Raw genomic sequence first — 57,671 nt, forward strand, 5'->3', positions numbered from 1 at the left:
ATGGATGCTTGGCCCCGCTGTCTGGAACGTCTCGAAGCCGAATTCCCGCCCGAGGACGTCCACACCTGGTTGAAACCCCTGCAAGCCGAAGACCGCGGCGACAGCATCGTGCTGTATGCGCCTAACGCCTTCATCGTCGACCAGGTCCGCGAGCGCTACCTGCCGCGCATCCGCGAACTGGTGGCGTATTTCGTCGGCAACGGCGAAGTGGCGCTGGCGGTCGGCTCGCGTCCACGTGCGCCGGAACCGCAGCCGGCACCGATGGCGGCGCCCAGCGCGCCGGTTGCCGCGCCGATCGTGCCGTTCGCCGGCAATCTGGATTCGCACTACACCTTCGCCAACTTCGTCGAGGGCCGCAGCAACCAGCTCGGTCTGGCGGCCGCGATCCAGGCCGCGCAGAAGCCGGGTGACCGCGCGCACAACCCGCTGCTGCTGTACGGCAGCACCGGCCTGGGCAAGACCCACCTGATGTTTGCCGCCGGCAACGCGCTGCGCCAGGCCAACCCGGCCGCCAAGGTGATGTATCTGCGCTCGGAACAATTCTTCAGCGCGATGATCCGGGCGCTGCAGGACAAGGCGATGGACCAGTTCAAGCGCCAGTTCCAGCAGATCGATGCGCTGCTGATCGACGACATCCAGTTCTTCGCCGGCAAGGACCGCACGCAAGAGGAGTTCTTCCACACCTTCAACGCGCTGTTCGATGGCCGCCAGCAGATCATTCTGACCTGCGACCGCTACCCGCGTGAGGTCGAAGGCCTGGAGCCGCGGCTGAAGTCGCGCCTGGCCTGGGGCCTGTCGGTGGCGATCGATCCGCCCGATTTCGAGACCCGCGCGGCAATCGTGCTGGCCAAGGCGCGCGAGCGCGGCGCCGAGATTCCGGACGACGTGGCGTTTTTGATCGCCAAGAAGATGCGCTCCAACGTGCGCGACCTGGAAGGCGCGCTCAACACGCTGGTGGCACGCGCCAACTTCACCGGCCGCTCGATCACGGTGGAATTTGCCCAGGAGACGCTGCGCGACCTGTTGCGCGCCCAGCAGCAGGCGATCGGCATCCCCAACATCCAGAAGACCGTGGCGGACTACTACGGCCTGCAGATGAAGGACCTGCTCTCCAAGCGACGCACCCGCTCGCTGGCGCGTCCGCGCCAAGTGGCGATGGCACTGGCCAAGGAGCTGACCGAACACAGCCTGCCGGAGATCGGCGACGCCTTCGCCGGCCGCGACCACACCACCGTGCTGCATGCCTGCCGGCAGATCCGCACGCTGATGGAGGCCGACGGCAAGCTGCGCGAGGACTGGGAAAAGCTGATTCGCAAGCTCAGCGAGTAAGCCGACAACGGTCCTGACGGCCCGCTTGGAGAAAAGCGTGGAAACGTTGGGGTCAAATGCGGGAGAATCTGTGGATAACGTTGCCTCGCAGGTCGGGCGGAAAACTATCCACAGGTTTTACCGCCAGACCAGGGGCACTAGTCCAACGACTTTCAGGCGCTAATTTGTCTTTGGAAACAAACAGTTATGGTGGTTATCCGCTGAAAACGGCCCTACCATCACCACCAAGCTTTTGATTTATTCCATTATCTTTTAAAGCATAGGGGCACGGAACCACATGCGTTTTACACTGCAGCGCGAAGCCTTCCTCAAACCATTGGCCCAGGTGGTCAATGTGGTCGAACGCCGTCAAACCCTGCCGGTTCTGGCCAATCTGCTGGTGCAGGTCAAGGATGGACAGGTCTCCTTGACCGGTACCGACCTGGAGGTGGAAATGATCTCGCGCACGATGGTGGAAGACGCGCAGGACGGCGAAACCACGATTCCGGCGCGCAAGTTGTTCGACATCCTGCGTGCCCTGCCCGACGGCAGCCGCGTCACCATCTCGCAGACCGGCGACAAGGTCACGGTGCAGGCCGGGCGTAGCCGCTTCACCCTGGCCACGCTGCCTGCCAACGATTTCCCGTCGGTGGACGAAGTCGAAGCCACCGAGCGTGTTGCGGTGCCGGAAGCGGCGTTGAAGGAGCTGATCGAGCGCACCGCGTTCGCCATGGCCCAGCAGGACGTGCGCTATTACCTCAACGGCTTGCTGTTCGACCTGCGCGAGGGCTTGCTGCGGTGCGTAGCCACCGATGGCCACCGTCTGGCACTGTGCGAGACCGAGCTGGAGAAATCCGGCGGTGCCAAGCGCCAGATCATCGTGCCGCGCAAGGGCGTGACCGAGCTGCTGCGCCTGCTGGAAGCAGCTGACCGCGAGGTGGAGCTGGAAGTTGGCCGTAGCCATATCCGCGTCAAGCGTGGCGATGTGACCTTCACCTCCAAGCTGATCGACGGCCGCTTCCCGGATTACGAGGCGGTGATTCCGATCGGCGCCGATCGCGAGGTCAAGGTGGACCGTGAGGCACTGCGCGCATCGCTGCAGCGTGCGGCGATCCTGTCGAACGAGAAGTACCGCGGCGTGCGGGTGGAAGTGTCGCCGGGTCAGCTGAAGATCAGCGCGCACAACCCGGAGCAGGAAGAAGCGCAAGAAGAAATCGAAGCCGACACCAAGGTCGACGATCTGGCCATTGGCTTCAACGTCAACTATCTGCTCGACGCGCTGTCTGCACTGCGCGATGAGCACGTGGTCATTCAGCTGCGCGATGCGAACTCGTCGGCACTGGTTCGCGAGGCCAGCAGCGAGAAGTCGCGTCATGTGGTGATGCCGCTGCGCCTCTGACGCTGCGTTCCACGTGGAACACGAAGAGCCCGGCGAGAGCCGGGCTTTTTCATTTTGGAGAGCGAGAGCGCTGAAGTCGTTGCGGTGTAAGGCTTTGAGAGGCTTGAGCTCTTTGGGCATCCGCTTTGCGCTGGTTAGGTACCAAGCTGCTCTGGTGCATTAGCCGGAGCTGCTCTGCCTTCGGGCAGGATCCTCGGAGTAGCAGGGCCGCACGGTCACCAATCCAGGGACGTTTCGATAGACGCCACTCCCGGGTAGCCAGACTTCAACGACCGCACAAGCGTATCAGTTCATTTGCTTGGATTGACGTGCGTGAGTTCGTAGGCGAGCGATATCAAAACAAAGGGGCATGAGCCTGGCCCGCTGCTGTCGCCGGCATGGATGCTTGGCCAATCTATGGTTCAAGGCATCCCAAAGACCAGTGAGCGGTCTCGCGCAGGGACAGTGCTAAGTAAAATCAGTGTGCTCCGCGCGAGTGGGCAGCCCACTCGGGACCTGTCGAGTCACGAAGACCCTTTTGGCAGGTCCACGGCGTACACGTGGAACAACGGGCTTCTCCTCTTATCACTAACCGACGCTGGGAAAACTGACTTTGTCGCAGTTCCAGTGAGATTCGGTAGCCATGTGCTCCGCAGTTTTGTCGTCAAACAAAGTCATTCGCACTGGAATCAGTCTGAAGTAGTTCAGCAAGCGCAGAGTGGTTCACTGCGAACCGAGACGTACAGCTATGTCTGAACTTCGCGTTCTCAAGCCGGTTTTTGAGTTATGCACATCGAGCTTTGCTTTTAAATCTATAAATAATTTAAGAGCTTGGTGGTGATGGTAGGGCCAGATTTCGCCGGAAACTACCCTATGTGATTGTTTTTAAATTATTTTTAGGGCTCGAAACCCTGTGTTTAGACCCATGTAGAGGGGTCGACAACCTGTGGATAAGCGGAAGCGGTTGTTCGGGCCTGCTTTTTATCCACAGGTTGTCCCCTGTCTGTCCCTTGGGTGGCTTCACGTCTGCGCGGGCAGGATCCGCATCGATCACGTATCCTCCGCTCCGACCGGGATGCCGGATCACAGCGCAGAGCAGACCGATCGATGCACGTAGTGCGGTTGTCCATCCATCGACTTCGTCGTTTCGAGACCGTCGACCTCCACCCCGCCAGTTCCTTGAACCTGCTGACCGGCGATAACGGCGCGGGCAAGACTAGCGTGCTGGAAGCGTTGCATCTGATGGCCTATGGCCGCAGCTTTCGTGGCCGTGTACGCGACGGGCTGATCCAGCAAGGCGCCGGCGATCTGGAAGTCTTCGTGGAGTGGCGCGAAGGAACCACCGCGACCGGGGAACGCACGCGGCGGGCGGGCCTGCGCCACAGCGGCCAGGAATGGACCGGCCGGCTGGATGGCGAAGATGTCGCCCAGCTGGGCGCTTTGTGTGCCGCGCTGGCTGTCGTGACCTTCGAGCCCGGCAGCCATGTCTTGATTAGTGGCGGCGGTGAGCCGCGGCGGCGCTTCCTCGATTGGGGGCTGTTCCACGTGGAACCTGACTTCCTGGCGCTGTGGCGGCGCTACGCGCGAGCGCTCAAACAGCGCAATGCCTTGCTCAAACAGGGCGCACAACCGCGCATGCTCGATGCCTGGGATCACGAACTCGCCGAATCCGGCGAAACGCTGACATCGCGCCGTCTTCGCTACCTGGAGCGCCTGCAGGAGCGACTGATTCCGGTCGCAACCGCGATTGCCCCGTCGCTCGGGCTGTCCGCGCTGACGTTCGCACCGGGCTGGAAGCGCCATGAGGTGTCGTTGGCCGACGCGCTGCTATTGGCACGCGAGCGTGATCGGCAGAACGGCTACACCTCGCAAGGGCCACACCGGGCCGATTGGGCGCCTGCCTTCGATGCATTGCCGGGCAAGGATGCGCTCTCCCGCGGCCAGGCAAAGCTCACCGCCCTCGCCTGCCTGCTGGCACAGGCCGAAGACTTCGCCCACGAGCGCGGCGAATGGCCGGTGATCGCTTTGGACGACCTGGGCTCGGAGCTGGACCGCCACCACCAGGCCCGCGTGCTGCAGCGCCTGGCGTCCGCACCGGCGCAGGTACTGATCACCGCAACCGAAATGCCGCCCGGCCTGGCCGAATCCGGCAAGCTGCTGCATCGGTTCCACGTGGAACACGGCGAAGTGGCCGTGCTGACGCCCTCCGCGTAACCGCCGGCGGCGCAGGTGGGCCGACTGGTATAATTTCCGGGCTATCCCCCTTTTCCCACGGTGTGATGCGGCTCCTGCCGCCTGCGCCCGTGTTGTGGAGCTAACGGCACACGCATGACCGACGAACAAAACACCTCGCCCACCCCCAACGGCACCTACGACTCCAGCAAGATCACCGTGCTGCGTGGCCTGGAAGCCGTCCGCAAGCGCCCCGGCATGTACATCGGCGATGTCCATGACGGCACCGGCCTGCATCACATGGTGTTCGAGGTGGTCGACAACTCGGTCGACGAAGCCCTGGCCGGCCATGCCGACGACATCGTGGTCAAGATCCTGGTCGATGGCTCGGTTGCGGTGTCCGACAACGGCCGTGGTGTGCCGGTCGACATCCACAAGGAAGAAGGCGTCTCGGCGGCGGAGGTGATCCTCACCGTGCTGCATGCCGGCGGCAAGTTCGACGACAACAGCTACAAGGTGTCCGGCGGCCTGCACGGCGTGGGCGTGTCGGTGGTCAATGCGCTGTCCGAGCACCTGTGGCTGGACATCTGGCGCGACGGCTTCCATTACCAGCAGGAATACGCGCTGGGCGAGCCGCAGTACCCGCTCAAGCAGCTGGAAGCCTCGACCAAGCGCGGTACCACGCTGCGCTTCAAGCCGTCCGTGGCGATCTTCAGCGACGTCGAGTTCCATTACGACATCCTGGCGCGCCGCCTGCGCGAGCTGTCGTTTCTCAACTCCGGCGTCAAGATCACCCTGATCGACGAGCGCGGCGACGGCCGTCGCGACGATTTCCACTACGAAGGCGGCATCCGCAGCTTCGTCGAGCATTTGGCACAGCTCAAGTCGCCGCTGCACCCGAACGTGATCTCGGTGACCGGCGAGCACAATGGCATCGTGGTGGACGTGGCCCTGCAATGGACCGACGCCTACCAGGAAACCATGTACTGCTTCACCAACAACATCCCGCAGAAGGATGGCGGCACCCACCTGGCCGGTTTCCGCGCCGCGCTGACCCGTGTGCTGAGCACCTACATCGAGCAGAACGGCATCGCCAAACAGGCCAAGGTCGCGCTCACCGGCGACGACATGCGCGAAGGCATGATCGCGGTGCTCTCGGTCAAGGTGCCCGACCCCAGCTTCTCCTCGCAGACCAAGGAAAAGCTGGTCAGCTCGGATGTGCGTCCGGCGGTAGAAAATGCCTTCGGTGCGCGCCTGCAGGAGTTCCTGCAGGAGAATCCGAACGAAGCCAAGGCCATCACCGGCAAGATCGTCGACGCCGCCCGTGCGCGCGAAGCCGCCCGCAAGGCGCGCGACCTGACCCGCCGCAAGGGCGCGCTGGACATCGCCGGCCTGCCCGGCAAGCTGGCCGACTGCCAGGAAAAAGACCCGGCGCTGTCCGAACTGTTCATCGTCGAGGGTGACTCGGCAGGCGGCTCGGCCAAGCAGGGCCGCAACCGCAAGAACCAGGCGGTGCTGCCGCTGCGCGGCAAGATCCTCAACGTCGAACGCGCGCGTTTTGACCGCATGCTGGCCTCCGACCAGGTCGGCACGCTGATCACCGCGCTCGGCACCGGCATCGGCCGCGACGAGTACAACCCGGACAAGCTGCGTTACCACCGCATCATCCTGATGACCGACGCCGACGTCGACGGCTCGCACATCCGGACCCTGCTGCTGACCTTCTTCTACCGGCAGATGCCGGAGCTGATCGAGCGCGGCTACATCTACATTGGCCTGCCGCCGCTGTACAAGCTCAAGCAGGGCAAGAGTGAGCTGTATCTGAAGGACGACGCGGCGCTCAATGCCTACCTGGCCAGCAACGCGGTCGAAGGCGCGGCACTGATCCCCGCCACCGACGAGCCGCCGATCACCGGCGAGGCGCTGGAAAAGCTGTTGATGCTGTTCACCAGCGCCAACGAGGCGATCGCCCGCAACGCACACCGCTACGACCCGGCGCTGCTCACCGCGCTGATCGACCTGCCGCCGCTGGATGTGGACAAGTTGCAGGCCGAAGGCGAGGTGCATCCCACCCTGGATGCGCTGCAGGCGGTGCTCAACCGCGGCACCCTGGGCACGGCGCGCTACCAGCTGCGTTTTGACCCGGCTACCGATGGTGCCTCGGCGTCGCTGGTGGCGGTGCGCAGGCACATGGGCGAGGAATTCACCCAGGTGCTGCCGATGGGCGCGTTCGAAAGCGGCGAGCTGCGTCCGCTGCGCGAGGTCTCGCTGGCCCTGCACGACCTGGTGCGCGAAGGCGCGCAGATCGTGCGCGGCAACAAGACCCACCCGATCACCAGCTTCGCCCAGGCGCATGCCTGGCTGCTGGAAGAGGCCAAGCGCGGCCGCCAGGTACAGCGCTTCAAGGGCCTGGGCGAAATGAACGCCGAACAGCTGTGGGAAACCACGGTCAATCCGGACACGCGTCGCCTGTTGCAGGTGCGTATCGAAGATGCCGTGGCCGCCGATCAGATCTTCAGCACCTTGATGGGCGATGTGGTCGAGCCACGCCGCGACTTCATCGAGGACAACGCGCTGAAGGTGTCCAACCTGGACATCTGAGCCACCGTCGCCCGTCGGCGCATCGCTTTGACGCTGCGCCGACGCCTGCGGTTTTTTCAGGACGACGATGAGCGCAGATCCTTCCCCGAGGCCGGTACCGACGCCGGCCGCCGGCACCGCCCCGCTGCTGCCGCCATTGCTCGGCTTCGGCATCGATGTGCTGATCGCCACCGGCCTGCTGCTGTCGCTGAGCGTGGCCGGTTTTGCGCTCTGGGGCGTATTCCGCGGCGTCAGTGCCGTGCAGGCCGCCAAGGCGCAGGGCCTGACGCTGTCCTCAAGCGAGATCATGGCCACCATCGGCCAACCCGGCGTGCTGGTGCAATTGCTCACCGCGTTGGTCAGCACCGCCTCGCCGGCGCTGCTGCTGTATTACTGGCGCCGGCGTGCGACTGCAGACGAACACCGGGCCTCGCGCGCCGCTGCAAGGCGTGCCTCCACCTGGGGCTGGACCGCGCTGATCGCGGTTGGCGTGTTCCTGCTCAGCAATCTGGTCAGCGTGGCGGCGTCCGCGCTGGGCATCAAACCGGTGCCGACCAACCTGCCGCTGATGGAAGAAGCCATCAAACAGTGGCCGCTGGCGCTGGTGGTGTTTGCCGTGGCGATCGCCCCGGCGTACGAAGAATTGCTGTTCCGACGCGTCTTGTTCGGCCGCCTGCTCGCCGCCGGCCGGCCCTGGCTGGGCATCGCGCTGAGCAGCGCGATCTTTGCGCTGGTGCATGAAGTGCCCGGCGTCAGCGGCAACGGACCGGCCGCCATCGCGCAACTGTGGCTGGTCTACGGCGGCATGGGCGCGGCGTTCGCATGGCTGTACTGGCGCACCGGCACGCTGTGGGCACCGATCGTGGCGCATGGCGTCAACAACGCTACCGCCCTGGCGGCGCTGTACTTTTTTGGCATCGGCTGAGCCGTTTGACGAAAAGTTAAGACGAGCCTGCCAAAATGCCCCCAGGGTTCAAGGGGGATTGAATGAAAGCCAGGCTGTTGATCGTTGTCGCCGTCTTTGCACTGACGGCATGTGCCACCACAACCTCGCCGACCGGCCGCCGACAGGTGGTGGGAGGCGTCACGCAGGACCAGCTCGACAAGCTTGGCGCCGAATCGTTCGCGCAGACCAAGGCCAAGGAAAAAGTCAGCACCGACGGCAAGCAGAACGCCTACGTGCAGTGCGTGGTCAATGCGCTGGTGGCGCAACTGCCGCCGCAGTGGCGCGAAACCCGCTGGGAAACCGCGCTGTTTGTCGATAACGAAGCCAACGCCTTTGCGCTGCCCGGTGGCAAGGTCGGCGTGAACACCGGCATCTTCACTGTCGCCAAGACGCAGGATCAGCTGGCTGCCGTGCTCGGGCACGAAATCGGGCACGTGATCTCCCGCCATCACGAAGAGCGCATCACCCGCCAGCTCGGCGCACAGACCGGCCTGGGCATCATTGGCGCGTTGGCCGGTGCGGCCTACGGCGACGGCGCCGCCAGTGCGGTCAACCAGGTCGGCGGGATGACCGCCCAGACCGTGTTCCTGCTACCCGGCTCGCGTACCCAGGAGAGCGAGGCCGATGTGGTCGGCCAGCGCCTGATGGCCCAAGCCGGCTTTGACCCTGCCCAGGCAGTCACGCTGTGGCAGAACATGATGGCCGCCAGCGGCAATCGCCAGCCGCAGTGGCTGTCCACCCACCCCGACCCCGCCAATCGCATCCGCGAACTGCAGGCAGACGTCAACCAACTCGAACCGGTTTACCAGCAGGCGCGACAGGACGGGCGCGTGCCGCGTTGCGGCTGATTTCGCAGCGCTTACGTACCGAATGTCGCAACACAGCATGGAAACCGTTTTCGGGAACTGAGACTTTCTGCTAAGTTTGCCGGCTCAGATTTTTCGTACAGCGTTTATTCCGCTTTTCGTACCGCCCGACGGCGGCTCGTCCGAGGTGAAACATGAAACTGCTCAACCGCAAGCAAGCCCTGTTGTCCCTGTTCATCGCCGCGTCCCTGGGCGGGGCTGTCGTCACCGATGCTGTTGCGCAGTCGGATCGTTCGTCCGAGCGCGCCAGCCGCAAGTCCAAGAACAGCGGCAAGGCCGAAGAGTTGTATCCGCAGTCCACCCGCGCCGCGCCGACGATCAAGCCTTCGTCCAAGCTGGGCAGCAAGCTGCAGAAGCTGATCGAAACCTTCAACAAGGGCGAAGACTTCCCGGCCGTGCGCACCCAGGCCGACGAGATCCTTGCCAACAGCTCGGCCAACGAAGCCGACAAGGCGCTGGCCTCGCAGCTGGCCGCCCAGGCGGCGTACAACATGGACGACACTGCCGCTGCCAAGAAGTACCTGCAGCAGGCGATCGGCCTCAATGCGCTGGACAACAACGGCCAGTTCCAGTCGATGCTGATGCTGGCGCAGTTGCAGATGCAGGACGACCAGCAGGCCGAAGGCCTGGCCACGCTGGACAAGTATCTGGAAGAGAGCAAGTCGCAGCGTCCGGAAGACCTGATCCTCAAGGGCCAGGCGCTGTACCAGGCCGAGCGCTACAAGGAAGCCATTCCGGTGCTGAAGCAGGCCATCGCCGCCTCGCCCGAGCCGAAGGACACCTGGAACCAGTTGCTGATGGCGTCCTACGCCGAAGCCGGCCAGACCGGTGAAGCGGTGGCTGCTGCCGAAGCGCTCGCCGCCAAGACGCCGAACGACAAGAAGGCCCAGCTCAACCTGGCCAGCATGTATATGCAGGCCGACCAGATGGACAAGGCCGCCGCAGTGATGGACAAGCTGCGCGCTGCCGGGCAGTTGACCGAAGAAAAGGAGTACAAGCAGTTGTATTCCATCTACGCCAACACCGAGAACAAGGAAAAGGACGTCATCGCGGTCATCAATGAAGGTATGCAAAAAGGCATCCTTAAACCCGATTATCAGACATACCTTGCGCTCGCACAGTCGTATTACTACAGCGAAGACGTGCCCAAGGCGATCGAGAATTGGCAAAAAGCCGCACCGCTTTCCAAGGACGGCGAGACCTATCTGAATCTGGCCAAGGTGCTGCATTCGGAAGGTCGCATCCCGGAGGCCAAGCAGGCCGCGCAGCAGGCAATCGCCAAGGGTGTCAAAAAACCTGATGACGCCAAGAAGATCATCAATCTGAAGTAAAAAAGAAAATAAACCCCCGAAATCCCTGTGTTTTTAGTGGTTACAGGACTCGGGATTGGTATAAGCTTGGGGGTTCCTGCGGTGTCAAAGCCGTCCGAAAACCTGGGGATCATCACAGTGATCCGGGGCCCCCACTGAAAGAGCCATTGGCGCATGACGGAACAACTCGTTATCCACAGGCATGACTATGATGCCGGGAACCAGGGTCTGAGCTGGGCCCGCATTATCGGCATTGCTTTCGTAATTGCCTTGCACCTCACTGCACTGATGATGTTGCTGATCCCTGCAGTGGCGCCGAAGGCTCCGGCAGAGAAGGAGCGCACCACCATGGTCACCTTGGTGGATGCACCGCCTCCTCCCCCGCCGCCGCCGCCGCCGCCGCCGCCGGAAGACAAGCCGCCACCGCCGGTCAAGAATCTGTCGCCGCCGAAGCCGTCACCGGTTCCGCCGCCGCCGGAAGCTCCGGTTGTCGATGTTCCCGAACCGCGTCCCAGCGATATCGTCACGCCGCCGAGCCCGCCGGCTCCGCCGCAACCGCCGAGTGACATCGGCGCCAGTGTCGATATCTCGTCCAAGAACATGAACCCGCCGAAGTACCCGCCGGCTGCATTCCGTGCCGGTGTCCAAGGTGAGGTCATCCTGATCGTGGATGTGGATGCAAGCGGCAACGTGACCAATGTGTCGGTCGAAAAGTCCAGCCGCAACCGCGACCTTGACCGTGCCGCGATGGACGCAGCACGCAAGTGGAAGTTCAACGCCTCCACTGTCAACGGGCAGAAAGCCGCCGGACGTGTCCGCGTCCCGGTCAACTTTGCTCTGAACTGATCCCACGGGCCGGCCACGGTCGGCCCAGGATCCTGTCTTCCTTTCGCTCCACCCTTCATCACCACACACAACAAAGGTAAGCGTCATGCTGCAGGAATTCTTTATCGCCGCCGCTGCAGGGGGCTCCAATCCGTCGGCCGCCCTGTCGCAGATGGGCTTCGAGCACTTGATCACTGAAATGACGTCCAGCCCCGGCGATTTCGCCGTGTCCTGGGTCGTTCTGATCACCCTGATCGCCATGTCCGCTGCCTCCTGGTACTGGACCGTCATCAACATCTTCCGTGCCACCCGTCTGAAGAGCGCGGCTGACCGCGTCACCACCGCGTTCTGGGATGCCCCGAATGCACAGGACGCCATCCGCGCCATGGAAGAGCAGCCGGCTTCCGAGCCGTTCTCCAAGATCGCACTGGACGCAGCGCAGGCTGCTGCTCACCACCAGCGCGCCGAAGGCAGCACCGGTGGCCTGGGCGAGAGCCTGAGCCGTTCGGAATTCGTCGATCGCGCCCTGCGTCAGGCCGTGACCCGCGAAAGCACCAAGCTGCAGTCGGGCATGACCCTGCTGGCCACCGTCGGTGCGACCGCGCCGTTCGTCGGTCTGCTCGGTACGGTGTGGGGCATCTACGGCGCGCTGATCAAGATCGGTGCAACCGGTTCGGCCTCCATCGATGCCGTCGCCGGCCCGGTGGGTGAAGCGCTGATCATGACCGCGATCGGTCTGTTCGTCGCCATCCCGGCCGTGTTCGCGTTCAACTTCTTCTCCAAGGTCAACAGCTCGGTGATCGCCAAGTTCGACACCTTTGCCCACGACCTGCACGACTTCTTCGCCACTGGTTCGCGCGTTCGCTAATCCGTAGTAAAGAACGACTTCGCAACGATTTAGACGGAGCCCGTTATGGCCTTCAGTAGTGGAAACAGCGGTGGCCCGATGGCCGACATCAACGTGACGCCCCTCGTGGACGTGATGTTGGTGCTGCTGATCATCTTCATCATTACGGCACCGCTGATGTCCCATAAGGTCAAGGTGGAGCTGCCAGAGGCCAACCTGATCCAGAAGGAAGATGCGGAGAAACGCGCCGCGCCGATCACCCTGGCCGTCAAGGAAGACGGGTCGCTGTACTGGAACGACGAGCCGATTTCCAAGGAAGCCCTGGAATCGCGCCTGTCCACCGCCGCACAGCAGACACCGCAGCCGCCGCTCAATTTGCGTGGCGACCGCACGACCAAGATGCGTACGATCAACGAGATCACCAAGATCGCGCAGGGTCAGGGCATGTTGGACGTCGGCTTCGTCGCAACCAAAGAGAAGGGGCAGTAAGCCATGGCATTCAGTACCGGTGGAAACCGCGGCCCAATGGCCGACATCAATGTCACGCCCCTGGTGGACGTGATGTTGGTGCTGCTGATCATCTTCATCGTGACCGCGCCGATCATGACCTACCCGATCGCCGTGGATCTGCCGCAGCGGGTGCTCAACCCGCCACCGCAGACGACCGAACCGCCGCCGCCGATCGAGTTGCGGATCGACGCCAGCAACCAGGTGTTCTGGAACAACAGCCCGACCCCGGTCGCGCAGTTGCAGCAGAAGATGGAAGAAGTGGTGCAGGCCGATCCGACCAATCAGCCGGAACTGCGCATCGACGCCAATGAAGATGCGGAGTACGAAGTGATGGCCAAGGTCCTTGCTGCGGCGAAAAACTCGCAGATGAAGAAAATCGGCTTCATGCAGTAAGACATCGCAAGACCGCAACACAACAGTCATGACGCGACTGCAACGCCACCGGAAACGGTGGCGTTTTTTTATGCTCGATCAATCGGGTGCTTGCTGCCGCTATGTTCGACACGCACGGATGCGGCCGGCTGTTTGCCAGGACGTTGGTATCCGTTTCCCGGGCACCGGACGAGTGATGCATGCAGTGACCCTCAGGTCGTCCGCGCAAGCAAACCGCCGGAGTTGCAGCGGCAAGTCGCAACGGCACGCTTCGGGACTCGGCCCGCCAGATGCGTCTGCCCTGCCCTTCCCTCGCTGCCGGCCAGGTGTATGCTCGAGCGTGCAGCACCCACGCTCATAGCACAGGAGGCAGTCATGGCTTTCAGTACGGCAGGCAATCGGGGACCGCTGGCGGAGATCAATGTCACGCCGCTGGTGGATGTCATGTTGGTGTTGTTGATCATCTTCATCGTCACCGCTCCGATGCTGGCGCGGCCAATCACGGTGGACCTGCCACAGCGCAGCGAGCAGGCCCAGTCACGAATGGAGCCGCCTGCACCGATCGCGTTGCGTGTGGACGCCAGCGGGCAAGTGTTCTGGAATGCCAGCCCGATAATGCTGCAGCAATTGCAGCCCAGGTTGATCGAACAGATGCGCCAGGCAGCCGGCAATCAGCCAGAGCTGCGCATCGCCGCCAGTGCAGATGCCGAATACGCGGTGATGGCCAAGGTGCTGGCTGCGGCCAAGAATGCGCAGGTGGATCGCATCAGTTTTGTGCAGTAAATGGGTGATTAACCAGCCTGGTAAATCAGCCGTAAGTCATCGATAACAATTGAATCGGGGCAGAAACCCTGCCCCGATTCAATATCCGGTAACCAATCAACGCATCCACATAATCGACTTGATTATCTCAAGCGCTGATCGATGCGCCGCGCAGTATGTCCAGATAGGCGCGCACCGTTGTGTCCAGGCCCTGATACAAGGCCTCACTGATCAATGCATGGCCGATCGACACTTCGAGTACGCCGGGGACAGCGCTCAGAAAATCACCGAGATTGGCCTGTGACAAATCGTGGCCGGCATTGATGCCCAGACCTGCGGAGGCGGCGCGCTGCGCTGCATCGGAAAACAGCTTGAATGCAGCATCCGGCTTGCCGCTCAGATGCGCTTGCGCATACGGGCCGGTGTATAACTCGATGCGGTCTGCACCGAGTGTTGCCGCCTGCGCGATAGCGGGATTGTCGGCATCGACAAACAGACTGACGCGAGCACCGATCGCCTTGAACGAGGCGATCAGCGTGGCCAGTTGGGTGGTGTCCTGGGCAAAATCGAATCCGTGGTCGGACGTCAGTTGTCCATCGCCATCCGGTACCAGGGTGACCTGTTCGGGGCGCGTGGCACGACATAATTGCAGCAGGCCCGGATAACCGTCGCGCGGCGGTGCGAACGGGTTGCCTTCGATATTGAATTCGACGCCGTGCTCGCGTGTCAGCGCGCTCAGCGCCAGCACATCGTCAGCGCGGATATGCCGCTGGTCCGGGCGCGGGTGCACGGTGATGCCGTGCGCACCGGCGGCAATGCAGGTGCGTGCGGCCTGCACCACATCCGGATCGTGGCCGCCGCGCGAGTTGCGCAACACCGCGATCTTGTTGACGTTGACGCTGAGCTGGGTGGTCACTGCGTCGGTCTCAGGCCTGCGGCTCGCCGTCGCGCGTGGCGTTGAGGGCGGCCGCCTTGCGGGCTTCGGCAATCTCGCGCAGGCGGCGCAGCTCGGCCGGGTCGATCAGGCTGCTGGTGTCGCGCTGGGTATCGCCCATGCGTGAGGCGAACCAGCCGCGCGTCCACAGCAACAGCAACAGCAGTGCCACCAGCAGCGAGGCCACCAGCAACCACACGTGCGGCGTGCTGAAGGCCAGCACCAGCGCACCCAATGCCATAAGCAGAAACAGCCAGTGCATGACGAGCTCCCCGATCAGTGGCGGCAGTGTAGCGCCGCGCCCGGCATGGTTCCACGTGGGCGCGGCGATGCGGCTCAGAGCAGCGGCGACAGCAGCCTTGCGCAGGCTTCGGGCAGCCGCGAGCGCCACAGCGGCCGGTGGCGGACGAAGCGCACTTCCTGCGCCTGCTGCAGGTCGGCGTCGATCAAGCCGGCCAGCTCGGCGGCCACCGCCTGGTCGCGGAACAGCATCGACAGCTCGAAATTCAGGCGAAAGCTGCGGCTGTCGAAATTGGCGCTGCCGACGATGCAGACATCGTCGTCGGCCAGCAGCGCCTTGGTGTGCAGCATGCGCGGGCCGTATTCGTAGATGCGCACGCCGGCCTCGAGCAGCTCGTCGAAATACGAACGCGCCGCGTAGGTGACCAGCCGCGAGTCACTGACGCGCGGTACCAGCAGGCGCACGTCCAGGCCGCCCAGTGCGGCCGAGGTCAGCGCCATACGCGCGGCCTCGCCGGGGACGAAATACGGCGTGACCAGCCAGACCCGATGCCGGGCTTCGTGAATCGCAGCGACCATCAGCCGGTGGATGGACTCCCAAGACGAATCCGGCCCGGAGACCAGCACCTGCGCGTCGACATCGCCTTGCGCGCGGCTCGGCACGTCTTCGGGCCATAGCTGCTGGCCGTGGAAGGCAGCGCGGCCCTGCCCGGTGGCGTAGAGCCAGTCTTCCAGGAACACCAGCTGCAGGCTGCGCACCACGTGGCCCTGCAGGCGCATGTGCAGGTCGCGGTAGGCATCGCTGCGGACCTGCTCGTTCTCTTCGTCGGTGACGTTGATGCCGCCGGTGAAGCCGATCCTGCCGTCGACCACGACGACCTTGCGGTGGGTGCGCAGGTTCAACCACGGCCGCTTGAACGGCTTGAGCAGCTGGGATGGATGGAACCAGGCAGTCTCCACCCCGGCCGCGCGCAGCGTGCGCAAGCTGCGCCGGGTCATCGCCGACGACCCCACCGCATCCATCAGCAGGCGCACCTTGACCCCGGCGCGTGCGCGCTCCATCAGCGCATCGCAGATCGCGGTGCCGCTGTGGTCGGGCTGGAAGATGTAGTACTGCAGATGGATATGGTCGCGCGCACCGCGGATGGCCTCGATGATGGCCGCATAGGTGGCCGCGCCATCCACCAGCCAGTGCACCTCGGTGGCGCTGCTGGGGGCCAGCCCGGTGGTGGACTGGGCGATCTTGGCCAGCTCGGTGCAGTCCGCATCCGGCGGGCAGACGCTGCTATAGCTCTCCATGCCCGAGCGCGAACGGCCGCGCCGCAGTCGCTGGCGTTTGACCTTCTGCGGGCCGAGCCAGTAGTAGATCAGCAGGCCCAGATACGGCAGCGCCGCCAGCGACAGCACCCAGCTGAGCGTGGCCACGGGCTCGCGCTTCTGCAGCACGATCCAGCTGGCGATCCACAGCAGGTACAGCACGTAGGCGGCGAAGAGAAGCGCTTCGAGGTGGGGAATGGTGGCCAGCCGATCCCACGCGCCCTGTACGGATGCGAGCATGCGCGGATTCTACGGGGCGCACGCACCGCCGCGATGACCATGCGGCCAACACGATCGCCGCGCCGGGTCTGAAAGCTTCATCGTGGCGCGCCCCTGGTCGCATCGATTGAGACCCGCCGGCCGTACGATGACGCGATGGCAACTGCGATCAAGGGCCGAGGTGCGACCGGCCATCTGCCCGGACGCTTCGAAATCACCACCCAACAACCGGTGGACGATGGCTGGTACGCCGACGACGGCGAGGAGTTCGCCGCGCCGGCGCTGCGCACCCAGGTCACCGAGGAAACCGCGCGCAGCATCATCAGCCGCAATCAATCGCCGGACATCGGCTTTTCGCAATCGGTCAATCCGTATCGTGGGTGCGAGCATGGTTGCAGCTACTGCTTTGCGCGGCCCTCGCATGCCTATCTTAATCTGTCGCCCGGGCTGGATTTCGAGACCAAGCTGTTCGCCAAGACCAACGCGCCGGAGCTGTTGCGCCGCGAACTGTCGCGCCCGGGCTATGTGCCCAGCCCGATCGCACTGGGCATCAACACCGATGCCTACCAGCCGATCGAGCGCAAACGCGCACTGACGCGGCGCCTGATCGAGGTGCTGTGGGAAACCCGGCACCCGTTCACGCTGATCACCAAGAATGCGTTGGTCACGCGCGATCTGGATCTGCTCGCACCGCTGGCACGCGAGGGCCTGGTCAACGTGCATTTTTCGGTGACCACGCTGGACCCGCATCTGTCGGCCAGGCTGGAACCGCGCGCGTCCGCACCGCACGCCCGCCTACGCGCGATGCGGGCGCTGCACGAGGCTGGCGTGCCGGTCGGGGTGATGGCCGCGCCGGTGATCCCGTGGATCAACGACCATGAGCTGGAAGCGATTCTGCAGGCTGCGTCCGCTGCCGGCGCGCACAGTGCCGGCTACGTATTGCTGCGGCTGCCGCACGAAGTGGCGCCGCTGTTCCGCGACTGGTTGCAGACCCATTACCCGCAACGCGCCGGGCACGTGATGAGCACGATCCAGCAACTGCGCGGCGGCAAGGATTACGACAGCGCCTTCGGCACACGCCTGCGCGGCCAGGGTGTCTATGCAGAGTTGCTGGCACGCCGCTTCGCCCTGGCCCACCGCCGCAGCGGTTTCGACGCACGCGACATGCCGGCATTGGACACGACCAAGTTCCGCCGCCCCGCTCCGCCGGCCAAGCCGGTGCCGCAGTCGCCGCAAGGCAGTCTGTTCTAGCGGCGGGGAATCGGGATTGGGGAATCGGGAATCGTAACGGCGACAGCGATTCGCAATAGCGCCGCTCTGCTGTTGCGATTCTCCATTCCCGATTCCCTATTCCCCGCCGTACAAGGCACTCGCCGACTGGAACAGGATCCAGCTGGTGGCGATGAACTTGTCGCCGCCGACCGGGCGGTTGCCGCGATGGGTGTGGGTGAAGGCGGTGGGGGCGATCAGCAGGCTGCCGGTGCGCGGGCGGGCCTTGCGCTGCTGGAACAGGAATTCGGTTTCGCCCTGTTCGAACTCGTCGTTGAGGTACAGCGTCCACAGCAGATGCCGGTGCAGCGTGTCGGCGCTGGCATCGCGTGGATACAGCTCGCAATGCCAGTAGGGATAGCCGCCCTGGTCGGCGGTGTACCACTGCAGGTTGATTGCGCCCGGGCGCAGGCAGGTGCGGGCCAGGTCGCCCAGCGCCTGGTCGCTCATCTGCGCGATATCCTCGGCCACCAGCCGGTGCGGGCTGCCGTCGGCGGTGGTGACCTGCAGCATCAGCGGCGAGATCAGGGCTTGTGGATAGTGCCGCAGATAGGTCAGCACGCCTTCGAACACGGCCTGCTGCAGGCGGTTTTCCACCGCCGCCCATTCGGCCACGCCGCTGATGCGCAGGTCGCGGCTGTGTTTGAGTTCGGGAAACACGCCGCCACCGATGCGGCCGGGATGCAGCTGCTGGCTGTCGCGCATGCGTTGCACGATCGCCGCGCAATCCTCGCGCGAGACGGCGTTGTCGGTGATCTGGATGAAGTCGGGTTGGCTCATGCGCACGACCATAGCAATCTGCGCTGCCGCCTGCACAGCGCGTCTGGCGGGGTATGCGGCCTGGATCGGCGCGTTCCGCTGAGGCATCACCGTTGCATGCCCCGGCGCTGCGTCGCCCAGAAAGACAGTGCCTCAGCATGCACCACGCGCTCGCCACGCCAGTACGCCACTGCGATGGCGCTGGGTGATGCGCTTGCCTAGATCGTCTGCGGGAATCTACTTGCGCAGCCGCAGTCAGCCGCCGGCCTGCAACGCACGTAGTGGCGCGTGCAAGGCAGCAAAGAAAAACCCCGCCGTAGCGGGGTTTTTCTTTACATGCGTGGTGCTACGACGATCAGAACTTGTAGTTGACCGAAGCAGCCAGCACGTCGCCCTTCACCTTGTAGCTGCCCGCCAGACGGTCGCCGGTGGCACTGCGGGTGTCGCTGGTCGGGTCGCTGGTGAACAGGTGGGTGTAACCGAAGTTGTATTCGGCCTGCTGCGACGGACGCCAGCTCAGACCCAGCGAGACCCACTTGCGGCTCGCATCCGGCACGCGCACGTCGCGGTGCTCGGCGGTGGTCGGGGTCTGGTCGTACGCCAGGCCGCCACGCAGGGTCAGCGTCTCGCTCATGCGGTAGTCGGCACCGATCGAGGCGAAGGTGGTGTCGCGGTAGGAGAAGTCCAGCACGCTGTCGGGCTGGTTGGAGGCGAAGTCCACGGTCACCTGGTCGAACTTGCTCCAGGCGGTGCGGGTGACGTCGGCCATGATCGACCACTGCTCGTTCACGTTGTGGGTGAAGCTGGCGGTGGCGCTGGCCGGCAGCCTGACGGTGGCGCGGCCCTTGGTGTCGACGAAGGTGCCCGGAGCGGCAACGCCCAGGACTGCCGCAGCCGGACCCGGCACGGTGAAGTCGGCATCGCCATCGGTGATCTTGTGATCCACTTGCGAACGGTAGCTGAAACCGATGTGGGTGTTCTCGTCGATGCTGAACAAGCCGCCGAGGGTGAAGCCCACTTCGGTGCTGTCGCCCTTGATGCGCGAGTAGCCATCGGCATTGCCCGGCGCGAAGCCCGGCACGCGGCGCGCGGCCAGCACGCTGCCGAAGTCGACCGCATTGGCCAGATCGATATCCAGACGCTCGGCGAACACCGAGGCACCGAAGGACACATACGGGTTCACGTCATAGGAGAACGCGACATTGAAGTCGATCGCCTGCAGCTCGGTCTTGGTGCCGTGGTAACGGCCGACCCAGTCGCGGTCGTATTCGGTCTTGAAGCCGAACGGCACGGTCAGCGAGGTACCCAGGTGCATGTTGTCGTTCTCGCCGAACGGCACGTGGAAGTACAGCGCCGGGACCGGCGCGATCATGCCGGCGTCGCCGCCATTGCCGCCGGAGACCGGGGCGCCGTTGGCGTAGGTGGCGGTGTCGGGCTGGAACTTGGCCGAGAAGCTGATGGCGCTGACGTCGGCCTGGAACAGGCGACCGTCCAGCTGGCGCATGCCGGCCGGGTTGTTGGCGATGATCGAGGCATCGTCCGGGGCGCTGCCCGAACCGGCGAAGGCGCGGCCAAGACCCTTGGCGCTGTTTTCCTTCAGCTGGAAGGCGGCGCCATGGGCCTGGCCAACGGCCAGTACGCCGGCAATGCCGACGGCCAACAGGGTGGCGCGGCTGAGAGTGGAAGCGGTAGACATAAGGTGGTGCTCTCCGGATAAAGACTGCAGTGGTCGGTACAGCGCCCGCGCCCAGCGCCAAGTGGCTGCTGGAGCGCGCCGGAGACCCCCCCCCGACATACGACGCCGTACGCAGTATACCCACCACAATTAACCGAACAATAACGAAGCACGTTTTGATCGGCTGGACAGGTTAGGGATGGGTTCAGGAGCGTGAACCCGCTAGAGTGCCACTCCGATGTTCGTCTCTCTCCCCTCCCGCAAGAAACCCACCCCGCGCTGGGCAGTGCCGTTGCTGTTCGCAACCGTGTGGCTGGCCTATCTGTGGTCGATCAGCCGGCCCGGCGAGGCACGCAATACGCTCTGGCTGGACTGGGGCGCGCTGTCCAGCGGCGTGTCCAACCTGGGCGACTGGTGGGCGACGCTGCGCGACGGCAGCGTGCTGCGGCTGTTCACCGCGTTGTTCCTGCATGCGGACTGGTCGCACCTGCTCGGCAACCTGGTGTTCCTGCTGATCTTCGGGCTGCCGGCCGAGCGCATTCTCGGGCCGTGGCGCCTGCTGTTGCTATTCCTGGTCGGCGGCGCGGCCTCCAATCTGGCGGCGATCTTCGCGATCGGCACGCCGGACCGGGTGATCATCGGCGCCTCGGGTGCGGTGTCGGCGTTGATCGGCACCTATCTGGCGCTGTTCCCCGGCGCCAAGCTGGGCGTGGTGCTGCCGCTGGGAGTGTTTCTGGAATTCATCCGGGTACCAGCACCGTTGCTGATCGGTGCCTGGGCGCTGCTGCAGGTGGTGTTTGCCTACATCGGCCCGGCCTTCGGCATGGTGGCGTGGTCGGCGCATATCGCCGGGTTCGTATTCGGCATCGTCTACGGGCTGTACGTGCGCGCGGCGATCGCGCGGCGGCTGCGCAAGCGCCACGGGTTCTAGCGCGGCGGCAATCGTGCAAGACGCACCGGGGCGCCGTGTTGCGCCGGCCGCGCACTGCGTCGCTGCGCGGTGGCGCGCCTATAATCGCCGCATGTCCAAGCCCCTGTACAAAGTCACCTTCCTCAATCACGGCAAGGTCTACGAGCTCTACGCCCGCCAGGTCACCGGCAGCCATCTGTGGGGCTTCAACCAGATCGGTGAGCTGGTGTTCGACGTGCACGACGGGCTGGTGGTCGATCCCACCGAAGAGCGCCTGCGCGAAGAGTTCGGCAACACCAAGACGCTGCACCTGCCGATGCAGAGCATCGTGCGCATCGAGGAAGTCGAGAAGAAGGGCCAGTCGGTGATCCGCGATGCCACCACCGGCGACAAGGTGGTCACGCCGTTCCCGTTGCCGACCAAGCCGCGCTGATGCGCATCCTGGTGCCCGACGATTACCAGGGCGCCGTGCGTCACCTGCCCTGCCTGCAGCGCCTGCACGGCCACGATGTGCAGGTGCTGGGCGCGCTGGCCACCGACCCCAACGAATGGGCCGAGCGGCTGGTCGAAGCCGATGCGCTGGTGCTGATCCGCGAACGTACCCGCGTGGACGCCACGCTGTTGCGGCGCCTGCCGCGACTCAAGTTGATCAGCCAGACCGGCCGGGTCGGTGCACATGTGGATGTGGCCGCGTGCACCGAGTTCGGGGTGGCGGTGGCCGAAGGCGTCGGCTCGCCGGTGGCGCCGGCCGAACTGACCTGGGCCTTGATCCTGTCGGCCAGCCGGCGCCTGGGCGAGTACCAGCGCGCGCTGCACCAGGGCCGCTGGCAGGCACTGGGCGATCCCGGCCTGGGGCGCGCGTTGCACGGGCGTACGCTGGGCATCTGGAGTTACGGGCGGATCGGCCAGCGCGTGGCCGGCTTCGGGCGTGCGTTCGGCATGCAGGTGCTGGTGTGGGGCGGCGAGGCCTCGTGCGCACAGGCCGCGCGCGATGGCTTCGACATCGCCGCCAGCCGGCAGGACCTGTTTGAACGCAGCGATGTGCTGTCGCTGCATCGGCGCCTGACCGCGCAGACCCGCCACCAGATCAGTGCGCAGGATCTGGCCTGGATGCGTCCGGATGCGTTGCTGGTCAACACCAGCCGCGCCGAGCTGATCGCGCCCGGCGCATTGCTGGCCGCGCTGGATGCGGGCCGGCCGGCACAGGCGGCGGTGGATGTGTTCGAGCGCGAGCCGGTGCTGGATCCGCGCGACCCGCTGCTGCAGCATCCACGCGTGCTGGCGACGCCGCATCTGGGCTACGTGGAAAGCGACAGCTATGCGCTGTACTTCGAAGCGGCGTTCGACAATGTGCTGGCGTTTGCCGCCGGTGCGCCGCGCAACCTGGTCAATCCCGAAGCGTTGGCGATTGCGCGATAGCGCTTGGTTGACGCGGTGGTGATTGTGCAACTGGCGAGGCTTGTCGCGACCGGGGTCGCTCCTACGAACGCCTTGGGGTCCAAACCCGCCGGCGCTGTAGTGGCCGGGTGATCCAGGGATGCATGCAGCTGGCGTCGCAGTGCCGACGCGTAGCGATCGGGCCTGGCGCGCAGCGGGTGATTGACCCGCTGCGCTGTGGCCGGATTACTTGACTGGTTCGGCCGGCGCCGGCGCCGCTGGTGCGGCTGGCGGCGCGGGCTTGGCCTTTTCAGCCGGTTCGCTCGGCTTGTCGGCAGGCTTGGGCTTGTCGGTCGCGGCCGGACGCGCGGCCGCCGGCTTGGGCTCGGCCGCGGTCTTGGCGGCCCTGGCCTTCTGCGCTGCCTGTGCCTTGGCCTTGAGCGCGGCTTGCGCCTTGGCCGCCGAGCCGGGCTGCTTGAGCTCGGCCAGCGCGGAGGCGATCGGGCCATCGCCCGGCAGCACGTCGCCGGCGCTGTAGCCCTCCTCGCCTTCGGCATCGCCACGCAGATGGCCCGGCAGCGTGGCTTCGCTGAAGTCGGCCAGGCTGGCCGGCACGTCGGCATCGCCCGGTTGCGGTTCCGGGGTGAGCAGCACTTCCGGCACGATGCCGCTGGCCTGGATCGACTTGCCGCTGGGGGTGTAATAGCGCGCGGTGGTCAGCTTGACCGAGTCGCCGTTGTCCAGCGGCAGCACGGTCTGCACCGAGCCCTTGCCGAAGGTGCGGCTGCCGATGATGCGCGCGCGCTGGTTGTCGCGCAGCGCGCCGGCCAGCACTTCCGAAGCACTGGCCGAGCCGGCGTCCACCAGCACCACCACCGGTGCGCCGCCGAGCAGATCGCCCGGGGTGGCGTCGAACTTGGCATCGCTGATGGAGATGCGTCCGCGCGTGCTGACGATATTGCCCTTGTCGAGCAGGTCGTCGGCCACCTGCACCGCCGAGGTCAGCAGCCCACCCGGATTGCTGCGCAGGTCCAGCACCAGGCCGCGCAACTTGCCGCCGGCCTGCAGCTGCTTGAGGTTCTTCTGGAAGTCGGCACCGGTGTCGGCCTGGAAGGTGCTGATGCGGATATAGCCATAGCCCGGCTCCAGCAGCTTGCTGCGCACGCTGGCCACGCGGATGGTCTCGCGCTGCAGGGTCACATCGAACGGCTTGGGCGCCTTGTCGCGCACGATGGTCAGCACGACCTTGCTGCCGGATTCGCCGCGCAGCGGCTCCATCGCCTTGCTGGCGTCGATCGGCTTGCCGTCGATGGCCACGATGACGTCGCCGGCGCGGATGCCGGCGCGTGCGGCCGGGGTGTCGTCGATCGGCGCGATCACCTTGAGCGTGTTGTCCTGCTGCTGCAGCAATTCCACGCCGATGCCGTCGTAGGCGCCGGTGGCCTGCTCGTCGAAGGCTTCGGCATCTTCCTTGTCGAAATAGGTGCTGTGCGGGTCCAGGTCCGAGAGCAGGCCGCGCACCGCGGCGTGCATCAGCTTCTTGTCCTCGACCGGGTCGACGTAAGCCTGCTTGACCGCGTTGTACACCGCCACGAAGCGGCGGATCTCATCCAGCGGCACCTTGGAGACGGCGGCTTCGTTGGCTTCCGGATCGTCCGCAGTGGCCTGGGCGGCGGTGGGACTGGCTTTCTGCGCCCAACCGGGTGAGGCGAACAACGCCAGCGACAGGGCAACGGACAGGACGGCTACGCGCATGAAGCACTCCGACAAAGAGATAAGACGCCCCGCAACGGAGCAGCCTGGATTATGCGCGAAGCCGCGGTAAATCCGCGTTGACTTGGCAGGGCCAGGTATGGCGGCGGTCATGCACCGGCACACGCGCGGCGTGCGCGTGCGCTCAGCGCCGCTGCAACCAGCTCGACGGATCCACCGGCTGCCCGTTGCGACGCAGTTCGAAGTACAGCGCCGGCACGCCCTGCCCGCCCGAGCTGCCGACCTTGGCCACCGCTTCGCCGCGCTTGATCGACGCGCCGGCATCACGCAACAGCGTGTCGTTGTGCGCGTACAGGCTCATGTAGCCGTTGCCGTGGTCCACGATCAGGATCATGCCGTAGCCGGTCATCCAGTCGGAGAACACCACCGTGCCATCGGCCACCGCGGTGACGGTGCTGCCCTTGGGCGCGCCGATCAGCACGCCCTTGCTGGTATGGCCGTCGGGCAAGGTGGCGTTGAAGCGCGCCAGCAGGTTGCCCGCCACCGGCCAGCTCAGGCCGCCGACCTTGGGCGCCGGTGCGCTGGCAATGACCTTGGGCGGGGTCTTGCCGGGACGCTCGGGGCGCTCGGTCTTGCTGCGTTTGGCCTGCGCGGCGGCTTCGGCGGCGGCGCGTTTGGCGGCCGCGCGCCGTTCAGCCTCGGCCTTGGCGGCGGCCGCGCGCAGGTTGGCGAGCAGCTGCTCCAGCGATTTGGCGTCCTGGCCCAGGGCTTTTTCGCGCTCGGCGCGCTGTTTGTAGCGGTCGTCCAGCTGCGCGACGGTCGCCGCCTGCTGCGAGCGATCCTTCTGCAGCAATGCGGCCTGCGCCTTTTGCTGCGCACGCGCCGCATCCAGTGCCTGGCGACGGCTGGCGATGTCCTGCTCCACCTTGGTGAGCGCATCCAGCTGCGTGGTCAGTGCCTGGATGCGCTGCGCACGCGCGTTCTGCACGTAGCGATGATCGGCCAGCATGCGGGTGGCATCGCCCACGGTGTCCTGCGACAACAACACCTTCAACGGCGCGTTGCGGCCGACCTGGTCGGCGGCGCGCAATAACGCGGCCAGCTGCACGCGCTGGTTCTGCAGGCCGCGCTGCAGCTGCGCACGGTCCTGCTGCAGCTTGCCCAGGTGCCGTTCCTGCTCGCGCATCGCCGTTTCGGTCTCGCTCAACGCACGCGAGGTCCGGGCCACCTTCTCATCGGCCTGGCGCAGTTGCTGGGCGGCGTTGCCGCGCTTGCCCTCCAGCTCGCGGCGGTCGGCGCTGATGGTCTTGAGTTCGTCGCGCAGCTGCTGCAGTTTGCGCTCGGTTTCGCGCTGGCTTTGCGCACCGGCCGCGGTGCTGCCCAGCAGCGTGCAGGCCAGCACGGTCGCCGCCAGCCACGCGCGGGAGCGGCTGGTGGCGGGGGCGGACGGCAGGCGCGATCGCGGGGCGGGCGACAGGGGCAACGAAAGGTCCAGTGACTTCAGGCAGGTGCGCGATTGTAGCCAAGCATGGTGTGATCGCCGCCACGCCCAAGACAGCCGCCGCCGCGCAAGGTTCAGCATGAAGCCCCAGCATCTTCTTCTGGCATTGTCCCTGGTCTGCACAAGCGCCTGGGCCGACGAGGACATCAGCAAGGTCAACGGCCGCATCAGCGCCGAGGCCGGCAAGGTCTATGGCGGGCTCGACACCGTCAACGGCTCCATCGAGGTTGGCGCCGGCGCGCAGACCCGGAGCGTGGAAACGGTCAACGGCAGTATCCAGATCGGCGACAACGCCCGCACCGGCGATGTCTCCACGGTCAATGGCGCGATCACGCTGGGCCAGAAGGTGGTGGTGTCCGGCGGGCTGGAGACGGTCAACGGCAGCGTGCTGGTGGAGCGCGGCAGCCGCATCAGCGGCGGCGTGGAAACCGTCAACGGCAGCATCGGCCTGGTGGAAACCGAGCTCGGCGAGGGCATCGAGACCGTCAACGGCGACATTACCGTCGGGGTGCGCTCGCATGTGCGTGGCGGGATCGAGGTCACCAAGCCGAACTTCAGCTTCTCGTTCAAGCCTGCGCGCAAGCCGCGCGTGGTGATCGGCCCGGATGCGGTGGTCGATGGCCCGCTGGAGTTCGAGCGCGAGGTCAGCCTGTACGTGCACCGCACTGCGAAGATCGGTGCCGTTACCGGCGCTACCGCGCGCAGCTTCGACAGCGACGTGGCGCCCAAGGACTGACGCGCTCACCACGGGCCCAGCGCCTAGAATCGGGGGACCTTCGCCGCACGAGGAGTCCCGATGCCCCGCAAGATCCTGTTGTGCCTGGCCGCGACGCTGGCCCTGGCCGGCTGCAAGCGTGAACCCGCCGATGCGCCGAGCGCGCCCGCCGCGCAGGCACCGGTCGACAGCGCGCCCAGCACGCCGGCCAGTCGCCACGGCTTCTCGCCGGAGCTGACCAGCGGCGACTTTGCCGAGCTGGTCAAGACACTGGCCTCGGACGAGTTCGAGGGACGCGGCCCCGGCACACCGGGTGAAGAGAAGACCGTCACCTACATCCGCGACCAGATGCAGCGCATCGGCCTGCAGCCGGGTAACGGCGACAGCTGGTTCCAGGACGTGCCGATGGTGGAAACCACTGCCGATGCGGCCACCGCGCCCAGCCTGCGCAGCGGCGAGCAGACCCGCACCCTGGCCTTCGGCACCGACATCGTGGTGGGCACCCGCACCGGCCAGGCCGAGGTCAAGCTGGACAACAGCGAGCTGGTGTTCGTCGGCTACGGCGTGGATGCACCCGAACAGCAGTGGAACGATTACGCCGGCCAGGACTGGAAGGGCAAGACGGTGGTGATGTTCGTCAACGATCCCGGCTTCCACACCGGCGATGCCAAGCTGTTCGACGGCAAGCGCATGACTTACTACGGCCGCTGGACCTACAAGTTCGAGGAAGCCGCCCGCAAGGGCGCGGCCGCGGCGCTGATCGTGCACGACACCCCGGGCGCCAGCTACGGCTGGGACGTGGTCAAGAACTCCTGGGCCGGCCCGCAATACGACCTGCCGGCCAAGGACGATCCCGATCCGCGCCTGCCGGTGCAGGGCTGGATCAGCGCCGAGACCGCCAAGCAGTTGTTCGCCAATGCCGGGCTGGATCTGGCGCAGGCCTACAAGGACGCCAGCAAGCGTGGCTTCAAGCCGGTGCCGTTGAAGGCCAGCTGGTCGGTGGACCTGAAGAGCACGATCGCGGAGAAATCCTCGCGCAACGTGGTCGGCGTGCTGCCTGGCAGCAGCCATGCCGACGAGGCGGTGCTGTACATGGCGCACTGGGATCACCTGGGCAAACACCCGGGCGAGAGTGGCGACAACATCTATAACGGCGCGGTGGACAACGCCACCGGCGTGGCCGGCATTCTCGAGATTGCCGACGCGTTCGCGCATCAGGATCCCAAGCCGGAGCGGTCGGTGGTGTTCGTTGCGGTGACGCTGGAAGAATCCGGCCTGCTCGGTTCCAAGTACTACGTGGCCAACCCGAGTTTTCCGCTGGACAAGATTGCGGCGGTGATTAACCTGGATGCGATGTCGGTGGCCGGGCGCGCACGCGATATCACCGTGGTGGGCATGGGCAGTTCGGAGCTGGAAGACATCCTCAAGCCGATCGCCGCGATGCAGGGCCGCACCCTGCATGCCGAAGCCACGCCGCAAAGCGGCTCGTATTTCCGCTCGGATCACTTCAACTTCGCCAAGGCCGGCGTGCCGGCGCTGTATGCCGATGGCGGCGAAGACCTGCGCGAGGGCGGTACTGCGGCCGGGCGCGCGGCCGCCGAAGACTACGGGCGCAATCGCTATCACGCCCCGGGCGACGAATACGATGCGGCTAGCTGGAAGCTCGATGGCACCATCGAAGACCTGCAGGCGGTGTATGGCGTGGGCAAGGAGGTGGCCGCCGGCCAGCGCTGGCCCAACTGGTATGCCGGCAACCCGTTCAAGGCTGCGCGCGATCGCATGATGGCCGGCAAGCCCGCTGCGGGTGCCGCGGCAGCGGCGCCTGACGCTGAAAAGGACGCCGCTGCCGAGGACAAGAAGGCGGCGCCGGCGCGTTGAACGACGCCAGCACCGCAGGCGATGTCATGCAGCCGATGCATGGCGTCGCGATACGGCCTGCAAGGTGAGCGGCAGCGGCGCGCCCGCGTATCGCGATCAACACAAAGGGCCTCCTGTTGGAGGTCCTTTGTGTTGGTTCGTCCTGATCGTGGCGGTTGCGGACGAGGTCACGATCCGTGTCGATGCAGTGCATCGATGCGTCAGATCACGTGCCGCATCCCGCTGAAGTACGTCTCTTGGTCGATGCTCTTCTGAGAGAGGATGCCACCGGCCTGGGAGAGGCTTTCAATCGTGCTGCCGACAACGCGTTGCCATCAACGCGGCTCATTATCGGCGCGTCACCGACTCGGGGGTGCGTTGGTCAATCGTTATCCACGCTCACCACGTGCCCGTCTTCCGGGTCGACATGCAGATCCACCTTCTGCCCACCGCGTTGCTCGGCATCGGCCTTCCACAAGCCGTCTTCGAACTTGAGGTCGTGCACGTTGGAATAGCCGCCGGTCGACAACGCGGCGCGGATATCGGCCTCGCTCAGTTTGGAGGTGGTCTGGTCGCCGTACACGCGGCCGGTCACCGGATCGATACGCACATCCACATCCTTGCCGTCGCCGCTGCGTGCGTCGGCGGTCCACACGCCATGTTCGAACTTGACGTCGTGCACCTTGGTATAGCCCTTGTCGGTCAGCATGCTGGTGACCTCGCGGGCGGTCAGCGCCTTGGCCGGCTTGTCGGCGGCGGCCTGCGCAAACGCGCCCTGCGCTGCCAATGCGAGTGCGCCGATCAGCGCGGTCTTCATCAGTCGATGTGCCATGTGATGCTCCTGCAGTGAAGTGCGCCCATGCTGGACGCGGCTTTATCGCTGCCAGGTGAATGGCCGTCAGAAGCCGCAGCAAGAGTTCAGTGAGCTCAAGCTTCGGTGATGATGCGCTCGGGGGTGCACCTGATGCCGCAAGCACGTTCATCAACGGGTGTTTGCGGCGTTGCAGCGCAATGGACGCGCAGTGTGCTTCAGAGCGACGTACACGGTGCCACGTCTAGACCGTCCTGTTCGGCCTGTCATCCAAAGATAGCCATTACGAAAGATGCAAAAAAAGCGAGCCGCCTTGCGGCGGCTCGCGTGACTCGACCCATCTGCCTCACATTACGGAATGGCACGTGTGGCGCGCACCGCCTGCGGCGAGAGGATGGACATCTGCGGCTTGTCGGTGCCGTCCTTGTTGGGATGCACGCTGTACTGATAGCTGACGTTCCACCACGAACCGGCGGCCCACCAGGTCCAGCCCGACCAGACATCTGCATTGGCATCGATATAGCGGAGCATGCCGCGCAGTGCCTCATTGCAGACGGGGTTGTTGGCGGTACCGAATTCGCCCAGAAACCCGCGCCTGTGGTTGGTGCGCAGCCACTCGGTGAAACTACGCAGACGCTCGACACCGATGGTGGCACTGACGCAGACATTGGTGGTGCCGCTGGAATCGGCATCCAGGTATTGATGCACTTCGAACGCGTAGCGATTGAGCGGATCGTAGATCGAAACCAATGCGGTTGCGTTGGAATAGCCATCGTTGGTGGGCGAATACCAGCTGTGCGCACCGGTCCATAATGCGCCGGGCACCAGAATCAGGTTGTTCGCACCGGTGGCACGAATCGCATTGATGCCTGCCTGTGCAGTGGCAGCCCATGCGCTGGCGGAGACGCCATTTGGCTCATTCATCAGCCCGAAGATCACCGCGTTGTCGCTGGGAAATGCCAGCGCAAGGCGGCGCCACAAGTCGGCGAATGTGGCGATCGGCACTTCGTCGCCACCGATCTTGTAGCCGTAGTATTTGCCGTAATTGTGGATGTCCAGCACCAGATACATGCCCGATGCCTTGGCGCGTGCCACGGCTTGCTGCACCAGGGCCAATTGGGTCGGATCCAGTTCACCGCGTGCGCTTGGCTGCAGGCGTTCCCACAGCACCGGCAGGCGGATCGTGTTCATGCCGACGCCGGCGAAATAGGTGTAATCGCTGGCCGAGGCATACATATAGTCCTTATTGAGGACGCCGGGTTTTTTGGACGATGCGAATTCGGCGCCGGATAAATTGACGCCGGCATACGTCAGTGCGCGCGTTTGTGCGTAGACGGGTGCGAATGTGCCGAACAGAATGCAGAGCAGAGCGCAGCGGAAAACGGTGCGCAGCGTTTGAGAGACAGCAGACATAAAAACAACTCCTTCGACGACGGGGATGGTGTGTCGCAGCGGTTTGCGTGCGATCTGCGCGAGGTGCGCCACACCTGTCGTAACCAATGCATCTGCCGTGCCGAAATGCTCACCACATAGAATGTGAATTAAATGTGTAGGCTGGGTCGCAGTCACTTACCGCAAGGGTCACGTTCTGGAACAGCACGCTGTGACGCGCCGCGTTGCAAAGCGGTCGCGCACGCTTGTCGACACCGCCATCGCATGCATGGCGCTGTCGAAAAATCGGCGAATGGATGCGCTCGCCGTCAACGGTGCGACGTCGGATCACTGACGCTGCACCGCTGTTGCGCGCGCGCACGTAGCGAGCGCTAGAGCGCGCGCTGAGTGCTGGCGTTTTATTGCGTGAGGACTGTGCTCACCGCGGCTGGGCGCGGCTGCTGCCTGGCATCGGCATGTACCGGGCGTACATGCGTGAGCTGGGTGTTTGCTGCGCAGCGTGCGACGGTTGCCCATCGCACGCTGCTTGCTCCGGCTACTGGGTGATGCGTTTTGCGCGCGCGCTCAGGATTGACATCTGCGGCTTGTCGCGGCCCTGCGCATCGGGCTGCACGTTGAAGGGGTAGCTGCGGTTCCACCATGCGCCAGCGGCCCACCAGGTCCAGCCCACCCACACGTCGCGGTTGGTTTCCAGGTAGCCCAGCATGCCGTTGAGTGCGCTGTTGCAGGTGGCGTTGTTGCCGGTGCCGAACTCGCCGAGAAAGCCTTGCTTGTGATTCAGACGCAGCCATTGGGTGAAACTGCGCAGGCGGTCGGCACCGGCGGTGCTGCTGACGCAGCCGGCGCTGGTGCCGCTGGAGTCCGTATCCAGGTACTGATGCACTTCGATGGCGTAGCGATTGAGCGGGTCGCGAATGGAGGCCAGCGCCACTGCGTTGGACTGGCCGGCAACGGTGGAATACCAGCTGTGCGCGCCACTCCATAGCGCGCCGGGCACCAGGATCAGATTGTTGGCACCGGTCTTGCGGATGGTGTCGATCGATGCCTGCGCGGCATTGGCCCAGGACTGCGGATTGATGTCGTAAGGCTCGTTCATCAGCCCGAAGATCACGCTGTTGTCGTTCTTGAAGGCGATCGCCAGGCGTCGCCACAGATCGTTGAAGGTGCTGATCGGCACGCGCGCGCTGCCGATCTTGTTGCCGTAATACCTGGCGTAGTTGTGGATATCCAGGATCAGGTACACCTTGGCGGCCTTCGCGTTGGCCACGGCCTGGCGGATCAGTGCCAGCTGCGCCGCATCCAGCTCGCCGCCGGCCTTGGGTTGCAGACGCTCCCACAAGATGGGCAGCCGGACGATGTTCATGTGTTTACCGGCGAAATAGCGGTAATCGCTGGCGGCCGGATACAGGTAGTCGACATTGAGCACCCCGGGCTTTTGCGAGGATTTGATTTCGGCACCGGAGAGATTGACGCCTGCGTACTTCAGGCGGTTCTGTGCGTTTGCGAACGGCACACCTGCAAGCAGCACGATGACAAGCAGCAGCAATGACAACGCACGGCTGGACAGCCGGCGCGTCGGAGTGGGGGAGGGCAACATGGGTGACTCCTGAAACATTCGCGGGGGAGATGCATTGCCCTGGCGTGGACCTGCCACGTGCATGACGACACTGCATCGCGTTTCACCCTAAGCGCATCGAGACATTCAAACTACGAATGCGAGCTATCACTTAATTGGAGCTGTGAGCGACTTCGCAGTTATTGCCAAACATGCACATGCTTTGTTGTGGTAAAGCGACACCGCGCGGTCACTCGCGTTGCATGCCGGTTGCAATCTGCGCCGAACGGCTGCGGAAGTACGCCGCATCCCGCATCGCTGGTCGGCCGTGGTGCGATCGCAACGCCGCAGGTTGATGGCGTCGCACGCGCGGCAGCGATGCACATCGCAATTGCGACATGCGCCGCACTGCGCGGGGAATTATCAGAACGCAACGCGCGGCGAAGCACGCGCAATCGCAACCGTGCCGCTGCGGGATCAACACGCATGCACATGCAAAGTCACCTGGTGCGATTGCGGAACTTCGGCACTTGCCATGTGCAGCGCGCGATAGGTGTGGGCTGCGTCATGCTTTCAGCAGCGGGTAGCCAGTGCGCCTGCTGCAACAAGCAGCTGGGATTGTGGCTGCGATGGATGCAGCACGCGGTCTGCAATCGTTGGTAGATGTCATCGGTGACGCGTGGCAGGACAGGGCGGATGGCGCGCAAAAAAAAACGGTGGCCGCAGCAACCGCTGCGACCACCGTGATCGACCTTCCCGCGCGGCTTACTTGGTCGCGCGGCGGGCGTACTTGCTCAGAATCGACATCTGCGGCTTGTCGCTGCCGTCCTTGCCCGGCTGCACGGTGAAGAAATATTCCGGCTTCCACCATGCACCAGCAGCCCACCAGGTCCAGCCCAGCCACACGTCACTGTTCTTTTCCATGTAGGTCAGCATGCCTTCCAGCGCCTGGTCGCAGACCGGATTGTTGGCGGTGCCGAATTCGCCCAGAAAGCCCTTCTGCTTGTTCTCGCGCAGCCATGCGGTGAAGCCGCGCAGCTTTTCCTCACCGACCGTGGCGCTGGTGCACACCGGTTTGGTGCCGCTATAGTCGTTGTCCAGATATTGGTGCGCTTCGAAGGCCAGGTTGTTGCCCGGATCCTTGAGGATCTCCAAGGCCTTGGCATTGGAGACGCCATAGTTGGAGCTGCGCCAGCTGTGCGCGCCGCTGTAGGCGGTGCCCGGCACCAGGATCAGGTTCCTGGCGCCGGTCTTGCGGATCGCGTTGATCGCGCCTTGCGCCGCACTCGCCCAATCGGTGGCGGAAATGCCGTTGGGCTCATTCATCAGCCCGAAGATCACCGACTTGTCGTCCTTGAATTCGAGCGCCAGCCGGCGCCACAGATCTGCGACCGCGGCGGTGGGCACCTCGCTGCTGCCGATGCGCTTGCCGTTGTACTTGGCATAGTTGTGCACATCCAGGATCAGGTACTGCTTGTTGGCCTTGGCCGCATCCACCGATTTCTTCAGCAGCGCCAGTTGCGCCGCATCCAGATCGCCGTTGAGCTGTGGTTGCAGGCGTTCCCACAGGAACGGCAGGCGAATCGTATTCATGCCCTTGCCGGCGAAATAACTGAAGTCCGACGCGGCCGGATAGGTGTAGTCCTTGAACAGGGTGCCGGGCTTCTTGCGTGAGTTGAACTCGGCGCCGGACAGATTGACGCCGACATACTTCAAGCCGCTGGATTCCTTTCCGGGGCGCGCAGGCTCCTTGGCGTGTGCCAGCGGCAGTGCGGCCAGCAAGGTCAGTGCGAGTACGGCACTGCGCAAGGATGGGAGGTTGGGGGGAGAGCGGAACATGGAAGCCTCCTTCGGCATCGACGTAGGCGGCCGCAGGGGGAGGGCACGGCCAGCAGGGATGGTGCAGGGCAGGATGGTGGTTGGTCAGCGTAGAAGCTCCGGCGTTAGCGCGCCATTCACGCCGGCAAACGCCGATTTGATCGTGCGCAAACACCTGCAGGGCGCACCATGCCGCTGCGGTCGCGTCCGCAACCCGGCAGGCAAGACGCACTGTCGCAGGAGTGCGACAGGCAGCTGTCTTAAGCTAGAGCCACCTATTTCTTTGTCTTCCGTACTGTCGCGGGGGACGTCACATCCTGGAGTCTCCCATGAGCCAAGCCCACGCGTACGCCGCCCAAACTGCCGATCAGCCGCTTGCACCGTTCGTGTTCGAACGGCGCGCGCCAGGCCCCAACGATGTGCAGATCGATATCGCCTACTGCGGCGTGTGTCACTCGGATCTGCATACCGCTCGCAACGAATGGCATAACACGCGTTATCCGTCGGTGCCCGGCCACGAGATCGTCGGCCGCGTCACCGCGGTCGGCGATGCGGTCACCGGCTTCAAGGTTGGCGATCTGGCCGGCGTCGGCTGCATGGTCGACAGCTGCCGCAGCTGCGCGTCCTGTCAGGAAGGCGAAGAACAGTATTGCGAGCAGGGCTTCACCGGCACCTATAACGGCCCGATGTTTGGTGGCGGCGAGAACACCTACGGTGGTTACTCGGACCACATCGTGGTCGACCAGAAATACGTGCTGCGCATCTCGCACAGCGACAACCTGGCCGCAGTGGCGCCGCTGCTGTGCGCCGGCATCACCACGTATTCGCCGCTGGCGCACTGGAAGGTCGGTCCTGGTCAGAAGGTGGGCGTGGTTGGTCTGGGCGGCCTGGGCCACATGGCGGTGAAGATCGCCAAGGCGATGGGCGCCACCGTGGTGCTGTTCACCACCTCCGAGAGCAAGCGCGCCGATGCGCTGCGCCTGGGCGCCAGCGAAGTAGTGGTGTCCAAGGACGAGGCGCAGATGGCCGCGCAGGCCAACACGCTGGATTTCATCCTCAACACCGTGGCCGCGCCGCACAACCTGGACCCTTTTCTCAATGCGCTCAAGCGCGACGGCGCGATGGTGCTGGTGGGCGTGCCCGAGGAGTCGCATCCTTCGCCGAGCGTGTTCAATCTGGTGATGAAGCGCCGCACCCTGGCCGGTTCGTTGATCGGCGGCATCCGCCAGACCCAGGAAATGCTGGATTTCTGCGCCAAGCACAACATCGTCTCGGACATCGAAACCATCCGCGCCGACCAGATCAACGAGGCCTACGAGCGCATGCTCAAGAGCGACGTGAAGTACCGCTTCGTGATCGACATGGCCACGCTGGACAAGGCGGCCTGATCGCTTGGCCTGCAGCCCTGCCACAGGGCTGCAGGTCGGTTGCCAGCGCTACGGTCGGCCCAGGTGATGCGGCATGGAATGCATCACCTGGGGCTTCGAACGGTAGTGAATGGTCGTATGACCGCACGACATCAGCCGTACCAGCTGGATCGGCAGCGCCGCTGAGCGGCACTGCCGGCATGGATCCCCACTATGCGGACACTGGCGAGGCATGCAGCTTGCCGGCGACAGGCAAGCTGCGTGAGCGACGCACCGGCAGCGGCGCGGAGAACAGCAGATTCAGCGCGGGCAGGCGGCCCGGTACGCGCAGCAGGCACAGCACGGCCGGCCCCAGTACGCCGACACTCAACAAGGCGAAGAACAGCACCGTTCCCTCGTCGATCCAGCGCGGCAGCAGGTAGGCCAGCACGATGAACGGCGGAAAGTGGCTCAGGTAGAACACCACCGAGTTGCGGCCCACATAGCGGATCGCCTGTGCGGCCGGTTGCCGGTTCGCCCACATCGCCGCGGTGATCAGCAGCGGCAGCGCGATCAGCACCAGCGGCAGGTAGCCGATCCAGATGCCGTGCAGCGCGGTGAGATTGGCGATCAGCACGATGGCGCACAGGCTCAGGCACGACAGCGGCCAGATCCAGCGCGGTGCCTGCCGTAGCAGGGCCGGCACCCGGCCGGCCAGCAGCGTGCCGATGTAGAAGAACGCAAAGTAATAGAACGGATCGGCACCCTGGCGCATCAGCGGCCCCAGGCAGACCCAGCCCAGCACGGTTGCGGCCAGGACCAACGGCGCCGGCAGCCGGCGCAGCAAGGGCATCAGCACCAGAAATACGAACAGGTAGAACAGGAACCAGGTCAGCGCCACGTTGCCGACCGCGATCTTGCCCAGGTCCAGCCAGGCGATGGGTTCGGCCTTGGCCAGCACCGAGCCTGCCTCGCGCAGGGCGAAGATCAGCACCGACCAGAGCAGGTAGGGATACAACACGTGCCGCAGCTTGCCGCCGAGGTAGGGCGCGATGCCCTTGTCCAGCCCCCGTGCCACGAACAGGCCCGAGAGCAGGAACATCAGCTGCATGCGCAGCGGCGCCAGCGAGCGGTTGAGGCGCTCGATCGACAGCATCAGTGCGCTGCTTTCTTCCGCCGCACCGCCGCGCAGTTCCGGGTAGGCATCGAAGGCGAAGCCATAGGCGTGCAGCACGATCACCATCAACACGCTGGCACCGCGTAGCCAGTCCACCCAGTCGTCGCGTCCATGTTGGCCGGTAGTGAGTTGCTGCGTCATGAGGTTGCTTCCTTAGGTGAGGCCCACGGCTTCGCCGCCGCGGGGGGCGGCGACAGATGAATGAGGTCTGGAGTCCGCGGCGGCGGTATCGCGCACCGGGATGGGACCGACTGCCGTTGTTGCCGAGCACATCCGGTTCGGCGCAGGGCGTCCTGCGCGTCTGGAGGTGGGTCGGCAGGATCGCGTTAGAGGGCGACAGCAGATGTGTGACTTAAATCACACTTCGATAGTGGCTGCAATCGTCGAGGCTGCAGATCGCTGCGGGCCTGCGTGCATGCCGATGGCAGGCTCAAGCGTGCGTGCGAAAGGCTGCATGGCGGCTTGGCGCTTGCGTTTGCTGGCACTCCTGTCCGGCGCGCCGTGTGTCCAGCGAGATGTCGATCGCGGAGGAGGCGTGCGTGGGTCCCCGCGCCCTGCGGGTCGGACAAGCCACGACCCTGCGATGCGATATCGGCGTTGCGCCACGAGGCGTCTGGCCTGCATGAGCGGGCAGGTGGAACCCTGGGGCATGAGTCAGGCGAGAGTCTGGTCGCCTACAGGAGCGTTCTCCGCACGGTGGGTCGCGGTGGATGCGCTGCATCGAGCAGCGTCATGCGGCCTGGCCGCTGACGCAGCGTGCGGGCTGCCCGCACGCGAGCCGGCAACCAGCGGTGGGCGCCGAGCCCACGCGCTGGTCGGCACTCAGGCCGCGGCCGGTTCCTTGACCTGCGCCTTGACGCCCAGCAGCTGCACGATGCTGCCGGCCGCATCGCGGCCTTCGGCCACCGCGGTGACCACCAGGTCGGCGCCGCGCACACAGTCGCCACCGGCGAACAGGCGCGGGTTGCTGGTCTGGTAGGGCAGCCGGCCGTTGTCGTCGGCCGGTGCGACGATGCGGCCGTTGCTGCCGGCTTCCACGCCCTGCGCTGCCAGCCAGTCGGGCAGGGTCGGCGAGAAGCCGAAGGCGATGATCACCACGTCCGCTTCCAGCAGCGATTCGCTGCCTTCCACCGGCACCGCGTTGCGCCGTCCACTGGCATCGGGTTCGCCGAGCCGGGTTTCCACCACGGTCACGCCGATCGCTTCGTCGTCGGCGCCGGATTCGATCGACAGCGGCTGACGGTTGAACAAAAAGCGCACGCCTTCCTCGCGCGCGTTGGCGACCTCGCGTGCCGAACCCGGCATGCTGGCCTCGTCGCGCCGGTACGCGCAGGTGACCTTGGCCGCACCCAGGCGGATGGCGCTGCGCACGCAGTCCATGCCGGTGTCGCCGCCGCCCAGCACCACCACGCGCTTGCCGTTGAGATCGGGCAGCGCCATCTGGTCTTCCCAGCCGGCGATCGGCCGGCCGTGCGGGTCATTGCCGCTGACGATGCGGCTGTTCTGCACCAGGAACGGCAATGCCGGCAGCACGTTCTTCAGGTCCTGCCCGGGCAGCCCGCCATCGGTGTAGCGGTAGGCACCGGTACCCAGGAACACCGCATCGAACTCGCCCAGCAACTGCTCGATGCTGACGTCCTTGCCGATCTCCACGCCCAGGCGGAACTGCACGCCCATGCCTTCGAGGATCTCGCGGCGCTTGCCGATCACCGACTTGTCCAGCTTGAAGCTGGGAATACCAAACTGCAGCAGCCCGCCGATCTGCTCGTAGCGGTCGTAGACCACTGCCTCGATGCCGGCACGCACCAGGCGGTCCGCGCAGGACAGGCCGGCCGGGCCGGCGCCGATCACCGCCACCCGCCAGCCGCTCGGCTGCACATTGCCCAGGTCCGGGCGCCAGCCCATCTTGAAGGCGGTATCGACGATGTATTTTTCCACCGCGCCGATGGTGACCGCGCCGAACTCCTCCAGCGTGCAGCTGCCTTCGCACAGGCGGTCCTGCGGACACACCCGCCCGCACACTTCCGGCAGCGGATTGGTGGAGTGGCACAGCGCGGCGGCTTCTTCGATGCGGTTTTCCTGCACCAGCTGCAGCCACTGCGGGATCGCGTTGTGCACCGGGCATTTCCAGCTGCAGTACGGATTGCCGCAGTCCAGGCAACGGCCGGACTGGTACTGCGCGTCGGCCTTGTCGAACTTGCCGTACAGCTCGCCCCAGTCACCGGACGTACGCAGCTCCACCGGAATGCGCGTAGGCATGGTCCGGGGCAGGTCGAGGAATTGGAAGGCTTGCTTGCGGCTCATAGGGCTGGAATCGGGAATGGGGAATGGGGAATCGCAACGGCGGTTCTGCGAGACGGGAGTGGAGCCGACGAACCGGGCTTTTCACCATTCCCGATTCCCGATTCACCAATCCCGTCACTCAGGCGGCACGCCTGAGCGACTCTGTCAGCGACTCGATGCTGGCGGCCTTGGGTTTGACCAGCCAGAACTTGCCGATGTAGTCGCGGAACTCGTCCAGGATCTGCTGCGCCCAGATGCTGCCGGTCAGCTCGCGGTGGCGGCTGATCAGGGTGTGCAGGTGCTGGCGATGGTTCTCGAAGCCCTCGGCGGAGACGCGGTGGATGTCGATCAGCTCGTGGTTGTAGCGGTCCACGAAGTCGCGTTCGATATCCAGCACGTAGGCCAGCCCGCCGGTGAAGCCGGCGCCGAAGTTCAGGCCCACCTTGCCCAGCACCAGCACCACGCCGTCGGTCATGTACTCGCAGCAGTGGTCGCCGGCGCCTTCCACCACCGCCAGCGCACCGGAGTTGCGCACCGCAAAGCGCTCGCCTGCCCGCCCGGCCGCGAACAGCTCGCCACCGGTGGCGCCGTACAGGCAGGTGTTGCCGACGATCGGCGTGCTGCGCGCCTCGAAGCGCGCCCCGCGCGGCGGGCGCACCACCAGCCGGCCGCCGGCCATGCCCTTGCCGACGTAGTCGTTGGCCTCGCCTTCCAGCTCCAGCTGCAGGCCACCGGCGTTGAACGCGCCGAAGCTCTGCCCGGCGGTGCCGCGGAAGCGCAGATTCAACGGCGCATCGCTCATGCCGTGGTTGCCGTGTACGCGCGCGATGGCGCCGGACAGGCGCGCGCCGATCGAGCGGTCGGTGTTGTGGATCAGGAAACGGTGGTCGCCGCCACGCTTGTTGGCGATCGCATCGGCGAGCAGGCCGTCCATCTGCGTGGCCAGGCTGTCGGGCGATTCGTACAGGCGCTGGGCGGCGCAGTGGCTGCCGTCGTAGCGGGCATGCGTCAGCAGGCGCGACAGGTCGACCTTGACCCCGGCACGCGGGGAGACCTCCAGCTGTTCGAGCAGGTCGGTGCGGCCGACGATGTCGTCCAGCGAACGCACGCCCAGGTAGGACAGCCACTGACGCACTTCCTCGGCCAGCAGGCGGAAGAAATGCTCCACGCGCTCCGGCAGGCCGGTGAAGTAGTTCGCGCGCAGGCGCTCGTCCTGGGTGGCCACGCCGGTGGCGCAGTTGTTGAGGTGGCAGATGCGCAGGTACTTGCAGCCCAGCACGATCATCGGCGCGGTGCCGAAGCCGAAGCTGTCGGCGCCCAGCAACGCGGCCTTGACCACGTCCAGGCCGGTCTTCAAGCCGCCGTCGGTCTGCAGGATGGTGCGCTCGCGCAGGTCGTTGGCCACCAGCGCCTGGTGCGACTCGGCCACGCCCAGTTCCCACGGCACGCCGGCATAACGGATCGAGCTGACCGGGCTGGCGCCGGTGCCGCCGTCATGGCCGGACACGGTGATCAGGTCGGCGCCGGCCTTGACCACACCGGCGGCAATGGTGCCGACGCCGGCATGGGCCACCAGCTTCACCGACACCAGCGCGGTCGGGTTGACCTGCTTGAGGTCGTAGATCAGCTGGGCCAGATCCTCGATCGAATAGATGTCGTGGTGCGGCGGCGGGCTGATCAGGCCGATGCCGGGCTTGGCGTAGCGCAGCCGCGCGATCAGCTCGTTGACCTTGTGGCCGGGCAGCTGGCCACCTTCGCCGGGCTTGGCGCCCTGGGCGACCTTGATCTGCAGCACCTCGGCGTTGACCAGGTATTCCGGAGTCACGCCGAAACGGCCGGAGGCCACCTGCTTGATCTTGGAGCGCTTCTCGGTGCCATAGCGGGCCGGGTCTTCGCCGCCTTCGCCGGAGTTGCTGCGACCGCCCAGGCGGTTCATCGCGATGGCCAGCGCCTCGTGCGCTTCGGGCGACAACGCGCCCAGGCTGATCGCGGCGGTGTCGAAGCGACGCAACACATCTTCGGCCGGGGCCACCTCGTCCAGCGGGGTCGGGGTGTCGGCACGCTTGAGCTGGACCAGATCGCGCAGCGTGGAGGCCGGGCGCGCATGCACCGCGTCGACGTACTTCTGCCAGTCGCCAGCATCGCCGGTGCGGGTGGCGCGCTGCAGCGTCATGACCACGTCGGGGTTGTACATGTGGTACTCGCCGCCGTGCACGTACTTGAGCAGGCCGCCCACTTCCGGCTTGAGCTGGTCGTTCCAGGCGCGTGCGGTGAGCTCGCGCGCCTCGGTATCCAGCCGTGACAGACCCACGCCGCCGATGCGTGCGGGCGTCTCGGCAAAGCACAGCTCCACCACGTCCGGGTCCAGCCCGACGATCTCGAACAACTGCGCGCCGCGGTAGCTGGCGATGGTGCAGATGCCCATCTTGGAGATGATCTTGGACAGGCCCTTGTAGATGCCCTTGCGGTAGCGGCGGCCGATCTGCGACTGCTCGCCGCCCTTGCTCAGCTGCAGGATGCCGCGCCGGCCCAGGTCGAACAGCGTCTGGTAGGCCAGGTACGGATACACCGCGGTGGCGCCGAAGCCGAGCAGGCAGGCCATGTGGTGCGCATCGCGCGCGGTGCCGGTTTCGATGATCAGGTTGACGTCGCAGCGCAGGCCCACCTTGCACAGGTGGTGATGCACCGCGCCGGTGGCCAGCAGCGCATGCGCCATCGGCCGGTCCGGGACCGGGTAACGGTCCGACAGCAGCAGCATGACGGCGCCGGCGCGCGCGGCCGCCTCCACTTCCTGGCAGATGCGTTCCAGGCCGGCCTTGAGGCCTTCCTCCACGCTGTAGGACAGGTCGATCAGGCGGTTGCGCTCGACGTACTGCTCCATCTTCAGCAGCTGGCGCAGCTTGCGCTGGCTGAGCACCGGCGAGTTGAGGATGACGTGGTTCACCGTCTCCGCACCGGCGTGGAAGATGTTGGTCTCCTTGCCGAGCTGGGTGGTGAGCGACATCGCGATGCCTTCGCGCAGCGGGTCGATCGGCGGGTTGGTGACCTGCGCGAAGGCTTGGCGGAAGTAGTCGTACAGCGGCCGGGTCTGGCGGCTGAGCACCGCCATCGGGGTGTCGTCGCCCATCGAGCCGGTGGCTTCCTGCTCGGTCTCGGCCAGCGGGCGCAGGATCTGCTCCACTTCCTCGGTGCTGAGCTGGAACAGCTTGTGGTAGCTGCGCAGGGTCTGCTCGCTGAAGGGTTCTTCCACCAGCGAAGGGTCGATCAGTTCGGTCTGCAGATAGGTCACGCCCTGCTGCAGCCATTGCTTGTACGGCGCGCGCTCACGGTTGATGCGGTCGATGGCGTCCGAGTCCAGCAGATCGCCGCGCTTGAGATCGATCGCCATCATCTCGCCCGGGCCCAGCTTGCCCTTGCGGGTAATGCGCTCGGCCGGCAGCTCCCACACGCCGGCCTCGGAGGCCACCAGGAAATGGCGGTCGGAGGTCAGCATCCAGCGCGCCGGGCGCAGGCCGTTGCGGTCGAGCATGCAGGCGGCATAGCGGCCGTCGCAGGCGACGATGCCGGCCGGGCCGTCCCACGGCTCGGTGTTGAGGCCGTAGAACTCGTAAAACGCGGCCAGGTCGGCGTCCTTGAATTCCAGCGACTGGGTCGCCGGCGGCACCAGGATGCGCAGCGCCTGCAGCAGGTCCATGCCACCGGCGATCAGCAGCTCGAGCATGTTGTCCAGGCTCTGCGAGTCCGAGCCATGCATGGAGATCACCGGGTCGAACTCGGCGATGTCGAAACGCGGGGTCTGCCACACCTTGCTGCGCGCCTGCGCCCAGCGGCGGTTGCCCTCAATAGTGTTGATCTCGCCGTTGTGGGCGAGCAGGCGGAACGGATGCGCCAGCGGCCAGCGCGGCAGCGTGTTGGTGGAAAAGCGCTGGTGGAAGACGATCGCGCTGGAGGACAGGTCGCTGCGCTGCAGGTCCGGGTAGAACGTGCTCAGCTTGTCCGGCAGCACCATGCCCTTGTAGCTGATGCCGTTGGGCGAGAGCGTGGTGACGTAGAAGTTTTCCACTTCGCGCAGCGCCTGCTCGGCGCGGCGGCGCGCCAGGAATAGCGCCAGGGTGAAGCCGTCTTCGCTCTGCTCGGCGCCGGCATCGACGAATATCTGTTCGATGCGCGGCAAGGTGTCGCGTGCCAGCTGGCCGCAGACGCTGTCGTCGGTAGGCACCACGCGCCAACCGCGGAACTGCACGCCAGCGCTGTGCAACTGGGTTTCCAGTTCGGTGCGACAGCGTGCGGCATCGGCTTCGTCCAGCGGCAGGAACACCACACCGGCCGCGTAGCGCGTGCCCAGGGCGATGCCGGCATCGCGCGCCAGCCCGCGCAGGAACGCATCGGGCTTGCGGATCAGCAGGCCGCAGCCATCGCCGGTGAGGCCGTCGGCCGCCACGCCGCCGCGGTGGGTCATGCGCGAGAGCGCCGCAATTGCGGTGTCCACCAGCGAACGGGAAGGTTGGTCGTCCAACTGGGCGACCATGCCAAAACCACAGGCGTCGCGCTCATCGCGCACGCTGTTGTAGAGACCGTAGTCGTTGAGCCCTTGGCGAGTGCGGGGGGCCATGTCTGCCTCTTTGCGATCTGGGAGAGCGGCGACGACGTTGCAGCGCTCGATCCGTGGAGCGTTTCGAAGAGGTCACCGGATGATCGACTAGACCACAGTTGATGCGGTGCCGCAATACACCGTTACAGCTGCAACGAGGGCGGCTGCAAGGCCTTGTGCCAGCTGGCTTGGCGCCTGTTCGCCAACAGGCGCCGACCTGTGCTCAGCCGCAACGCACCGAGGCGATCACGTTCTTGGCATCGACTTCCAGATTGAGCCGCTCGCCGTTGAACTCCATCGTGGTCATCTGGCCGGGTTTGAGCACGCGCACCGACTTGGCGCCGGCATCGGTACGTGCCTGGTCGCTCACCGCATCGGTCAGCGCCTGACCCACCAGCGATTGCACCTGGGTGGCATCGCAACTGCCGATCGGCGGCGCTTCGGGCGCGGCGGCCGGTGCCGGTGCGGCGGCTTGTTCGGCGGCTTGCTGCGCCTTGGCGGAGACGGCTTCCTGCTCGTCCGGTTGCGGCGAACCGCAGGCAGTCAATGCCGCCAGCACGACCAGGGTACAGGCCAGACGGGCGGTAGGCAGGACAGCGCGCATCGATGACTCCAGCACAGTAGGGGAAGCCCAAGCATAAGCAGAAAACCCGCTCGCGGGCATCGCTTGCCCACATGGCGTTGTCGCAGCGTTGACGCGGCCTAGTCCTGCCCGGCTCAACAATCGGCGCCTGTCCTTCGATCCGTGCGCAATGAAAGCCAAACGTGTTCTTCGCAATGCCGCCGCCACCGCCAGCGCCGCCGGCAAGCTGGCCACCGTTGCCGCCGGCGCGGTGGCTGCCACTGCTGCGGTGGCGAGCGTGGCCGCGGTTGCACAGGCCAAGGCCACCGCGCGCGCGGCCGGGCTCACCTACGTCAACGATCAACAGCCCGGCATCAGCCGCCGCAAGGCCGGCAAGAGCTTCAGTTACCGCAGCGCAGACGGACAACGCGTGGCCGATGCCGACACCTTGCAGCGCATCCGCGCGCTGGCGATTCCGCCGGCGTATACCGAGGTGTGGATCTGCGCCAAGCCCAACGGCCATCTGCAGGCCACCGGCCGCGATGCGCGCAGGCGCAAGCAGTACCGCTACCACGCCGATTGGGCGCAGGTGCGCGGCGAGGGCAAGTTCGAGCGGGTGATCGCCTTCGGCCAGTCGCTGCCCAAGCTGCGCCGCCGGCTACGCCGCGATCTGGTCCTGCCGGGATTTCCGCGCGAGAAGGTGCTGGCGATCGTGGTAGCGTTGCTGGCCGACACGCTGGTGCGCGTGGGCAACGCGGAGTATGCGCGCAGCAATCGTTCCTACGGGCTGACCACGTTGCGCAACCGGCACATGGAATTCTTGCGCGGCGGGCGCGCGCGGCTGAAGTTCCGCGGCAAGAGCGGCCAGGATCACGATATCGAGGTGGACGACAAGCAACTGGTCAAACTGATCCGCGAATGCCAGCAATTGCCGGGGCAATCGCTGTTCCAGTACCGCGATGACGACGGCCAGCTGCAGCCGGTGGATTCGGGCGAGGTCAACGACTACCTGCGCGAGGCGATGGGCGAGGATTTCACCGCCAAGGATTTCCGCACCTGGGGCGGCACGCTGGCGGCATTGCAACGTCTGGCACGTTTGCCGCTGCCCGAGCGCATGAGCGAACGCGCGCTGACCCAGGTGCAGAACGATGTCATCCGCGAAGTGGCCGATGCGCTGGGCAATACACCCTCGGTGTGTCGCAAGGCCTACATCGACCCGTGCGTCTTCGAAGGCTGGCGCGCCGGTCAGTTGCAGGCCATGGCCACCGGCGTGCGCGGCGAGCGTCAATGGGAGGCAGCGACGCTACGTTTTCTGACCGACTCGCGCAGCAAGCCACGCAAGACCAGCAGCAAACCGCGCAAGGCGGCCGGGCCGAGTCTGCGCCGTGCAAAATCTGCCTGAGGCTATGCCGCGCATGCGCGACGTTGGACGCGATAGGTCGTCGCAGGCGGAACGTTTCGGTACGTGCGCCCGATCCTGATGGCTTCCAGGTCTAGCGCGTCGAGGATCTGTGCCGGAACCGAGCACCTGATTCCGTAGGTAAACAGATACAGTCGGCCACCAGGCTTCAACTGCATGAAGGCGCCACGCAAGATCGCAGCCACCTGATGCGCCGGCATGTTCAACAAGCCAAGGCCGCAGACCACGGCATCGACGCACGCACCATCGATGCGCGGTATCGATTCAAGCTCGGCAACATCCATCTGCAGCAGTCTTGCGCGCGGAAAGCGCTGCTTGAGCAACGCAGAAAAGGCGGCGTTGTACTCGAGCAGGGTGAGGTTTTTTTCCTGCACGCCCTTGTCGATCATCGCCTGGGTGAACACACCGGTGCCCGGCCCGAGTTCGAGGACACGGCCAGTACGTTCCGACAACTCGGAAGTGATGATGGAGGCGAGTGCGCGTCCGGAGGGGAGTATCGCGGCAACGGAGCAGGGTGCGGTGAGCCATTCGCGAAAAAACGACGTCATATACGAACGAGCCATCTATCCTCACAACATTGAAAGAGTTCGTTCAAGCAACATCGACGCAGATGCGCGATTGTGCGTAAAACAAGGCTAAAGCAAGAAGCTGTCCGTAGTCCGTCCTCGCTGCGATTCGGCCACGAGAGTTCAGGTTCTTATCAGTATTGACACCTTGGCAATGCCACGTTGGCGATGCAATGCAGTGTCATCAACGAGCAATTTTCTGAGTGATTGCTGATGCAGGCGATGACCGAATGCGATGCGCGGCACGTGCTCAACGCCTGCGTTGTACAGGCGAGCGACAGGCAAACCGCACTATGGATGCAGCAACGCGTCAATCGGCTAGAAGCTGCGCACCAACTGCAGCGGCACTAGTGCGCCGCAACGTGTAACGCGCACTCTGGACAATCGGCAGATCACGTTTGGTGTGTTGAAGCCCTAGCGCATCCACGTGATCTGTAGGCTCTGTCCAAGCGATGCATGCAATCGCACTACGGTTGGCGCCGTTATCCAGCGTGGAGGATTGGCAATGGAAAGCGGGACGAGCGACATCAGCCGTTACGACCGGCCGTGCGATGTCACGTTGAGCGCCGATCCTGGCGAACTGCAATGGCGCGCGGCGTTGGTGCTGTCCAACGCGGATGCCTGTGTCCAGCATCTACCGGCGGACGTGCTCTGATCCGCTCGACGGTGATAAGCACCGTGCCAACGGCGCGGCATGGTGCCGTTGGCATCGGGGCCAAGGCCGACGGCAGTTTCTGCAAGCCCGTGCAGATTGAGCCGAGCAGCGCGCTGGTCCGTTCGCCAGCGCGATCTGTGGTCATGGTCCCGGCGGCAGCAGGCAATGTGGCACGTGCCTGCTGCACACGTCACCGTCCCTGGGACGGCGACGCGGATGCGCCGGTGCCAGCGGCCCCCTCAGCCGCAGTAGATCGCGGTGATGTTGTTGTTCGGGCCGGTCTCGACGGTGAGGTGATCGCCGCCGCTTTCGCTGGCGCCCTGGGCCGGGTCGGCCAAGCCGCTGGCAGTGGTGCCGCCGGTGGCGCGCTCGCCGCGGCGCACGCTGACCTGCAGGCTGTCGCTGTCCACGCGCGCACGTTCGATGGTCTGCGCCGCCGCGGCCAGGCCGACCGCGCCGCGCACCTTGTCGATATGGCACTGGCCGGAGATGGCTCCGTCGATGGGCTGCACCTGCGCGACCTGGTTGGAGGCACAGGCCGAGAGCAACAACACGGCAACGAGCGGGGCGAGGGTGCGGATCATCGGGGGTCTCCAGCGGAAGAATGGCGCAAGCGTGAAGAAAGCGTTGTTGGCGTGGCATGAAGGCCGCGGACAGAAAGCGGCCCGCGGGCGGGCTTGCGTCCTTCACATGACGTGGCAGCAGGTCCGATGACCGCAACGGGGCGTCGCGTTAGCGACGCCCCGACTGCATTGGGTGACCACTGCCCTTGCGCACAGACGCACAGGAAGCGTGGATGCCAATCCCCAATCCCAGCCCCTCAGAGCTTGACGAAACTCGCCACCGACAACGGGCCGAACGGCAACTCGAACAACGGCCCGCCGGTGGCGAGCGGGCCCAGGTCGACGCTGGCCAATTCCAGTTGCGCGAGCAACTGGGCGACCTGCGCCTTGGCATCGGCGTCGTCGCCGGCGATGAAGAACACCCGCTTGCCTTCAGTCACCTCCAGCTTGCCGAGCAGCTGCGAGTCCAGATGGTTGAAGGCCTTGACCACGCGCGCACCCGGCACCAGCTCGGCGAACACCTGGCTGGAGGGGCGGCCGCCGGTGTCGATCGCCTTCAGCCCATAGGCGCCGATCGGGTTAGCGGGGTCGGTGGCTTCCGGCGAGTCGGGGGCGACGTCCATCAAAGCGTTGTTGCTGTCGATGACGATGCGGCCGTTCCAGTCGGGCAGCCCGGCCAGCGCAGCCGGCAGGCCATGCCAGCGCACCGCCACCAGCACGATATCGGCCTGGGCCGCCTCGGCCGCAGTGACTGGCGTGATCAATGGGCCAAGCTCGGCCGCCAAGGCCTGCAGCGATTCCGGGCCGCGGCTGTTGGAGATCAGCGCGGGGATGTTCCGGCTGGCCAGAAGACGGGCGAAACCACTGCCGATAGCGCCTGCGCCGATGATGCCAATACTCATGGTGTTACTCCTGATGTATGTCGCCGACATGGCGACATATAAACTGAAATGCAGGGTGGGGTTACCACTGCAACGGGATGCTGAACTTGCCCAGCCGCGCGACGTCTGCAGCCAGTTGCGCCACGCTGACGCCGGCCAGTTCCTGTTCCATCGCCTGCCGCGCGCGTTCCAGCGCTGGCTGCAATGCCTGCAGAATGTTGCCGCCCACTGCGCAGGCCTCGCACGGCGGCGTGCGGTGCAGGGCGAACAGTTCGGTGTTTTCTACCGCGCGGTAGATCTCCAACAGACTGATGTCCTCGGCCGGGCGCGCCAGCAGGGCGCCGCCGCCGGCACCGAGCTGGGAGCTGGTGAGCCCGGCGGCAGTCAGCCGCGACAGCAGGCCGCGGATCACCACCGCGCCGGTGTTGGCGCTATAGGCCAGGTCTTCCGAGCGCATTGGCTTGCCGCCGCTGACGGCCAGGGCAGTCAGGGTATGGGCGGCAACGGCGAAGCGGGTACTGGTTGGCATGGCGATATAGTCGATGTGTTGGCGACACGATTACATTAAAGTCCAGGTCCGTCAACTCTTTTTGACGTTACCGATCATGCGTGCGTCGTGTCCTGTCTGTATTGATGCGTCGCTATGCCGGAAGTGAGATTACTTCCAGATCTGGACGACTCCACTACAAATCTTCCGGCTAGTCGATCAATGGGCGCATCTCTAATCTTTGCATCACCGGGGCAGCTTGCTCCACCACTGCAAAGGGATCCGTCATGAACGCACAACTGGCCACCGTCTACGCCGACCAGCAGCCGCAGCGCGAGCCCGGCGTGCAGGCCATTGCCCCGCCGCGTCCGGTGGTGTTTCGCACCCGCGGCACCACCCGCGGTCCGATCACCCGGCTGATGAGCCCGGGCGACCTGGGCCAGCTGGTCAAGCCGTTCGTGTTCCTGGACCTGTTCACCGTCAAGCCGTCGATCGGCGGTGCGCCGATGGGGATGCACCCGCATTCGGGCATCGCCACGCTGACCTACCTGATGGACGGCGAAGTCGGTTACGAAGACAGCACCGGCCAGCAAGGCACCTTGCCCACCGGCGGGGTGGAATGGATGCGCGCCGGCAATGGCGTCTGGCACGACGGCATGCCGGTGGGCCAGTCCTCGGCCAAGGGCTTTCAGCTATGGGTTGCGCTGCCGGCGGCCGAAGAAAACGCCCCGGCGCAGAGCCTGTATCTGTCGCCCGACGATGTGCCGGTGGACGGCCCGGTGCGCGTGCTGCTGGGTCGCTACGGCGCACTGGAAAGCAAAATCCCGGCACCGGCCGACATGACCTACCTGAGCGTGCAGCTACGTGACGGTGAGACCTGGCGCTATGTGCCGCCGGCCGGCCATGAGGTGGCCTGGATCGCGGTGCACGGCGGGCAGCTGGAAGCGGCCGACACCATCGGCAGCGGGCAGATGGCGGTGTTCCAGGACGCCGAGCAGGCCATCGAGGTGGTGGCGGTGGGTGCGACCTCCTTCGTGCTGGGCTCGGCGGTCAAGCATCCACACGAACTGGTGATGGGCCACTACTCGGTGCATACCAGCAAGGCCGCACTGGCGCAGGGCGAGGCGGAAATCCGCCGCATCGGCGAGCAGTTGCGCGCGCGGGGCCGCCTGGCCTGAGCCGGGCGCCACCGGTAGCCGAGGCAGGGCTGCCGCGTGGCAGGCACACAGCACGCGGATTGCCCGGCATACCAGCGCGCGACAGAGACTTCCGGGCGCAATACGCCTTCCAATCAGCACGCCTTACCTGCACCTCATCTTCAACCACCAATTCCACCGCGTCGCTGCGGGTGCGCTTGCGCCACGCGTCGCCGAACTCTCACACCCCATACTTCTTAACAAAGGCACTGACATGAAACTGCTCCATCTCGATTCCAGCATCCTCGGCGCTTATTCGGTCAGCCGTCAGCTCTCGGCGGCCACCGTTGCAAAACTGCAGTCCGGCAACAGCGATATCGCCGTGACTTACCGCGATCTGGCTGCCGAGCCGCTGGCGCACCTGTCCGGCGCGCATCTGGCAGCGCAGCAGAACCCCACCGGCGACCAGAGCCCGGCACTGGCCGCCGAGCTGGCCACCAGTGCGACGGTGCTGCAGGAGTTTCTGGATGCCGACACCGTGGTGATCGGCGTGGCGCTGTACAACTTCACCATCCCGACCCAGCTCAAGGCCTGGATCGATCGGGTGCTGGTGGCCGGCAAGACCTTCCGCTACAACGCGCAGGGCGTGCCCGAAGGGCTGGCCGGCAACAAGCGCGTGATTCTGCTGGTGGCGCGTGGCGGCTTCTATGGCGCCGGCTCGCCGATGGCATCGCTGGAGCATGCCGAGACCTATATGCGCACGGCGCTGGGGTTCATCGGTGTGCACAACCCGGAAGTGATCGTTGCCGAAGGTCTGGCCACCGGCGCAGACGCACGCCAGGCGGGTATCGCCAGTGCCCAGCAGCAGATCGATGGGCTTGCTGCCTGAGCGAGGTAGCGCGTGACGCTTGTCCGCTGGCATTGCCTGCGGCGGCGATCAAGCCACCCAATGCCCGGCGCTGATCTCTCAACCGTGGTGACACTGCATCGAGCGGACAGCGTGCCGCTCGATGCAGTGCGTTGCCCGCGTGGCGGGGCGCCAACAGCGCTTCAAAGGATGTCGGCGCTGATGCTGCATCGCTGGGGGCGTTGCAACCGCTTCCCTTGGCATCACGCAATCACTGCACGCCGCGCATCGCGGCGCTATTTGCCAAGCCAATCACCTCGTTGCATTCAGGCGCATTCAATCGTGTCGTCACGGCCTGGATGAACGCCGAGACCGCACGCGGCAGATAGTGTCGGCTCGGGTAGAGCGCGTACAGGCTCTGGCCCTTGCGTTGAAAATCCGGCAGCACCACGGTCAGGCGACTTTCGTTGATATCCGGCCACGTGAGTGCCTGCGGCAACAACGCGATGCCGAGCCCGGCCACCGCCGCTAGCCGCAGCGCGCGCGCGGTGGTGGCGGCCATGCGCGCCTGCACCTGGACATCTTCGGCAAGCCCGGACGGGCCGACCAGTGTCCAGGTGGCATATCCGCTGGGATGCGGAAAACTGATGCAGTCGTGGTGCGGCAATTCGTCCAGCCGCAACGGCCTGCCGCGCGCCTGCAGGTAGCCGGGGCTGGCCACCAGGACATCGTTGGTGTCGGCCAGGATCTGGCGGCCGACATAGCCCAGGTCCGTCACCACACCGCCCCGGAAGGCCACATCGATACGCTCGGCGATCAGATCGGCCTTGGCATCGCTGAGTACGAATTCCAGCCGTACGCGCGGATGCGCGGCGAGAAATTCGCCCACCCATTCGACCCTGAAAAAATCCAGGAAATCCGCCGGCGCCGCCACCCGCACCAGACCGGCGGCTTCGTCGCCACCGGCCACCAGGCTCTGCCCGGCCGAGGTCAGCCCGTCCACCGCATCGGCACAACGTTCGTAAAAGGCCTGGCCGGCGTCGGTGAGGGTGAGTTTGCGAGTGGAGCGCTGCATCAGGCGGGTGTCCAGTTGCGCTTCCAACTGCTGCACGCGCCGGCTCACGCTGTTGGGCGCAGTGCCCAGCCGGCGTGCGGCTTCGGCAAAGCTGCCGCTGCGCACGACCTGCACGTACAGCGCAATGTCATTGAGATCGATCACCAGCGGCCTGGACGCGTGTAAATGCGGAGTCTAAGCGTGGCGACTGCGCGTCGTCGATCACAGCAGCGTGCAGCACTGCATGTGGCGGACAAAGGTGGACCGGCGGCACAGCGCGTCATGCCCTCGAGGAGCTCGGCTTTTTTATCGCATCCAAGCAACGCGACGAGTCCAGATATTGGTTGTCTTGTGTCTTTGGGTTGCGCGGATAGACCGGATGTAGAGCGGATGATCTGGGGCTTGGCTGCAGGCCCCTAGCCCGCCCACCATCGCGGGACACGCTGCAAGTACGTCCTTGTAGGCTCTACGCGGCATCCATGCCGCGTAAGGTCCCGCGACGGTGGGCGGGCAAGGACCCGTCGAGATGGTCGGTGTGCATAGCTCTTCTCAAAGCAACCAGCAAGATCTCTGGTGCGGTGTCCTTGCCGATTGCGGGACCGTGTGGCGGCATGGATGCCGCCACCGAGCCCCCAGGGACGCGTTTACGGCGTGTCCCGCGAGCGGTGAGGGCACCGCGCGCTCGATTAACTCAGCGTTTGACTGACTCCAACGCCTCTACGACTCAGCTCCTTCGCGTCAGTCCGTGACGGTGCAACAGCTGCCGCAAGCGACGTTGCACGCGTTGCAGATCCGCCTCGGCGGCCTCGTCGAGAATGCCTTTGGCCAAGGCATCGAATTGCGGCCAGAACTGGCTGGGGTCGCGCACCCGCTGCGGCCATACCGACAACATTCTGCCCAGATCGGAAAGCTGGTGATTGGTGTGGGTGCGTATGCGTGTGCTCATGTCGCGTCTCCCGGCCAGTCCAGGGCGACAGCGTGGACCGCACCGTCGTCGACCAGAGTGAAAGCAAGCTCGGCTTGCGCTATGCCGTCGATTTCCAGCCGTGGCTCGACACCGGGGCGCTGGGTGACGTCGATGACGTAGGTGCTGGTGCCGAAGCGATAGCGCAGCTGGTACTGGGGCCAGCTGGCCGGGATGCACGGCACGAGGTGCAGGCGCTCGCCATGGCGTTGCAGGCCGAGCAGCGATTCGGTCAGCAAGCGGTACATCCAGCCGGCGGCGCCGGTGTACCAGCTCCAGCCGCCGCGGCCGGCGTGCGGCGCCACTGCGTAGACATCGGCCGCCAGCACATAGGGTTCGGCCTTGTAGCGCTGCACGCCCGCCGCGTCGCGGGCGTGGTGGATCGGGTTGATCATGCCGGCCAGTTGCCAGGCCCGCGCGCTGTCGCCCAGATGCGCGAAGGCCATCGTCGCCCACACCGCCGCATGCGTGTATTGACCGCCGTTTTCGCGTACGCCGGGCACATAGCCGCGGATATAGCCGGGGTCGTGTTCGGTACAGTCGAACGGCGGTACCAGCAGCTTGACGATGCCGGCGTCGGGATCCACCAGCTGCTGGTGCATCGCGTCCATCGCCTGTGCACCGCGCGCCGGGTCCATCGCACCGGACAGCACCGCCCAACTTTGCGACAGCGAATCGATACGGCATTCGTCCGAGTCGCTCGAGCCCAGCGGCGTGCCGTCGTCGAACCAGGCCCGCCGGTACCAGCGCCCATCCCAGGCATGCTGTTCCAGCGCAGTGCGCAAGGCGTGGGCGTGCGCACGGCAGGTCGCTGCGAATGTCGCATCGTCGCGCTGCACGGCCACGTCTGCGAACCTTAGCAGCGTGTCGTAGAGGAAGAACCCCAGCCACACGCTCTCGCCCTTGCCGTCCTTGCCGACCCGGTTCATGCCGTCGTTCCAGTCGCCGCTGCCGATCAACGGCAGGCCGCGTTCGCCCAGCCGTGCCATGCCGCGTTGCAGGGCGAGCACGCCGTGCGCGTACAGCGACTGCATGTTGGCGGTGATCTGCGGCAGGTCGTAATACGATTCTTCGTCGGGCTTGAGGGCGCGCCCGTCGATAAAGCTCACGCGCTCGTCCAGCACACTGGCGTCGTTGGTGACATCCAGATAACGGCATAGCGCCTGCGGCAACCACAGAAAATCGTCCGAGCACTGCGTGCGCACGCCGCGGTCCTGTGGCGGGTGCCACCAATGCTGCACATCGCCCTGCACGAACTGATGCGCGGCGCAGCGAAGTAGATGCGCGCGGCTGAGCGCCGGCTGCGCGTGCACCATCGCCATGCTGTCCTGCAACTGGTCCCGGAAGCCGTATGCGCCACCGGACTGGTAGTAGCCGCTGCGTGCCAGGAACCGGCAGGCGATGGTCTGGTAGAGCAGCCAGCCGTTGGCCAGCAGATCCACCGCCGGATCGGGCGTGGTCACCTGCACGGTGCCCAGAACCTGCTGCCAATGCGCGCGCACCGCCAGCAAGGCGGTGTGCGCGGCGGCCACGCCACGGCTCTGGCGGGCCAGTGTCAGTGCGGTGTCGCGATCCACCGCCGCGCCCAGGCGGAATACCGTTTCGAAGCTCTGTTCGGCCGCCAGCGTGACCGGGATCTGGATCGCCGCGCACGGGTCCAGGCCGGCACCCACGCGCCCGGACAAACGCTGCCGCGTGAGTGCGGCGGGCGCGGCCAGGCTGCCATTGCGCCCGATGAATTCGCTGCGGTCGGCAGTGATGCTGCGGCTGGGTGCATCGGCATCGAAGAACGCCACGCGCCCGTCGAACTCGGTGTTGTACGGGTTGCGCGCGGTCAGCACGCTGCTGCCCAGATCCACCTCGCTGACCACATGCAGCTGCGAGCGGGCGCGGATGTCGCCCAGCACCCATTCCACGTACCCGGTGACGCTGAGCCGGCGTGGGCGGCCTGAAAGATTCTTCAACCGCAGATGGCTGAACTTGATCGGGCGCTCCACATCCACGAACACCCACAGCTCGCTGCCGATACCGTGTTCGATATGGCTGTAGACGCTGTAACCGAAGCCGTGGCGCACCGTGTAGCGACCATTGCCGCGGCATGGCAGCGCCATCGGCGACCACACCTGGCCGGTGTCTTCGTCGCGCAGGTAGAACGCTTCGCTGGAGGCATCGCCGACCGGGTCGTTATGCCACGGCGTGAGGCGGAATTCGTGCGCGTTTTCGGCCCAGCTGTAGCCGGGGCTGCTGTCGCTGACCACGCTGCCGAACTGCGCGTTGGCCATCACGTTGCACCACGGCGCCGGTGTGGCGGTGCCTTCGTCCAGGGTGATGCGGTATTCGCGGCCGTCGGCAGCGAAGGCGCCCAGGCCGTTGTCGAACAGCACCGGTTCTTCGGCGGCGGCCTGCAGGGTTCGGTCCAGGTAGGCGGCGTGGGTGCTGCTGAGGTAATCGGCGCTGTCCAGTTGCTGGATGGGCTCCAGCAACGGCGGATGCGCACGCGCGCTGGGGTGGCGTTGCAATTGCGCGTCCAGGGTGCCGTTGGCATCGCTGAGGATCGCGCGCGCCACGGTCTGCAGCAGCACGCGGTCTTCCTGCGAGATGTGTTCGATGGCGCGCACGAAGATGCCGCCGGGGCGGTCGAGCACATTGGCTTCGGGGTCGGCGGCGATCAGGCCCACAATCGCGTCCTGCAATTGCTGCCGATAGCCTGCCTGGCTTTCGTTCCAGATCACCAGGTCCGCGCGCAGGCCTTTCAGGCGCCAGTACGCGTGCGCCTGCACCAGCTGGCGCACCAGATCCAGATTGTCCGGGTCGGTGATGCGCAATAGCACGATCGGCAGATCGCCGGAGATGGCGTGACTCCACAGCGCCGACTGGCCGCGATGGTTGTGCAGCAACACCTCGCTGTCGGCTCGCAGTTGCGGGTCGACGAACAGCACGCGAGCGGCCAGCCGCTCGTAGAGCATCGCGTCTTCCAGCGAGGCGTTGATCTGCCGGCGGATGACCTGGCTCTGGGTCAGCGCCAGATCGAACACGCGGTCGGCCAGACGGCGGTCGCGGTACTTGTCGATCAAGGCGGTGCAGGCCTCGCGTTGAGTGCCGACGCCGTAGACCATGTCCACCTGCGCCTGTTGATCCGGCGCCAGCGAAATGCGGCAGCGGATCGCCACGATCGGGTCCAGCACCGAGCCGGCCGCGCCGGACAGGCTGGCGTGCGCGTGTGCGTGCAAGGCCAGCGGATTGCGGGTGCTGCGCCCGCGCCCGACAAATGCGGCGCGGTCGGTCTCGTAGGAGATCGACGCCACGTCGGCATCGTGCACCGCCACCAGATGCAGCATCCACGGCTGCGCTTCGTCATGCCCGCGCGGGCGGCGCGTGCACAGCAGCGCCTGTTTGTCGGCCAGGATTTCAGTCTGCACGAACAGGTTGCTGAAAGCCGGATGCGCCTCGTCGGCCTGGGCCGGTGCCAGCACCACTTCGGCGTAGGTGGTGATTTCGATCACCCGCGTCTGCCGCGAGCGGTTGCGGATGCGCAAGCGGCGCAGCTCCACATCGTCTTCGGCGGAAATGGCGATTTCCAGATGGCTGTCGTAACGCTGGTGGCTGCCTTTGAACTCAGCCTTGGCATCGGAAAAGATCGCCTCGTAACGCTCCACCGGCACGCAGGTGGGCTGATGCGCGGCCGACCACACCGCGCCGCTGTCCACATCGCGCAGATAGCAAAACGTGCCCCAGTGATCGCGGGTGCCGTCTTCGCGCCAACGTGTCACCGCCATGTCGCGCGCGCGGCTGTAGCCACCGCCGGCCGAGGTCAGCATGCCGTGGTAACGCCCATTGGAGAGCAATTGCAGCGCCGGCTGGGGCAGATTGGGGTCGCGATGGATGCGCAAGGCCATGCCGGCTTCGGTGGCCACCGGGCGCTCAGCGGCGTCGGCCAGGCCTTTGACATACACGCCAGCGCGCGGTGCACGCTCCTGCAACAGCAACAGCGTGGCCTGGAATTGCGGGTCGGCGACAAAGCGCTTCTGCATCGGCGCATCGCGCAACACGTGGTCCAGCGCCAGCAGCGCCATGCCCTGGTGATGCGACATGAACGAGCGCACCAGCGCATGCTGTTCGCCACGCGGCACGCGCGAGGGGGTGTAGTCGATCGCCTCGTACAAGCCGAAACGCCCGCCAAATCCCAGCGCCTGCAGTTGCTGCAGATTGCGGCAGGCCGCATCCGGCTCGACCATCAGCGCCATCGCGCTGGCGTAGGGGGCAATCACCAGATCCTGGCCCAGGCCGCGCTTGAGCCCGAGCCCGGGCACACCGAATGCGCGGTACTGATAATTGCGCCGCGTATCGACGGTGTTGTAGCCCGATTCGGACACGCCCCACGGCACATCGCGTGCGGTGCCATAGCGGATCTGCGCCTGCACGGCACCGCGCATCGAACGGCTCAGCAAGGTCTGCGGGTAGCTGGGCATGACCAGATCGGGCATCAGGTACTCGAACATCGAGCCGCTCCACGACAGCAGCGTGGGCTCGGCGCCGGTGTCGGTGAGCGTGCGGCCGAGTGCAAACCAGCTCTCCTGCGGCAACTTGCCCTGGGCGATCGCCACGAAGATGCCCAGGCGCGCCTCGGAGGCGAGCAGATCGTAATGGCCGCTATCCAGGCGCTGGTCGTCGACGTTGTAGCCGATCGAGAGCAACTGCTGGGCGGGGTTGTAGAGGAAGTCGTAGTCCAGCTGCGCCAGCTGCCCGGCGATATGCGCAAGCCGTTGCAGCTCCTGCACGCGTCCGGCGGCCCAGGTCTGCACGCCGGGTGCGTGGTCGCTGACGGCAAGTTGCCGCAGCGTGGCGGCCGTGGTGCCAGGGGGCGGCGTCGCGTGCGCATCGGTACCGGCAAGCGTGGTTGCGCAATGGCCCACTTCGGCCAGGGCCGCCTCGCAGCTGTCGATCAAGCGTTGCGGCCACGGCTCGTCGTCGTCGCTGTCCGGCATCAGCGCCAGGATCGTGTGGCTCTGCGCCAGCAGCAGGCGCAGCGCTTGGTTGGCCTGGTGCAGGCTCGGCGCGGGCTGGCTGCGGATGCTCTGCAAGCTCTGCGACATGGCGTCCAGCGCATTGGCGGCGGCGTCGCTGCGTGTCTGCGCTCGCGATGCCAGCACGCCCAGGGTGTCGGCCAATCCATCGAACACCGCCAACGACAACGCCGGCGC

The 57,671-nt window shown here is 65.5% G+C and carries 45 protein-coding genes (1 of these 45 running past the window's edge); 23 read left to right on the plus strand and 22 right to left on the minus strand.

The window, feature by feature from the left end; genetic code table 11:
- The 12 genes from dnaA to ABQY74_RS00060 all read left to right on the plus strand — a co-directional run bounded on the left by dnaA (position 1) and on the right by ABQY74_RS00060 (position 13,897).
- Entirely contained in the window at positions 1 to 1,329 is a 1,329-nt protein-coding gene (gene dnaA, locus ABQY74_RS00005) for a chromosomal replication initiator protein DnaA (RefSeq protein ID WP_016901843.1), read from the plus strand.
- 277 nt (positions 1,330 to 1,606) lie between these two features.
- Positions 1,607 to 2,707, plus strand: coding sequence for a DNA polymerase III subunit beta (gene dnaN, locus ABQY74_RS00010; protein WP_016901842.1), 1,101 nt, complete (start codon positions 1,607 to 1,609; stop codon positions 2,705 to 2,707).
- Positions 2,708 to 3,793: 1,086 nt separating this feature from the next.
- Positions 3,794 to 4,900 carry a DNA replication/repair protein RecF gene (recF, locus tag ABQY74_RS00015; protein WP_349793121.1) on the plus strand — a complete coding sequence of 369 codons (1,107 nt, stop codon included), beginning with the start codon at positions 3,794 to 3,796 and terminating at the stop codon, positions 4,898 to 4,900.
- 114 nt (positions 4,901 to 5,014) lie between these two features.
- Positions 5,015 to 7,459: a DNA topoisomerase (ATP-hydrolyzing) subunit B gene (gyrB, locus tag ABQY74_RS00020; RefSeq protein ID WP_016901840.1), complete on the plus strand. Its 2,445-nt coding sequence runs from the start codon at positions 5,015 to 5,017 to the stop codon at positions 7,457 to 7,459.
- A gap of 67 nt (positions 7,460 to 7,526) precedes the next feature.
- Complete coding sequence (locus ABQY74_RS00025; protein ID WP_016901839.1) at positions 7,527 to 8,363, plus strand: CPBP family intramembrane glutamic endopeptidase; 837 nt, start codon at positions 7,527 to 7,529, stop codon at positions 8,361 to 8,363.
- A gap of 62 nt (positions 8,364 to 8,425) precedes the next feature.
- Complete coding sequence (locus tag ABQY74_RS00030; protein WP_016901838.1) at positions 8,426 to 9,232, plus strand: M48 family metallopeptidase; 807 nt, start codon at positions 8,426 to 8,428, stop codon at positions 9,230 to 9,232.
- Between the two features lie 152 nt (positions 9,233 to 9,384).
- Entirely contained in the window at positions 9,385 to 10,581 is a 1,197-nt protein-coding gene (locus ABQY74_RS00035; protein ID WP_016901837.1) for a lipopolysaccharide assembly protein LapB, read from the plus strand.
- A 267-nt stretch (positions 10,582 to 10,848) separates the two neighbouring features.
- Positions 10,849 to 11,406 (plus strand): energy transducer TonB, encoded by a 558-nt coding sequence (locus ABQY74_RS00040; protein WP_016901836.1) that lies wholly within the window; start codon positions 10,849 to 10,851, stop codon positions 11,404 to 11,406.
- Positions 11,407 to 11,491: 85 nt separating this feature from the next.
- Positions 11,492 to 12,253, plus strand: coding sequence for a TonB-system energizer ExbB (exbB, locus tag ABQY74_RS00045; protein ID WP_005912445.1), 762 nt, complete (start codon positions 11,492 to 11,494; stop codon positions 12,251 to 12,253).
- Positions 12,254 to 12,298: 45 nt separating this feature from the next.
- Positions 12,299 to 12,721, plus strand: a complete 423-nt coding sequence (locus tag ABQY74_RS00050; protein ID WP_011035268.1) for a biopolymer transporter ExbD — start codon at positions 12,299 to 12,301, stop codon at positions 12,719 to 12,721.
- 3 nt (positions 12,722 to 12,724) lie between these two features.
- Complete coding sequence (locus ABQY74_RS00055) at positions 12,725 to 13,135, plus strand: biopolymer transporter ExbD (protein WP_011035269.1); 411 nt, start codon at positions 12,725 to 12,727, stop codon at positions 13,133 to 13,135.
- Positions 13,136 to 13,489: 354 nt separating this feature from the next.
- Positions 13,490 to 13,897, plus strand: coding sequence for a biopolymer transporter ExbD (locus ABQY74_RS00060; protein WP_039514725.1), 408 nt, complete (start codon positions 13,490 to 13,492; stop codon positions 13,895 to 13,897).
- Between the two features lie 127 nt (positions 13,898 to 14,024).
- Here ABQY74_RS00060 and ABQY74_RS00065 read toward each other — a convergent pair whose 3' ends face one another.
- The 3 genes from ABQY74_RS00065 to cls form a co-directional block, all read right to left on the minus strand.
- Positions 14,025 to 14,792, minus strand: a complete 768-nt coding sequence (locus tag ABQY74_RS00065; RefSeq protein WP_349792776.1) for a pyridoxine 5'-phosphate synthase — start codon at positions 14,790 to 14,792, stop codon at positions 14,025 to 14,027.
- Between the two features lie 10 nt (positions 14,793 to 14,802).
- A complete protein-coding gene (locus ABQY74_RS00070) occupies positions 14,803 to 15,072 on the minus strand; it encodes a hypothetical protein (protein ID WP_024939143.1) in 270 nt (89 codons plus the stop codon).
- Between the two features lie 74 nt (positions 15,073 to 15,146).
- Positions 15,147 to 16,607 carry a cardiolipin synthase gene (cls, locus tag ABQY74_RS00075; RefSeq protein ID WP_349792778.1) on the minus strand — a complete coding sequence of 487 codons (1,461 nt, stop codon included), beginning with the start codon at positions 16,605 to 16,607 and terminating at the stop codon, positions 15,147 to 15,149.
- 135 nt (positions 16,608 to 16,742) lie between these two features.
- On the opposite strand from cls, the gene ABQY74_RS00080 reads away from it, so the two are divergent.
- The gene (locus ABQY74_RS00080) at positions 16,743 to 17,837 is read left to right on the plus strand and encodes a PA0069 family radical SAM protein (RefSeq protein ID WP_065047675.1); all 1,095 of its coding nucleotides are present in this window, start codon (positions 16,743 to 16,745) and stop codon (positions 17,835 to 17,837) included.
- A gap of 96 nt (positions 17,838 to 17,933) precedes the next feature.
- Here ABQY74_RS00080 and ABQY74_RS00085 read toward each other — a convergent pair whose 3' ends face one another.
- Positions 17,934 to 18,635, minus strand: coding sequence for a 2OG-Fe(II) oxygenase (locus ABQY74_RS00085; protein ID WP_039518113.1), 702 nt, complete (start codon positions 18,633 to 18,635; stop codon positions 17,934 to 17,936).
- Between the two features lie 334 nt (positions 18,636 to 18,969).
- Positions 18,970 to 20,310, minus strand: coding sequence for an outer membrane protein transport protein (locus ABQY74_RS00090; protein WP_104593064.1), 1,341 nt, complete (start codon positions 20,308 to 20,310; stop codon positions 18,970 to 18,972).
- A 217-nt stretch (positions 20,311 to 20,527) separates the two neighbouring features.
- Here ABQY74_RS00090 and ABQY74_RS00095 point away from each other — a divergent pair, with 217 nt between their 5' ends.
- The 3 genes from ABQY74_RS00095 (at position 20,528) to ABQY74_RS00105 (ending at position 22,618) form a co-directional block, all read left to right on the plus strand.
- Complete coding sequence (locus ABQY74_RS00095; protein WP_003482177.1) at positions 20,528 to 21,220, plus strand: rhomboid family intramembrane serine protease; 693 nt, start codon at positions 20,528 to 20,530, stop codon at positions 21,218 to 21,220.
- 91 nt (positions 21,221 to 21,311) lie between these two features.
- A complete protein-coding gene (locus tag ABQY74_RS00100; protein ID WP_016901574.1) occupies positions 21,312 to 21,632 on the plus strand; it encodes a DUF1820 family protein in 321 nt (106 codons plus the stop codon).
- On the plus strand, positions 21,632 to 22,618 hold the full coding sequence (locus ABQY74_RS00105) for a D-2-hydroxyacid dehydrogenase family protein (RefSeq protein WP_016901575.1): 987 nt from the start codon (positions 21,632 to 21,634) through the stop codon (positions 22,616 to 22,618). Before ABQY74_RS00100 ends, ABQY74_RS00105 begins: the two co-directional genes overlap by 1 nt.
- Positions 22,619 to 22,822: 204 nt before the next feature.
- On the opposite strand, the gene ABQY74_RS00110 is transcribed toward ABQY74_RS00105, so the two are convergent.
- Positions 22,823 to 24,331: a S41 family peptidase gene (locus tag ABQY74_RS00110; protein ID WP_102253093.1), complete on the minus strand. Its 1,509-nt coding sequence runs from the start codon at positions 24,329 to 24,331 to the stop codon at positions 22,823 to 22,825.
- A gap of 142 nt (positions 24,332 to 24,473) precedes the next feature.
- Positions 24,474 to 25,772 carry a peptidoglycan DD-metalloendopeptidase family protein gene (locus tag ABQY74_RS00115; protein ID WP_349792783.1) on the minus strand — a complete coding sequence of 433 codons (1,299 nt, stop codon included), beginning with the start codon at positions 25,770 to 25,772 and terminating at the stop codon, positions 24,474 to 24,476.
- Positions 25,773 to 25,869: 97 nt separating this feature from the next.
- On the opposite strand from ABQY74_RS00115, the gene ABQY74_RS00120 reads away from it, so the two are divergent.
- Both ABQY74_RS00120 and ABQY74_RS00125 read left to right on the plus strand, forming a co-directional pair.
- Positions 25,870 to 26,526: a hypothetical protein gene (locus tag ABQY74_RS00120; protein WP_026064112.1), complete on the plus strand. Its 657-nt coding sequence runs from the start codon at positions 25,870 to 25,872 to the stop codon at positions 26,524 to 26,526.
- Between the two features lie 60 nt (positions 26,527 to 26,586).
- On the plus strand, positions 26,587 to 28,383 hold the full coding sequence (locus tag ABQY74_RS00125) for a M28 family metallopeptidase (protein WP_349792785.1): 1,797 nt from the start codon (positions 26,587 to 26,589) through the stop codon (positions 28,381 to 28,383).
- A gap of 361 nt (positions 28,384 to 28,744) precedes the next feature.
- On the opposite strand, the gene ABQY74_RS00130 is transcribed toward ABQY74_RS00125, so the two are convergent.
- From ABQY74_RS00130 to ABQY74_RS00145, 4 genes are all read right to left on the minus strand, one after another.
- The gene (locus ABQY74_RS00130) at positions 28,745 to 29,194 is read right to left on the minus strand and encodes a PepSY domain-containing protein (RefSeq protein ID WP_026064113.1); all 450 of its coding nucleotides are present in this window, start codon (positions 29,192 to 29,194) and stop codon (positions 28,745 to 28,747) included.
- Positions 29,195 to 29,524: 330 nt separating this feature from the next.
- Positions 29,525 to 30,586, minus strand: a complete 1,062-nt coding sequence (locus tag ABQY74_RS00135; protein WP_026064114.1) for a glycoside hydrolase family 5 protein — start codon at positions 30,584 to 30,586, stop codon at positions 29,525 to 29,527.
- Between the two features lie 514 nt (positions 30,587 to 31,100).
- Positions 31,101 to 32,090: a glycoside hydrolase family 5 protein gene (locus ABQY74_RS00140; protein ID WP_180971145.1), complete on the minus strand. Its 990-nt coding sequence runs from the start codon at positions 32,088 to 32,090 to the stop codon at positions 31,101 to 31,103.
- A gap of 795 nt (positions 32,091 to 32,885) precedes the next feature.
- Complete coding sequence (locus tag ABQY74_RS00145; protein WP_102583013.1) at positions 32,886 to 33,959, minus strand: glycoside hydrolase family 5 protein; 1,074 nt, start codon at positions 33,957 to 33,959, stop codon at positions 32,886 to 32,888.
- Between the two features lie 308 nt (positions 33,960 to 34,267).
- On the opposite strand from ABQY74_RS00145, the gene ABQY74_RS00150 reads away from it, so the two are divergent.
- Positions 34,268 to 35,326, plus strand: a complete 1,059-nt coding sequence (locus ABQY74_RS00150) for an NAD(P)-dependent alcohol dehydrogenase (RefSeq protein ID WP_016901586.1) — start codon at positions 34,268 to 34,270, stop codon at positions 35,324 to 35,326.
- Between the two features lie 190 nt (positions 35,327 to 35,516).
- On the opposite strand, the gene ABQY74_RS00155 is transcribed toward ABQY74_RS00150, so the two are convergent.
- The 4 genes from ABQY74_RS00155 to ABQY74_RS00170 form a co-directional block, all read right to left on the minus strand.
- Complete coding sequence (locus tag ABQY74_RS00155) at positions 35,517 to 36,602, minus strand: acyltransferase (protein ID WP_349792788.1); 1,086 nt, start codon at positions 36,600 to 36,602, stop codon at positions 35,517 to 35,519.
- Positions 36,603 to 37,283: 681 nt separating this feature from the next.
- Entirely contained in the window at positions 37,284 to 38,765 is a 1,482-nt protein-coding gene (locus ABQY74_RS00160) for an FAD-dependent oxidoreductase (RefSeq protein ID WP_039514691.1), read from the minus strand.
- A 118-nt stretch (positions 38,766 to 38,883) separates the two neighbouring features.
- The gene (gltB, locus tag ABQY74_RS00165; protein ID WP_349792790.1) at positions 38,884 to 43,356 is read right to left on the minus strand and encodes a glutamate synthase large subunit; all 4,473 of its coding nucleotides are present in this window, start codon (positions 43,354 to 43,356) and stop codon (positions 38,884 to 38,886) included.
- A 202-nt stretch (positions 43,357 to 43,558) separates the two neighbouring features.
- Positions 43,559 to 43,939, minus strand: coding sequence for an I78 family peptidase inhibitor (locus tag ABQY74_RS00170; RefSeq protein WP_016901590.1), 381 nt, complete (start codon positions 43,937 to 43,939; stop codon positions 43,559 to 43,561).
- 58 nt (positions 43,940 to 43,997) lie between these two features.
- Between ABQY74_RS00170 and ABQY74_RS00175 the strand changes: the two genes are divergently transcribed.
- Positions 43,998 to 45,299: a DNA topoisomerase IB gene (locus tag ABQY74_RS00175; RefSeq protein ID WP_349793124.1), complete on the plus strand. Its 1,302-nt coding sequence runs from the start codon at positions 43,998 to 44,000 to the stop codon at positions 45,297 to 45,299.
- 2 nt (positions 45,300 to 45,301) lie between these two features.
- Here ABQY74_RS00175 and ABQY74_RS00180 read toward each other — a convergent pair whose 3' ends face one another.
- Complete coding sequence (locus tag ABQY74_RS00180; protein ID WP_241236751.1) at positions 45,302 to 45,865, minus strand: class I SAM-dependent methyltransferase; 564 nt, start codon at positions 45,863 to 45,865, stop codon at positions 45,302 to 45,304.
- A gap of 523 nt (positions 45,866 to 46,388) precedes the next feature.
- Here ABQY74_RS00180 and ABQY74_RS00185 point away from each other — a divergent pair.
- Positions 46,389 to 46,538, plus strand: a complete 150-nt coding sequence (locus tag ABQY74_RS00185) for a hypothetical protein (protein ID WP_181143355.1) — start codon at positions 46,389 to 46,391, stop codon at positions 46,536 to 46,538.
- A 239-nt stretch (positions 46,539 to 46,777) separates the two neighbouring features.
- Here the strand turns inward: ABQY74_RS00185 and ABQY74_RS00190 are convergent, their stop codons facing one another.
- From ABQY74_RS00190 to ABQY74_RS00200, 3 genes are all read right to left on the minus strand, one after another.
- Complete coding sequence (locus ABQY74_RS00190) at positions 46,778 to 47,122, minus strand: hypothetical protein (RefSeq protein WP_039529456.1); 345 nt, start codon at positions 47,120 to 47,122, stop codon at positions 46,778 to 46,780.
- Positions 47,123 to 47,358: 236 nt separating this feature from the next.
- Entirely contained in the window at positions 47,359 to 48,003 is a 645-nt protein-coding gene (locus ABQY74_RS00195) for an NADPH-dependent F420 reductase (RefSeq protein ID WP_039529453.1), read from the minus strand.
- 61 nt (positions 48,004 to 48,064) lie between these two features.
- The gene (locus ABQY74_RS00200; RefSeq protein WP_039518075.1) at positions 48,065 to 48,511 is read right to left on the minus strand and encodes an Rrf2 family transcriptional regulator; all 447 of its coding nucleotides are present in this window, start codon (positions 48,509 to 48,511) and stop codon (positions 48,065 to 48,067) included.
- 245 nt (positions 48,512 to 48,756) lie between these two features.
- On the opposite strand from ABQY74_RS00200, the gene ABQY74_RS00205 reads away from it, so the two are divergent.
- Together ABQY74_RS00205 and ABQY74_RS00210 are read left to right on the plus strand one after the other, a co-directional pair.
- Positions 48,757 to 49,647, plus strand: coding sequence for a pirin family protein (locus tag ABQY74_RS00205; protein ID WP_349792794.1), 891 nt, complete (start codon positions 48,757 to 48,759; stop codon positions 49,645 to 49,647).
- A gap of 232 nt (positions 49,648 to 49,879) precedes the next feature.
- On the plus strand, positions 49,880 to 50,494 hold the full coding sequence (locus tag ABQY74_RS00210; protein ID WP_047126496.1) for an FMN-dependent NADH-azoreductase: 615 nt from the start codon (positions 49,880 to 49,882) through the stop codon (positions 50,492 to 50,494).
- A gap of 229 nt (positions 50,495 to 50,723) precedes the next feature.
- Here the strand turns inward: ABQY74_RS00210 and ABQY74_RS00215 are convergent, their stop codons facing one another.
- From ABQY74_RS00215 to ABQY74_RS00225, 3 genes are all read right to left on the minus strand, one after another.
- Positions 50,724 to 51,671 carry a LysR family transcriptional regulator gene (locus tag ABQY74_RS00215; RefSeq protein ID WP_349792797.1) on the minus strand — a complete coding sequence of 316 codons (948 nt, stop codon included), beginning with the start codon at positions 51,669 to 51,671 and terminating at the stop codon, positions 50,724 to 50,726.
- A 559-nt stretch (positions 51,672 to 52,230) separates the two neighbouring features.
- Positions 52,231 to 52,452 (minus strand): hypothetical protein, encoded by a 222-nt coding sequence (locus ABQY74_RS00220; RefSeq protein ID WP_039518066.1) that lies wholly within the window; start codon positions 52,450 to 52,452, stop codon positions 52,231 to 52,233.
- On the minus strand, positions 52,449 to 57,671 hold the 3' portion of the coding sequence (locus ABQY74_RS00225; protein WP_372469994.1) for a GH36-type glycosyl hydrolase domain-containing protein. 3,444 nt of this gene lie beyond the right edge of the window; 5,223 of the gene's 8,667 nt are visible here — the last part of the coding sequence; its start codon lies off the right edge, out of view; the stop codon is at positions 52,449 to 52,451. Before ABQY74_RS00225 ends, ABQY74_RS00220 begins: the two co-directional genes overlap by 4 nt.

The sequence above is a fragment of the Xanthomonas sp. WHRI 7064 genome (assembly GCF_040202355.2).
In the GTDB taxonomy this organism is placed as follows: Bacteria; Pseudomonadota; Gammaproteobacteria; order Xanthomonadales; family Xanthomonadaceae; genus Xanthomonas; species Xanthomonas arboricola.

Bases quoted from the DNA above. Each gene is read 5' to 3' on its own strand.
- dnaA (WP_016901843.1), top strand. From the start codon at position 1: ATGGATGCTTGGCCCCGCTGTCTGGAACGTCTCGAAGCCGAATTCCCG.
- dnaN (WP_016901842.1), top strand. From the start codon at position 1,607: ATGCGTTTTACACTGCAGCGCGAAGCCTTCCTCAAACCATTGGCCCAG.
- recF (WP_349793121.1), top strand. From the start codon at position 3,794: ATGCACGTAGTGCGGTTGTCCATCCATCGACTTCGTCGTTTCGAGACC.
- gyrB (WP_016901840.1), top strand. From the start codon at position 5,015: ATGACCGACGAACAAAACACCTCGCCCACCCCCAACGGCACCTACGAC.
- ABQY74_RS00025 (WP_016901839.1), top strand. From the start codon at position 7,527: ATGAGCGCAGATCCTTCCCCGAGGCCGGTACCGACGCCGGCCGCCGGC.
- ABQY74_RS00030 (WP_016901838.1), top strand. From the start codon at position 8,426: ATGAAAGCCAGGCTGTTGATCGTTGTCGCCGTCTTTGCACTGACGGCA.
- ABQY74_RS00035 (WP_016901837.1), top strand. From the start codon at position 9,385: ATGAAACTGCTCAACCGCAAGCAAGCCCTGTTGTCCCTGTTCATCGCC.
- ABQY74_RS00040 (WP_016901836.1), top strand. From the start codon at position 10,849: ATGATGTTGCTGATCCCTGCAGTGGCGCCGAAGGCTCCGGCAGAGAAG.
- exbB (WP_005912445.1), top strand. From the start codon at position 11,492: ATGCTGCAGGAATTCTTTATCGCCGCCGCTGCAGGGGGCTCCAATCCG.
- ABQY74_RS00050 (WP_011035268.1), top strand. From the start codon at position 12,299: ATGGCCTTCAGTAGTGGAAACAGCGGTGGCCCGATGGCCGACATCAAC.
- ABQY74_RS00055 (WP_011035269.1), top strand. From the start codon at position 12,725: ATGGCATTCAGTACCGGTGGAAACCGCGGCCCAATGGCCGACATCAAT.
- ABQY74_RS00060 (WP_039514725.1), top strand. From the start codon at position 13,490: ATGGCTTTCAGTACGGCAGGCAATCGGGGACCGCTGGCGGAGATCAAT.
- ABQY74_RS00070 (WP_024939143.1), bottom strand. From the start codon at position 15,072: ATGCACTGGCTGTTTCTGCTTATGGCATTGGGTGCGCTGGTGCTGGCC.
- cls (WP_349792778.1), bottom strand. From the start codon at position 16,607: ATGCTCGCATCCGTACAGGGCGCGTGGGATCGGCTGGCCACCATTCCC.
- ABQY74_RS00080 (WP_065047675.1), top strand. From the start codon at position 16,743: ATGGCAACTGCGATCAAGGGCCGAGGTGCGACCGGCCATCTGCCCGGA.
- ABQY74_RS00085 (WP_039518113.1), bottom strand. From the start codon at position 18,635: ATGAGCCAACCCGACTTCATCCAGATCACCGACAACGCCGTCTCGCGC.
- ABQY74_RS00090 (WP_104593064.1), bottom strand. From the start codon at position 20,310: ATGTCTACCGCTTCCACTCTCAGCCGCGCCACCCTGTTGGCCGTCGGC.
- ABQY74_RS00095 (WP_003482177.1), top strand. From the start codon at position 20,528: ATGTTCGTCTCTCTCCCCTCCCGCAAGAAACCCACCCCGCGCTGGGCA.
- ABQY74_RS00100 (WP_016901574.1), top strand. From the start codon at position 21,312: ATGTCCAAGCCCCTGTACAAAGTCACCTTCCTCAATCACGGCAAGGTC.
- ABQY74_RS00105 (WP_016901575.1), top strand. From the start codon at position 21,632: ATGCGCATCCTGGTGCCCGACGATTACCAGGGCGCCGTGCGTCACCTG.
- ABQY74_RS00110 (WP_102253093.1), bottom strand. From the start codon at position 24,331: ATGCGCGTAGCCGTCCTGTCCGTTGCCCTGTCGCTGGCGTTGTTCGCC.
- ABQY74_RS00120 (WP_026064112.1), top strand. From the start codon at position 25,870: ATGAAGCCCCAGCATCTTCTTCTGGCATTGTCCCTGGTCTGCACAAGC.
- ABQY74_RS00125 (WP_349792785.1), top strand. From the start codon at position 26,587: ATGCCCCGCAAGATCCTGTTGTGCCTGGCCGCGACGCTGGCCCTGGCC.
- ABQY74_RS00130 (WP_026064113.1), bottom strand. From the start codon at position 29,194: ATGGCACATCGACTGATGAAGACCGCGCTGATCGGCGCACTCGCATTG.
- ABQY74_RS00135 (WP_026064114.1), bottom strand. From the start codon at position 30,586: ATGTCTGCTGTCTCTCAAACGCTGCGCACCGTTTTCCGCTGCGCTCTG.
- ABQY74_RS00145 (WP_102583013.1), bottom strand. From the start codon at position 33,959: ATGTTCCGCTCTCCCCCCAACCTCCCATCCTTGCGCAGTGCCGTACTC.
- ABQY74_RS00150 (WP_016901586.1), top strand. From the start codon at position 34,268: ATGAGCCAAGCCCACGCGTACGCCGCCCAAACTGCCGATCAGCCGCTT.
- ABQY74_RS00155 (WP_349792788.1), bottom strand. From the start codon at position 36,602: ATGACGCAGCAACTCACTACCGGCCAACATGGACGCGACGACTGGGTG.
- ABQY74_RS00160 (WP_039514691.1), bottom strand. From the start codon at position 38,765: ATGAGCCGCAAGCAAGCCTTCCAATTCCTCGACCTGCCCCGGACCATG.
- gltB (WP_349792790.1), bottom strand. From the start codon at position 43,356: ATGGCCCCCCGCACTCGCCAAGGGCTCAACGACTACGGTCTCTACAAC.
- ABQY74_RS00170 (WP_016901590.1), bottom strand. From the start codon at position 43,939: ATGCGCGCTGTCCTGCCTACCGCCCGTCTGGCCTGTACCCTGGTCGTG.
- ABQY74_RS00180 (WP_241236751.1), bottom strand. From the start codon at position 45,865: ATGACGTCGTTTTTTCGCGAATGGCTCACCGCACCCTGCTCCGTTGCC.
- ABQY74_RS00185 (WP_181143355.1), top strand. From the start codon at position 46,389: ATGGAAAGCGGGACGAGCGACATCAGCCGTTACGACCGGCCGTGCGAT.
- ABQY74_RS00190 (WP_039529456.1), bottom strand. From the start codon at position 47,122: ATGATCCGCACCCTCGCCCCGCTCGTTGCCGTGTTGTTGCTCTCGGCC.
- ABQY74_RS00195 (WP_039529453.1), bottom strand. From the start codon at position 48,003: ATGAGTATTGGCATCATCGGCGCAGGCGCTATCGGCAGTGGTTTCGCC.
- ABQY74_RS00200 (WP_039518075.1), bottom strand. From the start codon at position 48,511: ATGCCAACCAGTACCCGCTTCGCCGTTGCCGCCCATACCCTGACTGCC.
- ABQY74_RS00205 (WP_349792794.1), top strand. From the start codon at position 48,757: ATGAACGCACAACTGGCCACCGTCTACGCCGACCAGCAGCCGCAGCGC.
- ABQY74_RS00210 (WP_047126496.1), top strand. From the start codon at position 49,880: ATGAAACTGCTCCATCTCGATTCCAGCATCCTCGGCGCTTATTCGGTC.
- ABQY74_RS00220 (WP_039518066.1), bottom strand. From the start codon at position 52,452: ATGAGCACACGCATACGCACCCACACCAATCACCAGCTTTCCGATCTG.